Raw genomic sequence first — 56,335 nt, 5'->3', positions numbered from 1 at the left:
TGACCGAACAGGTTGCGCATGGTGGTGCCGGGCGCGACCGTGCCGTACGCGCGACGGAAGCCCTGCTGCGTCCAGCGGACCTCGGCGAAGCTGCGTGCGTCCTTCAACAGCATGCGCGTCGCGTGCGCGAGTGTCAGCGGGTCATCGCCGGCGATCTGCAGCAGCAGGTCGCCGTGACTGAACTCGTCGCGCAGGCGGTCGATTCCGAACGGCGGCAGCGGACGCAGCCAGTCGGGCGCCACACCCTGGGCGCGCGCGACGAGGCCGGGCCCGAAGCCGAAGGTGATCGTGAGGCGCGCGGGCGCTGCGGCGAGCTCCGGTTCGGAGTCGGCCAGGGCGGGTGAGCCCTGCGTCAAGCGCTCGGCGTCGTCGGACAGCACGCGCAACAGGCGGCGCAGACCCTCGCGGTCGACGTCGGCGCGCAGGTCGAGCGCGACGAAGGTGGCGTGCGCCTGGGCGTCGGTGTCGATCCCGGCCTGGTGCACGCCGTGGAAGGGCACGACATCCGCGCCGTTGAGGGGGACGGATGCCGAGGCCGGCGGGCCCGCCGGGGCCGTGGAGGTGAGGGCGAGGTCGACGCCGATCGCGGCGGCGGCGCCGACGCCGGCGACAGCCCCTCCGAGGAGGAACTGCCGCCGGGTCGACGACGGTCGACGTGCGCCCGGTGCGGGCGCCGCCATCAGTGGCTCGGCGTCGTCGACGGGGTGGGGCTCATCTGCATGTCGCCGCTCTGGTAGTTCTCGTTCGCGCCGGAGTAGTCCTTCACCGGTGCCGAGAACTCCGTGGTGGAGCCGTCGGAGAACGTCAGCGTGAAGGTGGTGTCCTCCCCGGCCTTGAGGGGAGCTGTCAGGTCCATCAGCATGATGTGGTTGCCGCCGGGCTGCAGCACGAGCTCGCCCCCTGCCGGAATGACGAACCCGCCGTCCTTCTCCTTCATGACCATGGCGCCCGATGCGTCGGCGACCGTCTCGTGCAGCTGCAGCATGGACGACGCCGGCGAGGTCGCCGACACGAGCGTGACGTCGCTCTTCGAGTCGTTGTGCAGCGTGCCGAAGGCGGCGGACATGCCGGAGTCGGCCGCCTTTACCCACGCGTCGGAGACGGTGACGGCTGCGGTGGTGGCGTCAGCCGCGCTCGCCGACGTCGAGGGCGTCGATCCCGCGGACGGGGTCGTGCTGGCGCACCCGGCGAGGGCCAGCAGGCCGACGCTCATCAGAGCGCCGGCGCGCGCGGCGATGTTCAGGCGGGTGCGGGTGGTGGTGTGGATGCTCACTGTGAGGTGCCTTTCTTGCGGCGGAGGAGATGGAAAGCGGCGTAGGCGGCGACGGCGATGATCGCCCCGCCCGCGCCGACCAGCAGGATGCGGATGATCCCCTGGTCCTCTCGTGCGCTCTGGTCCTGTGGGGTGGGGGTGGCGGTGGTGTCCGTCGCGTCCGTCGGCGATGCGGCGACGGACGTCCGCGTCAGCGGCGCGGCGCCTCCGACCGTGAACGGGATGAGACCGCTGATCGGATGGCCGTCCTGCGAGACGACGCGCCAGCGGATCTCGTACCCGCCGGCGGGCAGAGCCGGAACGAGAGGCACCGACACCACGCCGTTGTCGACGGCGGGCGCTGCTGCTGCCCAGTCCTTCCCCTCGCCGTCGGCGACGATGACGGCCGCACCGATCGTCAGCACATCGGCTGAGAAGGTGAGCGTCACCTCCGTCGGTGCACTGCCGAGCGCCTCACCGGATGCCGGGGTGCTCCCGAGCAGCTCGTCGTGGGCCGCGGCGGGCGCGGCGGTGGCGAGCACCGCTGCGGCCGCGAGGGTCACGGCGAGAAGGAGGGGGCGGAGACGGAAACGGGACGACGACACAGCACACCACCGATCGATCGCGCGCCGACGGCGACGCCTCGAGATGTGTCGAGGGACGACGCGGCGGCACGCACGCGGATCCCCGCCCGGACATCGCGTCGCGGGCGGGACAGGAATCAGAGCGCGAGCAGCAGCGGAGGACCGCGACGTCGATCGTCCCCGGCATGCGCCGCGGGGCGGACGATCCAGCCGATGGTCTCGGCCGAGAGCGGGACGGGGAGGGCGATCGGGGGCAGCGCGGCGGCGCGCGCGACGACGCGTCGCGCCCAGGCGCGGACGTCGGCTGCGAGCGTCAGCAGTGCCCGTGCGGCACGCTCGCCGCGGTAGAGCAGCGCCACGGTGACGATCGCGGCGAGCGCGTGCAGCGCCCACATCGTGGGATCGGCGCACAGCGCGGCGAGAAACCCCGAGGCCGGTGCGGCGCTCGCGGCATCCATCGCCATGCTCATCGCGCCGTGATCGTGATGCGACATCGCGGGCATCGCCGCGACGGGCGTGACCGCGCCCATGACGAACAGAGTGTGGAACAGCGCCTGGCTCACCAGGACACTCGCGCCCAGCCGCGCGAGGGAGAGGGTGCGGCCGGCGAGCAGCGTCGACGCCATGAGTGCGAGCAGCCACGGGGCGAGGATGCCGAGCGGCCCCGGAACCGCGCCGCCCGCGACGACGTGCGACAGCAGCGCCGTGAACGTCGCGACGGAGGCGACGATCGCACCCCGCGCGACGCGCGGAGTCCGGGAGCGACGCATGTCCTCAGTCTGCCAGGTCGGCCGCGCGTTTCCCGTTGCGCCCGCTCGGCGACCGCTGCCGCGACCTCAGCGGTGCCGCTTGGCCGCCTCGGTCGCCTGCCGCTCGGCGATGACCGGGTGCGTTCCCGTGTAGCCCTCCCGCGCCGCGACGGCGGCCTGGATCTTGCCGCGCGCGGCGAACCAGCCGATGATCAGCGTCGGGATCAGCACGATGAGCGAGGCGAGCACCCATCGGCCGGTCTCCGAGAAGCCCATGGTGACGAGGACGAACGCGAGGAAGGCGAGCGTGAGGTACGACGTGAAGGGCGCCCCGAACAGGCGGAACGAGGGGCGCTGCAGCCTGCCCTCCTTCGCCCACTTCACGAGCTTGAGCTGGCAGAGGATGATGGTCGCCCAGCCGCCGATGATGCCGAGCGCCGACACCTCCAGCACGATCTCGAACGCCTGCGACGGCCACAGCGCGTTGATGCCGACGCCCGCGAGGGTGATGACGGCCGTCAGCAGGATGCCGCCGTAAGGGACGCCGTTCTTGCTCATCTTCGCGGTGAAGGCGGGCGCCGAGCCGTTCACCGACATCGAGCGGAGAATGCGGCCCGTGGAGTACAGCCCCGCGTTGAGGCTCGACAGTGCGGCGGTCAGCACGACGAAGTTCATCACCGAGCCGGCGATCGCGCCGGTCTCGGGGGAGCCGATGTGCGAGAAGAACGTCACGAACGGCGACTGTCCGGCCTCGTAGGTGCTGAACGGCAGCAGGAGAGACAGCAACAGGATCGACCCGACGTAGAAGATCGCGATGCGGAAGACGACCGTGTTGATCGCCTTCGGCATGACCTTCTCCGGGTGGGCGGTCTCGCCGGCAGCGGTGCCGACGAGCTCGATCGCGGCGTAGGCGAAGACCACGCCGGAGATCGCCAGGAGCGGCGCGACGAAGCCCATCGGGAAGATCCCGCCGTTGTCGGCGATGACGCTGAAGCCCGTGGCCCCGACATCGGTCGCACCGTTGAAGATCAGGAAGCAGGTGCCGACGATCAAGAAGATCACGAGTGCGGCGACCTTGATGAGCGCGAACCAGAACTCCATCTCGCCGAACAGCTTGACACTCACGAGGTTGAGCGAGAGCACGACCACCAGGGCGATCAAAGCGATCGTCCACTGCGGCACCTCCTGCAGCGGCTGCCAGTACTGCGCCCAGAACTTCACGTACAGAGCCGCGGCGGTGACATCCACGATGGAGGTCATCGCCCAGTTGAGGAAGTACATCCATCCGGCGCCGTACGCGAGCTTCTCGCCGTAGAACTCGCGGGCGTACGAGACGAAAGAGCCCGACGACGGGCGGTGCAGCACGAGCTCGCCGAGCGCGCGCAGGATGAGGAAGGCGAAGAACCCGCACACGGCGTAGACGAGAATCAGGGACGGTCCGCTCGAGGCGAGGCGGCCGCCGGCGCCCATGAACAGACCCGTTCCGATCGCGCCGCCGATGGCGATCATCTGGATCTGTCGCGGGCGCAGCGTCTTGTGATAGCCGGCGTCCTCGCTGGAGAAGTCCTGCGCAGCCTGGGTGCGATCTCCCAACAGCTCGCGCGCGTTCTCGCGGGCATCCTCGGGATCCATGCGCGAGAGCGCCTCGTTGTCCGTCATCCCGCAATCATGGAGGCGGCGTGTTTCGCCCGTGTGGCACGTGCGCACGCGTGTCGTGAAAAATCAGCCGATGGTCGGGGGCGTTTCGACTCACGACTGTGCCGCTCGGGTGGGGACGGCGGCTCCCGGTCGTTGAGCGAGCGCAGCGAGTCGAGACGCGGCGTCAGAGCTCGAGGCCGACCGCGGCGGAGCAGCGCGCCAGCTCGTCCGCGTCGAGCACGAGATCGGCGGCGCGCGCGGAGTCGGTGATGGATGCCGCGCGTCGCGCCCCCGGAATCGGAACGACCAGCGGGCTCAGGGAGAGCTCCCACGCCAGCACGACCTGCTGCGCGCTCACCCCGTGCGCCTCGCCGATCTCGCGGAAGACGCCGAAGCGTTCGCCCACCGTGCGTCCTGCCCCGCCGGTGCCGCCGAGCGGGCTCCACGGAAGGAAGGCGATGCCGTGCGCGTCGCAGTACTGCAGCTCGCCGAAGCTGCCCGGATAGCGCGGCGAGAACTGGTTCTGCACGCTCGCCAGGTTTCCGGCGCCGAGCACGTCCTCGGCGATCGCGATCTCTTCGACGCTCGCGTTGGAGATGCCCAGTGCCCGCACCAGGCCCTCGTCCTGCAGGGTCTTCAGGTTCTGCATGATCTCGCCGTAGACCATCCACCGGTCGGGGCGGTGGTACTGGTAGAAGTCGATGACCTCGACACCGAGGTTCTCCATCGAGCGCTGCACCGCCGAGCGCAGGTAGCCGAGTGATCCGTCGCGGCCGAAGTCCTTCTCGGCCGTGCGCGTGATGCCGCCCTTCGTCCCGACCAGGATGCCGCTGGTGTCGCCGTCCCACGAGGCGAGCGCGTCGCGCACGATGCGCTCGTTGTGTCCCATCTGGTCCCACGAGGGCGCGTAGATGTCGGCGGTGTCGATGAAGGTGACCCCGGCATCCAGCGCGGCGTGCACCGTCGCGATCGCGTCGGCGCGATCGGGGAGCTCGTTGTCGTTGTTCATCGAGACGGGCATGGCGCCCAGCCCGATCGCAGAAACGGTGAACGGTCCGATCGTGCGCTGCTGCATGGAGTTCCTTCCGGTCGGTCGTACGACGACGTACGCGCTCCACTCTGCCGCATGCCCACGACGTCGAGGTCGCCTGGACGATGCGGCGTCGCCGGTCAGACGGCCGGCAGGCTCACCCGCAGGCGCGCGCCCCCGAGTGCCGCGTCCTCGATGGCGATGCGCCCGCCGTGCGCCGTCACGATGCGCCGGGAGGTGGCAAGGCCCAGCCCGAGCCCGGGCGCGTCTGCCGCATCGCCGCGCTCCATGATGTCGAACACGCGCTCGCGCAGGTGCGCCGCCACGCCCGGTCCGTTGTCGTCGATGGTGATCACCCACCCCGTCGGGCCCTGCCGCGCGGCGAGCTCGACGACGGGCGCGACACCGGTGGATGCCGCGAACTTCAGCGCGTTGGCGAGGAGGTTCTGCAGCAGCACCGCGATCAGCGCCGGGTCACAGACGATGGCGTCGTCGGGGTCGATGCGTACCGCGATGCGCGCGTCGCATGCGGCCTGGGCGCGCTCGAGGTCGGCGATCACGCCTTCCGCGATCGCCCCCAGCGCGGCCCGTTCGCGGCGGATCTCCGCGCCGCCCACGCGTGCGAAGGAGAGCAGTTCGGTGATCATGGTGTTCATCCGCGCTGCTGCGGCATCGGCCCGGCCGAGCGCGCGCGTCGCCCGCAGTTCGTCGCCGTCGTCCAATCCGGCCAGGGCGAGGTCGATCTGGCCCATGAGAGCCGTGAGCGGGTTGCGCAGGTCGTGGCTGATCTGACTGGTGAAGTGGGCGAGTTGATCATTCGAGCGCTCCAGCTCGTGCGTGAGCCGGCGCAGCTCCAGCACCTCCACGGCCTGCCCGGCCAGCAGATCCAGGGCGGCGCTCTGCTGCGCGGTGAGACTCCCGGTGGCGTCGTCGAACACGCAGAGCGTGCCGATCGCGACGCCCGCGGGGGTGATGAGCGGGCTGGAGGCGTAGAAGCGCACCTGACCGCGCGCGCCGGTCACGAACGGGTTCTCGGCGAAGCGTTCGTCGGTGCTCGCGTCGGGCACCCAGACGTGGCGAGCATCGGGCAGCACGACGGCGCACATCGAGTCCTCGACGTCGCAGATCGCCGCCTCCACGCCCGCCGCCGCCACCTGGTACTGGTATCTGTCGTCGATGATGTTGATCACGGCGCCGCCGACATGGCAGAGCGTCCTCGCGAGGCGAGCCAGGCCTTCGAGGTTGGGCTCCGCCGGAACGCCGACGATGCGGTAGTCGGCGATCGCCTCGCGGCGCGCAGCGGCGTCAGTGATCGGCATACGCGTTCTCTCCTGTCGGCTGCGACCAGGATAACGGCGGGCTCCGCCGCGGCGGGCACCTAGGCTGGACCCATGGCGACCGGCGCAGTGATGCACACCTTCGACGTGCAGGTGGCCGACATCGACCGCGGCGTGTACGAGGAACTGTCGCTGCGGATGGCGCAGCATCCGTCCGAGACGGGTGCGTTCATGGTGACGCGCCTGCTCGCCTACTGCCTCGAGTACGCGGACGGCATCGCGTTCACCGAGGGTGTTTCGGCCACCGACGAACCCGCCGTTCTGGTGCGGGACGCGACCGGGGCGATCGCGGCATGGATCGAAGTCGGGGCTCCCGACGCCGACCGGTTGCACCGCGGCAGCAAGCTCGCCGACCGCACCGTCGTCTACAGCCACCGCGACCCGGCCAAGCTGCTGCCCCTGTGGGCGGGCAAGAAGATCCACCGCGCCGACGACATCGTGCTGCGAACGTTCGATGCCGGATTCGTGGATGCCGCCGCCGATGCCGTCGAGCGGCGTAACGCCGTCACCCTTTCCGTGACGGAGGGCCAGCTCTACCTCGACGTCAACGGGACGAGCCTGTCGTCGGCGCTGCACGAGCACGCACTGGCCTGACGCGCCGCACCGCGCACCTCCGCAGGATCGTGCGTACTCCGCATCCATCGCCGCTGAGCGGTGCGGAGTTCGTCGCTTTCTGCGGAGTTCGTGACCGCGTGTCGGAGTTTCGACGCGCTGCGCCGGCTCCACGACCGGGCGGGGGGTGCGGGGTTCGCTTGGGCTTGCCTTGCTGGCGCGCCCGCGGCGGTCGGCATACGGTGACGGGATGACCGAGATGGAATCCTCGCATCCTGATGAGCCGCACCGCGGCGGCGTGGCGCAGCGGCTCAACTGGCTGCGCGCCGGTGTCTTGGGTGCGAACGACGGCATCGTCTCGACCGCCGCGGTCGTCGTCGGCGTGGCCGGCGCGACAGCCGAGGTCATGCCGGTGCTGCTCGCCGGGTCGGCCGCCCTCGTCGGCGGTGCGATCTCGATGGCGCTGGGCGAGTACGTGTCGGTGTCGAGCCAGCGCGACAGCGAGCACGCGCTCATCGAGAAGGAGCGCAAAGAACTCGCCGACGATCCTGAAGCCGAGTTCGTCGAACTGGTCGGCCTCTACCGCGACCAGGGGCTCAGCGAGGAGACGGCCACGCGTGTCGCCACCGAGCTCACCGAGCGCGACGCGCTCGCCGCGCACCTGTCGGCCGAGCTGAACATCGACCAGGACGACGTCGTGAGTCCCTGGCACGCCGCGTTCGCCTCGGCCGTCGCCTTCTTCGTGGGCGCCCTGCTGCCGATGGCCACGATCCTGCTGCTGCCGCATCCCGCGCGCCTCATCTGGACGTTCGTGGCGGTGCTGCTGGCCCTCGCCGTCACCGGCTATATCGCTGCGTGGCTCGGCGGCGCCAACCGCGGCCGCGCCATCCTGCGGACGGTCATCGGCGGCGCGCTCGCGCTCGGTGCGACCTTCCTCGTCGGCACCCTCTTCGGCACCGCCGTCGGCTGACCCACCCGCGTCGGCGTGCGCCCGGCGTAGGGTGAGCCGCATGCGGACTCCGATGGCGTATCTGCGCGGGGCCCGGCATCCCGAGGCCTTCCACGGCCGCGGCGCCGGGCGGCCGTTCTTCGAGGGCTGGTACGTCAAGCTCGTCTCCGCCGACCGCGCGCACCGGTGGGCCGTGATCCCGGGGGTGTTCCGCGGCGATGGCCGCGGCGACATGCCGGCAGACGAGGCCTTCGTCCAGGTACTCGACGGTGTCGCGGGAAGGTCGTGGTACCACCGCTTCGACCTCGAGGAGTTCGCGGCATCCGACCGGCGGTTCGAGGTGCGCGTGGGCGCAAACACCTTCGATTCCGAAGGAGCGACCCTCGATCTGCCGCAGCTGCGGGGGCGGATCTCGTACGCCACACCCCTCCAGCCGTGGCCGGTGACGCTTCGCGAGCCGGGAATCATGGGCTGGTACGGGCTCGTGCCGTTCATGGAGTGCTTCCACGGCGTCGTGTCGTTCGGGCACGACCTCACCGGCACGCTGCAGGTCGAGGGCGAGCGGGTCGCGTTCGACGGCGGCCGCGGCTACATCGAGAAGGACTGGGGCCAGGCGTTTCCCGCGGGGTACGTCTGGCTCGCGTCGAACCACATCGACCCGGTCGGCGGCGGTGCGACGGACGCTTCACTCGTGGCATCCGTCGCCATCATCCCGTGGCTGCGGGGCTCGTTCCGCGGCTCGATCGTGGGACTTCGCCACGGCGGTCGTCTGCACCGCTGGACCACCTACAACCGGTCCCGGGAGCGCAGCCTCACCATCGACGACGACCGCGTGCGGTGGAGCATGGAGGGTCCCGACGGGCGGCTCGAACTCGAGGCCGAGCGCGTGCGCGGGGGGCTGCTGCACGCGCCACTGCGCACCGCGATGCACCAGCGCGTGGAAGAGACGCTCGATGCCCGCGTGATCATCCGGCACACGGATGCCGCGGGGCGCGTGCTCCTTGAGGGCGTCGGCGCGTGCGCGGGGCTGGAGGTCTTCGGCGACACCGCGCGCCTGCTCGCCCTGCGCTGACCCGCCCCGCTGCGGCCTCACACGCGAATCGGGGTCGCATTCCGTCGTAACCAGCCTCAGCTGGCGACGCAACGCGACCCCGATTCTGCGAGTCTGCCCGGGTGGGCGGGCGATCAGATGCGCACGAGCATCTTTCCCGTGTTGGCGCCGCGCATCATGGACAGGAAGGCATCGACGGTGTTCTCGATGCCGTCGACGATCGTCTCGTCGTAGACGATGCCGCCCTCGGCGAACCAGCCCGACATCTTCTGCTGGAACTCGGGGGCCAGGTGCAGGTACGCGGCGAGCGTGAAGCCCTGCATGGTGAGGGCGCGCGTGATCATGTTCGACATGTTGTCGGGACCGGGCCGGCGCTCGGTGCTGTTGTAGCCGGTGATGGCGCCGCACAGAGCTGCTCGTCCGCCGTCGTTGAAGGCGTCGAGCGCCGCCTCGAGGTGGTCGCCGCCGACGTTGTCGAAGAACACGTCGATGCCGTCGGGCGCGGCCTCCGCGAGAAGTGTGCGCACATCTCCGGACTTGTAGTTGAAAGCGGCGTCATAGCCGTACTTCTCGGTCAGCAGGGCGACTTTCTCCGGAGTTCCGGCCGAGCCGATGACCCGACCAGCGCCCAGGCGCTTGGCGATCTGGCCCACGGCGGTGCCGACGGCGCCGGCGGCGCCGGAGACGAACACGGTGTCGCCGGGCTTCAGGTGCGCGATGGCGGTGAGTCCGACGTAGGCGGTGAGACCGGTCATGCCGAGGATGTGCAGGTTCAGCGAGAGCGGCACGCCGGGGATCTCCGGGATGGCGCGGAAGGTCGCGGCATCCGCCTGGACCACGTCCGACCAGCCGTGCTGGTGCAGCACGACGGTGCCGACGGGCAGGTCGTCGGATGCCGAGGCCACCACACGCCCGACCGCGCCGCCGCTGATGGTCTCGCCGAGGGCGTAGGGTGCGACGTAGCTGCGGGTGTCGTTCATGCGGCCGCGCATGTAGGGGTCGACGGAGACGAACTCGTTGCGCACACGCACCTCGCCGGCCTGCGGAGCGCCGTAGGTGACCGTCGCGACGTGGAAGTCATCGTGGGTGGGCCACCCGACGGGGCGGGCGGCGAGCTGGATCTGAGTGCTGGTGGCGTCTGTCATTCGTTCTCCTTGTGGGATGGGGTGAGGTCGGGGGCGTGCGACAACGGTGCGTCAGATCAGCAGGCCGATCGCGAGGGCGACGATGCCGAGCGCGGGGAGGGTGCCCTGCTTGAGCGCGGCGGCGGCCTTGTCGGGGCTGGAGAGCAGCAGCACGAGCGCCGCGGCGGTCATCGAGCCGGCGCCGGCGAAGACGAGGGCCGCGCCGGGAGCCGTGGCGCCGGTTGCGAAGAACACGACGCCGACGGCGACGAGGATCGCGAGGAACAGGTTGTAGAAGCCCTGGTTGTACGCCATCTCGCGCGTGGCCTGGGCGTCCGCTTCGCTCGTGCCGAAGGTGGCGCGGGCGCGCGGGCTGGTCCAGGCGAAGGACTCGAGCCAGAAGATGAACACGTGTAGGAGTGCCGCGAGGGAGGCGAGCACGAGACCGACGACGACCATGGGGGATCCTCCTGTTTCTGAACTGACTGGTTCAATATATACTGAAACGGTCGTTTTAGAAAGTGGGGTGGATGCCATGGCCAGAACTCGGGAGTTCGATCGCGGCGCGGTCGTGCGCGCCGCCCGCCAGTTCTTCTGGGAGCACGGGTACGAGGACGCCTCGATCGCGGGGCTCGAGGCGGCGACCGGGCTCAACCGCTCCAGCATCTACAACGCTTTCGACTCCAAGCGCGGCCTGTTCGACGCGGCGGTGCAGAGCTACCTCGACGAGGTCGTGCGTCCGCGGCTCGCCCCGCTCGAGGCGGAGACCGTCGAGGCCGGGGCGCTCCGCGCGTACCTCAGCGGCCTCGCCGACGCTTTCGCCCGTGTCGGCTCGATGCCCGCCGCGCACGGCTGCCTGCTCATCAACGCCGCCGGATCGCCCGTCGCGCGCGACTCCGACGTCGCGCACGTGATCGACGACTACCGTGCCGAGCTGCGCGCCGCGATCGGCCGCGGCGTCGATGTCGCGGTGCCCGCGGCATCCGCCGCGCGCCGCGCGCGCCTCGCCGACGCCGTCACGGGGCTCGTCGTCGCGGCGTTCGCTCTCGTCCGCACGTCGGCTCCCGAGGCGATCCGCAGTCTCGAGACCGCCGCCGCCCTGGTGGATGCCGAGGGCGCCGCCGACTGAGGGTGTCGGCGTTTCGACGCGCTGCGCGCGCTCAACGACCGGGGGTGATGTACGCGGCGGCGGAGGGGGCGCCGCAGATTCGCCCTCGCGTCGTGCGCGCGCGTGCATCGTGTCGTTCTAGTCTTCCCTCACCGCGTCACTGGGGACGACGGTGCACCCATGACCTTGCGAGGGCGGAGAAGAGCGATGAGCGACTTCGGCAGCACCACACCGATTCATCTGGAACGCGGCGACGGCAAGGGCCTCGCCGCCGGCACCCTGGGTCTCTGGGGGTCGACCGTCATCGGCCTGGCGTCGACGGCCCCCGTCTACTCCCTCGTCGCGACGCTCGGCTTCGTCGTGCTCGCCGTGGGGGCACAGGCGCCGATCGCCTTCATCATCGCGTTCGTGCCGATGCTGTTCACGGCATTCGCGTATCGCGAGCTGAACAACCAGATCCCCGACTGCGGTACGACCTTCACGTGGGGGACGAAGGCGTTCGGCCCGTGGGTCGGCTGGATGGGCGGGTGGGGCGTCGCGATCGCCGGCATGGTGGTGCTCGCCAACCTCGCCCAGATCGGCTCCATCTACTTCTGGGCGCTGTTCGGTATGAACCTGGAGAACAACGACTGGCGCATCATCCTCGTCGCCGTCCTGTTCATCGCCTCGATGACGTGGGTGAGCTGGCGCGGCGTCGAGATCGGCGAACGCATCCAGAACGTGCTGCTCGGCGTGCAGTACCTCGCGCTCGCGATCTTCGTCGTCGCGGCGCTCTGGGAGTTCTTCGCGGGCAACGCCCCCGCTCCCACCCCCTTCGACTGGAACTGGCTGAATCCGTTCGCGTTCACCGACTACCACGGTTTCACCGAGGCCGTGCTGCTCGCCCTGTTCATCTACTGGGGCTGGGACTCGTGCCTCGCCCTCAACGAGGAGACCAAGGACCCCAAGCGCATCCCGGGGCGCGCGGCGCTGCTGACCACCGTCATCCTGCTGTTCACCTACGTCTCGGTCACGATCGCCGCCATGATGTACGCCGGGCTCGGCGAGGACGGGCCCGGTCTGGCCAACCCCGACAACGCCGACGACTTCTTCCTCGCGATCAAGGACGGCCTGCTCGGCCCGTGGGGCTGGCTGCTCGTGGTCGCCGTGCTGATCTCCGCGGTCTCCTCCACGCAGACGACCATCCTGCCGACGGCCCGCGGCACGCTCGCGATGGGTGTCTATCGTGCCCTGCCCGCGCGCTTCAAGAATGTGCACCCCGTGTACAAGACGCCGTCGTTCTCCACGATCGTCGGCGGCACCGTGGCGATCTGCTACTACCTCGGGATGACGCTGATCAGCGACAACATCCTGCAGGACTCGATCTCCTCCCTCGGGCTCGCGATCGCGTTCTACTACGCGATCACCGGCTACGCGTGCGTCTGGTACTTCCGCCGCGACCTTCGCAACTCCGCGCGTGAGCTGTGGGTCAAGGGCATCTTCCCGCTGCTGGGCGCCCTCATGCTGACCTTCGCCTTCGTGCAGTCGGCCATCGACATGTACGACGTCAACTACGGCAACACGGTGCTGCTCGGCATCGGCGGTACCTTCGTCGTCGGCATCGGGGCGTTGCTCGTCGGCGTCGTGCTGATGTTCGTCTGGTACATGTTCCCGCGCTCGAAGCCGTTCTTCCAGGGCCGCGCACTCAACCGGGAGACCCCGGTGCTCGTGCCCGAGGAGCCCGGCGACATCATCCGCTCCATCGACGGCGGCATCTGACAGCGGCGCGGCCCCTCGGCATCCCCACCTCCCTCTGATCGACAAGGAACCCCATGCGTATCCTCATCGTCGGCGCCGGTGGCGTCGGCTCGGCCGCCGTCCGCATCGCCGTGCGCCGCGACTTCTTCGAGAAGCTCGTCATCGCCGACTACGACCCGGCCCGCCCGCAGGCGCTCGTCGACGAGGTCGCCGATCCCCGCGTCGAGGCGGCACAGGTCGATGCGTCCCGCGCCGATGCGGTGGCGGGGCTGATCGAGGCGCACGGCATCACGCATGTGCTCAACGCGGTCGACCCCCGCTTCGTCATGCCGATCTTCGACGGCGCACTCGCCGCCGGCGCCATCTACCTCGACATGGCGATGAGCCTGTCGACGCCCCACCCGGAGCAGCCGCACGCGCTGCCGGGCGTCAAGCTCGGCGACGAGCAGTTCGCCAAGGACGACCAGTGGAAGGATGCCGGACAGCTCGCCCTCGTCGGCATCGGTGTCGAACCGGGACTGTCGGACGTCTTCGCCCGCTACGCCGAAGACCACCTGTTCAGCGAGATCGACGAGCTGGGCGTCCGCGACGGGGCCAACCTCGTCGTCGCCGGTTACGACTTCGCGCCCTCGTTCTCGATCTGGACGACGATCGAGGAGTGCCTCAACCCGCCTGTCATCTACGAGAAGGACCGCGGCTGGTATACGACGGAGCCGTTCAGTGAGCCGGAGGTGTTCGACTTTCCGGGCGGGATCGGTCCGGTCGAGTGCGTCAACGTCGAGCACGAGGAGGTGCTGCTCATGCCGCGCTGGACGAAGGCGAAGCGCGTGACGTTCAAGTACGGCCTCGGCGACGAGTTCATCGGCGTGCTGAAGACCCTCCACAAGCTCGGCCTGGACAGCACGGCGAAGGTCAACGTCAAGGGTGTGGAGGTCTCGCCGCGCGACGTGGTCGCCGCGTGCCTTCCCGACCCCGCGACTATCGGCGACAAGATGAGCGGCAAGACGTGCGCCGGCGTGTGGGTGACCGGCACGGGCATCGACGGTCAGCCGCGCTCGACCTACCTGTACCACGTGGCCGACAACGACGAGACGATGCGCGAGTACGGTTCGCAGGCGGTCGTCTGGCAGACCGCCATCAACCCCGTGATCGCGCTCGAACTGCTCGCGACCGGGGTCTGGAGCGGGACCGGCGTGCTCGGCCCCGAGGCCTTCGACGCGAAGCCGTTCCTCGACCTGCTCGCCGCGCCCGCGCCCGCCGGCTACGGATCGCCGTGGGGGATGGACGAGAAGCCCGTCTGAGGCGCCGTCGGGCGCGCGGGCGCTCGCGGTGGAAGGATGGTCAGATGGCCACCCACGTGATCACCGGAGCGGGCTCCGGCATCGGAAACCTGATCGCTGAGCGCCTCGCGGCGCGCGGCGACCGTCTCGTGCTCGTCGTGCGCGATGCCGCCCGTGCCGACGATCTGGCGCACGCGTTCCCGGGCAGCGTCACGGTGGTCGCCGACCTCACGCGCCCGGGCGTGCTCGCCGAGGCGGTGCAGGATGCCGACGGCATCCCCGACCGGATCGACAGTGTCATCCACGCCGCGGGCATCGTCGAGCTCGGCCGCGTGGGCGACCTGCCGGTGTCGGCCTGGGAGAGCCAGCTGGCCGTGAACCTCACCGCACCCGCCGAGCTCACCCGGCTGCTGCTGCCCCGGGTGCGCGCGGCTCGCGGGCAGGTGGTGTTCGTCAACTCCGGTGCTGGTCTCACCGCGCATCCCCACTGGCCGGCGTACGCGGCATCCAAGCACGGACTGAAAGCCCTCGCCGACGCCCTCCGCGGCGAGGAGGCCGAGCACGGCGTGCGCGTGACGAGCGTGTATCCCGGGCGCACCGCCACCCCCATGCAGGCGGAGGTCCACGCGCAGGAGGGGGCGGACTACGACCCCGACCGGTGGATCGACCCGGCGTCGGTCGTCACGGCCGTGCTCACGGCGCTCGATCTTCCGCGTGACGCGGTCATCAGCGACCTGACCGTCCGACCCGGCCCGCGATGACCGACGAGGTCGCCGCCGGCGCCGACCTGCTCGACACCGTGCTCTCCGACGCCCGCCGGCGTCTGGCGGGATCGCCGCGCGAACGTCTGGGTGACTGGGCCCACAGCCGGCGGCTGCTCGGCTTCGGCCGCGCCCCGCGGATCGTGCCGGTCGGCGAGGCGTGGCACGTCGGCGTGCTCCTCATCGCGGATGCCGAGGTCTATGCCACCGGCGAGATCCTCCGCGCCCGCGCCGAGGCGGTCCGCGGCTACACGGCGGAGGCGCAGCGCGCCCGTTCGGAGCGTGCGGCCGCGGCGGCGCGCGGCGGGTTCGCCGACGGCGAGGTGCTGCACCTGGATGCGGCGTGGATCGATCTCGACGCCGTTCGCCGCGGTGCGCCGTCGGGGCCGTTGGCGCTGGTCGACGGCATCCCGCTGGTGACCTGGACCACGGCCGGCGCGCGACGGCCGCTGGCCGACTACCTCGACGACCAGCTCTCGCTGCGCTGACGCTGCGGGGCGGGCGGGGGTCGGTGCTCGCCGGTTCGGTGTCACGATCTGCGGTCACGCCGGCCGGGATGTCGCGGTTCGTGCCCCTGATTTCTGGGGGTCCCGGAATCGGTGTCGCGTTCGGTGGGTTCGGGGGCGGTGAGTGCGCGGATGGCGACACCTCTCCGCGCGGCGGGGCGGGGCGCGGGCGTCACGGCGGGCACGGCGGGCGCGGCGGGCGCGGCGGGGCGCGGCGGGGCGCGGCGACGGCGCCGGCGGGGATGCCGAGACCTCAGCGCTCGGTGCGGATCGCGCGGACCACGCGGCACGGGTTGCCGACCGCGACCACGCCGGCGGGGATGTCGCGGGTGGCGACCGATCCGGCGCCGATGATGCTGTCGCTGCCGATCGTCGCACCCGGCAGGATCGTGACCGATCCGCCGAGCCAGACGTTGTCGCCGATCGTGACGGCCGATGCGCGCTCCCAGCCCTCGCGGCGCAGAGCCGGGTCTTCGGCGTGGTTGGGGGTGTAGATGCTGCACCGCGGGCCGATGAGGCAATCGGCGCCGATCGTGATGTAGCCGCCGCCCACGACGAGGAAGTCCTTGTTGATGAAGGTGCGCTCGCCGATCGTCAGGCCGACGCCGTAGTCGAGGTTGAGGGGCGGGCGGAAGTCGATGCCGTCGCCCGCGCCCGGGACCAGCTCGTGGAACAGGCGCAGGGCCTCGGCCGGATCGTCGAAGAAGATGCGGTTGATGCGTGCGCACATCGACTGCGCGCGCCACGTGAGATCGGGCAGGGATGCCGAGGCGCGGTAGCGGATCCCGTCGCCGGCGAACAGGGCGCGAACGTCGTCGTCCTGGTCGATCAAGGCGGCGAGATCCATATTTGTTGTCATATGAAACATATTAGTGGAAGGATGAGAGGGCGGCGGAGCAGCCGCAGAACGGGAGCCGTCATGACCATCGCTCGCGCCGCCGTCGACCTCGACGTCACGGGTCCGCAGATCAGCCGCCACCTCTACGGGCACTTCGCCGAGCACCTCGGCCGGTGCATCTACGGCGGCTTCTGGGTGGGGGAGGACTCGCCGATCCCGAACGAGCGCGGCATCCGCCTCGACGTCGTCGAGGCCCTCCGCCGCCTTCACGTCCCGAACCTGCGCTGGCCCGGCGGGTGCTTCGCCGACGAGTACCACTGGCGCGACGGGATCGGGCCCCGCGATGAGCGCCCGACGATGGTCAACACCAACTGGGGAGACGTCGTCGAGAACAACGCCTTCGGCACCCACGAGTTCATGGACCTGTGCCACATGCTCGGCGCCGAGCCGTACGTCAACGGCAACGTCGGCAGCGGCACCGTGCAGGAGATGAGCGAGTGGGTCGAGTACCTCACCCGTTCGGGCGACAGTCCGATGGCGCGTCTTCGCCGCGAGAACGGCCGCGACGAGCCCTGGCGGGTGCCGTTCTGGGGGCTCGGGAACGAGGCGTGGGGGTGCGGCGGCAACATGACGCCGGAGTACTACACCTCCCTCGCCCGGCGCTACGCGACCTTCTGCAGGGAGCACGATGGCAACAGCCTCACCCGTATCGCGGCCGGCGCCGCCGACGACGACGTGCGCTGGACGCACGCGCTGATGGCCTCGGCGATGTCCTCCAACGCCCCCGACCCGCAGCGCTCTCCGTTCCAGGCGATCTCGTTCCACTACTACACGCACGCCGGCACCGGCATCCAGAAGGAGTCGGCGACGTCCTTCTCGCGCGACGAGTACGTGCGCACGATCGGCAAGGCATACGAGATCGAGCGCGTGATCCGCGCCCACGAGGCCGTCATGGACGCCTACGACCCCGAGCGCAGCATCGACCTCGTGTGCGACGAGTGGGGTACCTGGTGGAGCGTCGAACCGGGCACGAACCCCGGGTTCCTCTTCCAGCAGAACACGGTGCGCGATGCGCTGGTCGCCGGCATCCACTTCGATGTATTCCACCGCCACGCGGCGCGGCTGCGCATGGCGAACATCGCGCAGACGCTCAACGTGCTGCAGGCGATGATCCTCACCGACGACGACGGCGGGCTCGTGCTGACGCCGACGTACCACGTGTACGAGATGAACGTCGGTCACCACGATGCGCTGTCGGTGCCCGCACACGTCGTGTCGGCACTGCGGGTGGGAGTCGACGGGGCCGACCTGCCGGCGCTGTCGCTGTCGGCATCCACGAAGGACGGCGCCGTGCTCGTCTCGCTCACGCACGTCGGCGTCGACGAGGCACTGCCCGTCGAGCTCGACCTGCGCGGTCGGGGTGCCACGCTCGTGCGCGCGCGGGTACTGACAGGGCCGGATGCCGCGGCGCACAACACCCCGCAGGCGCCCGACGCGGTGCGCCCGATGCCTCTCGACGCCACGCTGGAGGCGGGCGTCCTGCGCGTCGAGCTGCCGCCGCACGCGTTCGCGACCGTCGAACTCGCCCTCGACTGATCGCGCGGAAGAACGGCCCGCCCCGGGAAGGGGCGGGCCGTCTGGTCGAGTGGCGGAAGAGGCGAAAGACCGCTACTCGACGTGTGTCCCCACGATGCGGGCATCGGCGGCCGTGACCGGGTGCACGTCGCCGGTGAGGGTGACCGTCGCGACCGTCTCGCGGTCGGCGACCGACTCGCCGACCCAGAGATCGACGCGGCCGGGCTCGACGATGCGGATGCCGCCCCGGTCCGTGAACGCCAGGCGTGCGGTCGGCACCTCGAAGTGCACCCGTGCGCTCGCCCCCGCCTCGAGCGTGACCCGCGCGTACCCGAGCAGTTGTGCGACCGGGCGGACGACGCTGGCGTGGACGTCGTGGGCGTAGAGCTGCACGATCTCGGTGCCGGCGCGCGAGCCGGTGTTGGTCACGGTGACGCTCACGGGCAGAACCCCGCCGGCATCGACCTCCGCCGGCGCCGACAGGTCGGTGCGGGTGAACGTCGTGTAGCCGAGGCCGAAGCCGAACGGACGCACGGGCGCGCTGTCGGCGCTCGTCACATCACTGTTGCCGCCCAGAATCGGATGCAGATACGAGAACGGCTGCGCACCCGCCGAGCGCGGCAGCGAGACGGGCAGTCGACCCGAGGGCGACACCGCACCGGAGAGCACACGCGCGATCGCGACGCCGCCCTCCTCGCCCGGGAAGAACGCCTGCACCACCGCGCGCGGCCGCGCATCGGCGTCGCCGTCCAGGGCCCACGCGAGCGCATAGGGCCGGCCGGTCACGACCACGAGGACGACCGGCGTGCCCGTGGCGACGACGGCGTCGACGAGCTCGCGCTGCACGCCCGGCAGCTCCAGGCTCTCCGCGTCGTTGCCCTCGCCCACGGTGCCGCGTCCGAACAGGCCGGCGCGGTCGCCGACCACGACGATCGCCGCATCGGCGGATGCCGCGGCATCCACCGCCGCACCGAAGCCCGACCGGTCCTCGCCCTCGACCTCGCAGCCCGCGACCGAGACGACGGCGGCGTCGGGGAGCTCCGCGCGCAGCGCCTCGGCGACCGTCGGGATCGCGAAGCCGTACGGCGTTCCCGGGTGATGGGCGAGCACGTGGTTGGCGAACGAGTAGCAGCCCATCAGCGCCGAGGCGTCGTGGCCGTTCGGGCCGATCACCGCGATGCGTGCCGGCCCGGCCGCGCCGGTCGCCAGCGGGAGGGTGCCGTCGTTCGACAACAGCACGAGCGAGCGCTCGGCGAGCTGGCGGGCGACCTCGCGGTGCGCCGGCGAGTCGAGGTCGATCGCGGTCGGCGGTTCGCTCTCGTCGGGATCGAGCAGACCCAGCTCCTCCTTCTGCGCGAGCACGCGGGCAAGCGCCCGGTCGACCAGCGCTTCGTCGATGCGGCCGTCGCGCAGGCCGGCGAGCAGGGGAGCGGCGTAGGCGTCGCCGCTGGGCAGCTCCACGTCGATGCCGGCGGTCAGCGCCAGGCGTGCGGCCTCGGTGCGGTCGGCGGCGACGGCGTGCATCGTCTCGAGGAAGGCGATCGCGAAGTAGTCCGAGACGACCACGCCGTCGAAGCCCCACGTGCCGCGCAGCAGTTCGGTGAGGAGTCGCGGGTCGGAGGCCACGGGTACGCCGTCGATGTCGGTGTAGGAGTTCATCACCGAGCGTGCGCCGCCGTCGCGCACCGCCATCTCGAACGGCGGCAGGAACACGTCGGCGAGCTCACGCGGACCGGCGTGGACGGGCGCGTGGTTGCGACCCGCCTGCGACGCCGAGTATCCGACGAAGTGCTTCAGGGTGGCGTGCACTCCGGCGTCCTGGATGCCGCGCACGTACGCCGTGGCGATCGTGGCCACCGCGTAGGGGTCTTCCGAGATGCACTCGTCGACCCGACCCCAGCGGGGATCGCGGACGACATCGAGCACGGGCGCGAGCGTCTGGTGAACGCCGAGCTCTCGCATCGAGTCGCCGATGAGGCGTCCCATCCGCTCGACGAGCTCCGGGTCGAACGCCGCGCCCCAGGCCAGAGGTGTCGGGAAGGTCGCCGCCTTCCAGGCCGCAAGGCCCGTCAGCGACTCCTCGTGCACGATCGCCCGAATGCCGTGGCCGGATGCCGCGGCGAGACGCCGCTGCTCGTTCCACAGCCAGGCCGCGCGCTCCGCGGCATCCACGGGCCTCGTGCCGTAGACGCGCGTGAGGTGGCCGAGGCCGTGCGCCGAAGACTGCGCGTAGCGGTCCGAGGCGGCCACCTCACCGGCCCGCATCTCGCCGGCCATCGGCGCCACCACCTCGTCGCCCTGGTCGACCCAGAAGCCGGTCAGTTGGGCCGCCTTCTGCTCGATCGTCATCGCGGCCATCAGTGCGGCGACCCGCGGCGAGGCCGGCTCGACGAGCGGACGGTGCAGGGGGGGGTCGGAGATCGTCATGCGGATCAGCCCTTCACGGCGCCGGTGAGGCCGCCGACGATGCGACGCTCGAACAGGCTGAAGAACAGCAGTGCGGGGAGCATCGACAGTGAGGTGAAGGCCAGCACCTTGGCGGTGTCGACCGAGTACTGGGAGGAGAAGGCCTGCACGCCCAGTGGCAGGGTGAAGCTGGCCTCGTTGTTGAGGATGAACAGGGGCAGCAGATAGCTGTTCCAGCTGCCGATGAACGCCAGGATGCCGACGGTGATGACGCCCGGCACCGACAGGGGCAGCACCATGCGCCAGAAGAAGCCGAGCCGGCTGCACCCGTCGATGAACGCCGCCTCCTGGATCTCATCCGGGATCGCCCGCAGGAACGGCACCAGGATGATGATCGTGGTGGGCAGTGCGAAGGCGATCTGCGGCAGGATGATGCCCGCGAGGGAGTTCATCAGTCCGAGGTTGCGGATGACGATGTACAGCGGCGTGATCGCGACGGTGATCGGGAACATGAGTCCCGCCGCGAACAGGGCGTAGAGCACACCTCGACCCCGGAACGGGTAGCGGGCGATGACGTAGCTCGCCATCATGCCCAGGGCGACCACGCCCGCCGTGGTCGCGGTGGCGGCGATGACCGAGTTGAGCACCTGGCGCCAGAACTGCGGCCCGGTGAGCACGTTGAGGTAGTTCTGCGCGTTCCACGGATCGGGCCAGCCGGCGGGGTCGACCGTGATCTGGGAGTTGCTGCGGAAGCCGCCGATGATGATGTACAGCACGGGCGCGAGCATCAGCGCGATGACGACGAGTGCGATGAAGTAGACGAGAGGGCTGCCCCAGGGCAGGCGCTCCGTCGTGCGGCGCGGACCGCGCCCGCGCCGGGTCGCGGTGGCCAGGGTGGCCGTGGAGGCGGGGGTGTCGACGGTGAGCGCGCTCATCGGGTCTTCTTCCCTTCGGTGATGGCGCCGGCCGTATCGCGACGCAGGACGAAGCGCTGGTAGATGAGGGCGACGATGAGTGAGATGGCGAAGATGACGACGGCGACGGCGTTGCCGAAGCCGAAGTTGCCGGCATTGCGGCCGTTGACGACCATGTAGGTCGCCATCGTGGAGGTGCCCGCCGTCGAGGCCACGTACTGGCCCCAGATGATGTAGACGAGATCGAACAGCTGGAGCGCTCCGATGATCGACAGGAACGCCCAGATGCGCAGCGTCGGCGCCAGCAGCGGCAGCGTGATGCGCCAGTGCGTCTGCCAGTAGCCGGCGCCGTCGAGCGCCGCCGCTTCATAGAGCTCTTCGGGGATGCCCTGGAGTCCGGCGAGGAAGAGGATCACGGCGAACCCGACGTACTTCCACGTCAGGATGGCCATCAGCGTCCAGATCGCGATCGACGGATCGGCGATCCAGTCGTGCGCGAACGCGCCGAGCCCCCAGCTCTCCAGCAGCCCGTTCAGGGCGCCCTGCGTCTGGAGCATGAGGCTGAAGCCGGTGCCGACGACGACCTCGGCGATGACGTAGGGGACGAAGATCAGCACGCGGATGAGGGATTGTCCCCGCATCCGTCGGTTCAGCAGCAGGGCCAGCAGCACGGCGACCGGTCCCTGCAGCACGATCGAGGCGATCACGATGAACCCGTTGTGGCCGAGGGCCTCGATGAAGGTCGGGTCGGTGAGGATCGTCAGGTAGTTCTGGAGTCCGACGAAGTCGGTGGGCGTGCCGTAGCCCTGCCACCGGAAGAAGCCGTAGTACGCCGCCATCGCCACGGGGAAGATGACGAAGCCGAGGAACATGAGCAGCGCGGGGCCGACGAGCACCGCGATCTCGAATCTCCCGGCCCAGCCCAGCCCACGGGGACGGCGGCGCGGCGTGGACGGGGGCGGCGTGACGCCGCCCCCGTCGTGCTGCGCGAGATCCGTCTCCGGGTCGGTGACGGCCACGGAGGTCTCGCGAAGGGACACGATCCGATCAGCCCTTCTTGGCCGCGTCGGTGACCGACTGGATCATCTGCTGCGGGTTGCTCTTTCCGGCCAGCAGATCCACGACGGCGACGTTCAGCGCGTTGCCGACGTTCTGGCCGAGGACGGTGTCGAGCCACTGCGAGACGAACGGCGCCTTGTTGTAGGCGGCGAGCACGTCCTTCAGGTACGTCTCCTTCACCGCTTCCTGGGCCGTCTTGTTGACGGGCGGGGCGCTGAAAGCCGCGTAGTACGCCTTCTGCTGGTCGGCCGAGGCGATGAAGTTGAGGAAGTCGGCGCACTCCTTCGGCGCGTTCACCGAGCAGGAGTAGCCGTCGACGCCGCCCATCATCGATCCGGGCTCGCCCTGACCGCCGGAGACCTCGGGGAAGGGGAACCAGGCGAGGTCGGGCAGCGGCTTCTCGTCGGGCGTCAGCGAGGCGATCACACCCGGATCCCATGCACCCATGAGCTCCATCGCGGCCTGGTGGTTGGCGACGAGACCGGCGGAGCTGCCGGCGCCCTGCTGGGCGGAGGTCGTGAGGAAGCCCTCGTTGAACGGCTTCGTCGCAGCGAAGTCGTTGAGGTCTTCGGCGGCCTTGAGCCAGCAGCCGTCGCTGAAGTCCTTCGAGTCCCCGGTCTTCTCGATGGTCTGCGGGCTGCACTCGCGCAGCGCGAAGTTGTAGTACCAGTGCGCCGCGGGCCACGCGTCCTTCGCGCCGAGCGCGATGGGCGCGACGCCGGCGGACTTCAGCGTGCCGACGACCGACTCCAGGTCGCTGATCGTGGTCGGCGCCGTGGTGATGCCCGCCTTCGTGAACAGGTCGGAGCTGTACCAGAAGCCGCTCGGCAGCACCGCCAGCGGCATGGCCCACACCTTGTCCTGGTAGGTCTCGGCCTTGAAGGAGCCTTCGGAGATCTCCGACTTGGCGGTGTCGCCGATCTTGTCGGTGAGGTCCATCAGCTGGCCCGCCTGCACCATGGCGGCGAGCTTGCCGCCGCCGCGCTGCAGGAAGATGTCGGGGGCGTCGCCCGCGTTCAGGGCGGTCTGCAGCTTGCCGTCCATGTCCTCGTTCTGCACGGACTGCATCGTGATGGTGACGTTCGGGTTCTCCTTCTCGAAGGCCGCGATCGCGTCCTTCCAGAACTGCTGTCCGGGACCGGTGGTCGAGTTCTGCCAGAGCGTCATCTCGACCTTGCCGTCGGCGTTGGTCCCGCCGGATCCGCCGCTGCAGGCGCTCAGACCGAGCGTGCCCGCGACCAGGAGCACCGCTCCGGTCAGGATCTTGTTCGCCTTCATGTGATTCCTGTCCTCCTCATTGAGCCTCACCCCGGTCATTCGGGGCACGGAGCATTCCGGTGAACGGGTTCGGGCCGGAATGAGCAACAGTGTGTCCATTTGTTGTCAACAACGTCAAACGTTTTCAAAAACCTTTTCAATAACGTTTCCGTCCCCGTAGGATCGCCCCGTGAATCGCCGAGCCACCATCCATGACGTCGCCGCCGCTGCCGGAGTGTCGGTCGCCACGGTGTCCAAAGCGGTCAACGGGCGCTACGGCGTCGCCAGCGCGACGGTGTCCCGCGTGCTGGATGCCGTCGCCGAGCTCGGCTACGAGTCGAGCCTCGTCGCCAGCAGCATGCGCTCTCGCCGGACGGGGGTCGTGGGCGTGCTCGTCTCGGACTTCGAGCCGTTCAGCGCGGAGGTGCTCAAAGGCGTCGGTGCGGCACTGAGCAGTCATCGCTATGACCTGCTGGCGTACGCAGGAGCACGCGACAGCGACCCGCAGGGGTGGGAGCGGCGCTCGCTCAGCCGCCTCAGCGGGACGCTGATCGACGCGGCGATCATGGTGACCCCGACCGTAGTGGGTGTGAACGCCGACGTGCCGATCGTCGCGGTCGACCCGCACGCCGGGCGCGTCGACATCCCTTCGGTCGAATCCGACAGCCTCGCCGGCGGATTCGAGGCGACGACACACCTGCTCGAGCTCGGGCATCGGCGCATCGGGTTTCTCGCGGGGCGGCCCGAACTGCGCTCGTCGGAGATGCGCGAGGCGGGTTACCGCCGCGCGCTGCGTCAGGCCGGCATCCGCTTCGACCCGGCCCTCGTGGCCGTGGGCATGTACGACCCCGACACGGTCCGTGTCGTCGGGCGTGCGCTGCTGCAGCAGTCCGACCGGCCCACGGCGGTGTTCGCCGCCAATGACCGCACCGCGCTCGGGCTCATCGAGGTGGCGGGGGAGCTGGGACTGGATGTGCCGGGCGACCTGTCGGTGATCGGATTCGACGACATCCCCGAAGCCTTCCTCACGGCGCGTCCGCTCAGCACGGTGCGCCAGCCCATTCAGCGCCTCGGCGCCGAGGCCGCACGGATGCTGGTGACGATGCTCGCCGGGGGAACCCCCGAGGCGACGCACCTCGTGCTTCCCACGCGGCTCATCCCGCGCGCGACGACCGCACCGCTGCGCTGAGCGCGGGGATGCCGGGTGTCATCCGGCGTCGAAAAGCGCGGCGAGCGGGTCGGTGAGCAGCGCGTCGAAGGCGATCTCGGCGGCGCCGACGAGCAGTCGGTCGGGTCCGAGGCCGGCCGCGCGCAGCTGCAGATCTTCGACGTTCATGGCCATGGCCTGCGCGCGCACGGCGCTCTGGAGGGCCTCGGCATCCTGATCCAGGATCGTCGCGAGGAAGCCGCCGAGGATGACGATCGACGGGTTGAGCACGTTCACCGCGTTCGCCAGCGCCGTCGCGAGGATGCGGCGCTGGCGTTCGACCTCGGCCGCCACCTCGACGCTCCCGGAGGTGCGGATCGTCTCCTCGAGCGTGGGTTCGTCGGCGCTGTGCAGTCCCACGACGGCGAGCAGCCGCGAGCGGCTCACTTCGTCTTCGAGGGTGCCCTGCACGCCCGAGCGTCGATCGGCCGGCTGCGCGATGCCCGGGCGGTTCTGACCGAGCTCGCCGGCGTAGCCGCCCGCGCCGCGCACGAGGTGGCCGCCGATCACGAGCCCGCCGCCGATCCCGCTCGCGCCGCCGTTGACGTAGATCAGATCGGCGATGCCGCGACCTGCGCCGTAGCGACTCTCGGCGAGGGCGCCGAGGGTGGCGTCGTTGTCGATCGCCGTCGGCAGGCCCGTGGCGCGCGCGAGCTCGTCGCGCAGAGGTGCGTCGGTCCAGTCGAGGTGCGGGGCGCGGCGCACGAGTCCGTCGGCGGCGCGCACCAGCCCGGGCACCGCGACGCCGATGCCGACGATGCGATGCGATGCGAGCGCGCCTGCACGCCAGCGTTCGACGACCTCCACGGTGAGGGCGGCGGCTTCGTCGGGGGTGAGCAGTCCCGTCAGCTCGATGCGCTCGCGGCAGACGATTGCGCGGTCGAGCCCGATGGCGGCAACGGTGAGGGCGTCGACCTCGGGGTTGACCGCGATGGCGACGACGTCGGCGGCGGCCGCGACCGACGGCGAGGGGCGTCCCACCCGCCGGTGCATCTCGGGGGCGCCCTCGTTGGCGAGTCCCGCCGTCACGAGGTCGGCGACGAGCGCCCCGACCGTCGAGCGGTTCAGACCGGTCATCTCGGTGAGGGCGGCACGGGACAGGGGGCCGTCTTCGTGCACGAGTCGCAGGACGCGGGACAGGTTGGCGCGCCGAACGCCTTCGACGGTTCCCTCTGCGCGTGCCACGCGTCCACCCTAGAGGCGCGGATGCCGGGCGGCGCGGTAGACGACGGGTGCGTCGTGGTATAGGTTGCTGTCAACAACAAACCTCCCGCCCGGGAGTCCGCGAAGGAGCGTCATGACCACCCCGACCCCCGCCGACAAGTTCACCTTCGGTCTCTGGACCATCGGCTACAACGGCACCGACCCGTTCGGCGGCCCGACCCGTCCGCCGCTCGACGTCGTGCACGCGGTCGAGAAGCTCGCCGAGCTGGGGGCGTACGGCCTCACCTTCCACGACGACGACCTCTTCCCCTTCGGCTCCAGCGACACCGATCGCCAGCACCAGATCGACCGTCTCAAGGGTGCGCTGGAGGCCACGGGTCTGAAGGTTCCGATGGTCACGACCAACCTCTTCAGCGCACCGGTCTTCAAGGACGGCGGCTTCACCTCGAACGACCGCGACGTGCGCCGCTTCGCCATCCGCAAGGTGCTGCGTCAGATCGACCTCGGCGCCGAGCTGGGCGCGCAGACGTTCGTCATGTGGGGTGGCCGCGAGGGCGCCGAGTACGACGCGGCGAAGGACATCCGCCAGGCCCTGGAGCGCTACCGCGAGGCCGTGAACTTCCTCGGCGACTACGTCGTGAGCAAGGGCTACGACATCCGCTTCGCGATCGAGCCCAAGCCCAACGAGCCGCGCGGCGACATCCTGCTGCCCACCGTCGGCCACGCCCTGGCCTTCATCGAGTCGCTCGAGCGGCCCGAGCTCGTGGGCCTCAACCCCGAGGTCGGACACGAGCAGATGGCGGGGCTGAACTTCGCGGCCGGCATCGCGCAGGCGCTGTACCACGGCAAGCTCTTCCACATCGACCTCAACGGTCAGCGCGGCATCAAGTACGACCAGGACCTCGTCTTCGGCCACGGCGACCTGCACAACGCGTTCGCGCTCGTCGACCTGCTCGAAAACGGCGGCCCCGGCGGTGGGCAGTCCTACGAGGGCCCGCGCCACTTCGACTACAAGCCCTCGCGCACCGAGGACGAGACGGGCGTGTGGGACTCGGCAGCCGCCAACATGCGCACCTACCTGCTGCTGAAGGAGCGCGCGGCCGCCTTCCGCGCCGATCCGGAGGTGCAGGAGGCCCTCGCCGCCGCGCGCGTCGCCGAGCTGACGCAGCCGACGTTCGCCGAGGGTGAGAGCTACGACGACTTCGTCGCCGACCGCTCCGCCTACGAGGACTTCGACACCGACGCGTACCTCGGGGGCAAGGGCTTCGGCTTCGTCCGCCTGCAGCAGCTGGCCACCGAGCACCTGCTCGGCGCGCGCTGAGCCCGGCATCCGTTCGACCGTCCACCCGCGAGACACCACGTCCGCACCGAGACACCCGCCGCACGTCGGTGTCTCGGTGCGGATACGGTGCCTCGGTGGGCGGTGACCATCCACCGAAGAGAGGATGCCGACATGGCACTCGTCATGGGCGTCGACTCGTCGACGCAGTCCTGCAAGGTCGTCATCGTCGACGCGGCGACCGGCCGGATCGTGCGGTCGGGGCGCGCGACGCACCCTGACGGCACGAGCGTCGATCCCGAGGCGTGGTGGAGCGCGCTGCAGGCGGCGATCGCGGATGCCGGGGGCATCGACGACGTGGAGGCGTGGGCGATCGGCGGGCAGCAGCACGGCATGGTCGCGCTCGATGCGCGCGGCCGCGTGGTCCGCGACGCCCTGTTGTGGAACGACACGCGCTCGGCCGGCGCCGCCGCCGATCTCATCGCCGAGTTCGGTGCCGACGAGCTGGCTCGACGTACCGGCCTCGTGCCCGTGGCCTCTTTCACGATCACCAAGCTGCGGTGGCTGCGCGACGCCGAGCCCGACAACGCCGCGCGGGTGGCCGCCGTCGCGCTGCCGCACGACTGGCTGACCTGGCGGCTGCGCGGGTTCGGCCCCGTGGGTGAGGGCACCGCGGCGTTCGACGAGCTGATCACCGACCGTTCCGACGCCTCCGGCACGGGCTACTGGGATCCCGAGACCGGTGCATACGACCGCGACCTGCTGGTCGCCGGCCTTGGCCACGACGCCGCGCTGCCGCGGGTGCTCGGCCCTCTCGAGTCGGTCACGGATGCCGACGGCCGCCGCGTCGGCGCGGGCGCGGGCGACAACGCGGCGGCGGCGTTCGGGGTGGGCGCGACGGTCGGCGACGTCGTCGTCTCGATCGGGACCAGCGGCACCGTGTTCGCGGTCAGTGCGGAGCGCACGATCGACCCCACCGGCACCGTCGCGGGCTTCGCGGATGCCGACGGCCACTTCCTCCCGCTGGTGGCGACGCTCAACGCCGCACGCGTGCTGGACGTGACCGCCCGGCTGCTCGCCGTCGACCACACCGAGCTCAGCCGGCTCGCGCTGGCCGCGGCATCCGGCGCCGGGGGGCTGCGCCTGCTGCCCTACTTCGAGGGGGAGCGCACGCCGAACCTCCCCGATGCGACCGCCGAGCTGACCGGCATGACCCTCGCCTCCACGACGCGCGAGAACCTCGCGCGTGCGGCGGTCGAGGGCATGCTGCGCGGGCTCTCCGCCGGCCTCGACGCGATCCGCGGGCTCGGGGTGCCGATCGAACGCGCCCTGCTCGTGGGTGGAGGTGCCCAGTCGGAGGCGGTCCGCCGCATCGCGCCGGAGGTGCTCGGCGTGCCCGTGACGGTGCCCGCGCCAGGAGAGTACGTCGCGCTCGGTGCCGCCCGTCAAGCCGCCCGCCTCCTTTCCGCCTGACGGCATCCGCTCCCCGCCGGATGCCGCCGCGAGAAACAGCTTTCGGCGCGAGAAACACCGCCCCGCGGCGTTTCTCACGCGGCAGATGGTTTCTCGCGGGATGCCGAGGGGAGGATTCGCTTCCGGGCGGGGAGGGCTGAGCGGCGCGGCGCGGCGCGTCAGGCCGACGCGGTCGGCGGCTTCTCGGCGGAGGCGGAGGCGGTGGCGGCGGTGGCGGAGGCCTCGGAGGGCGCGTCGGTGCGGTGCAGCACACGCAGCACCGGGGAGGAGGCGGCCAGAAGCAGCCCGGGAATCAGGAACGCCGGCCCGAGCGTCGCGCCCGCGGCGAGCAGGCCCAGCGCCACGGCGCCGACGATCGCGCCGCCGTAGTTGAACAGGTTGACCCGGGCGATCACCTCGTCGCTGCGGGCGGGCAGCAGCTCGCCGGCGCGACTGAAGGCGATCGGCACGAGCGCGCCCGCCGCAGCGCCCATCGCCGCGAAGCCGATCACGGCCCCCAGCAGGGTCGGCACCAGTGCGACGACCACGGCGCCGGCGGCCGCGATCACGACCGCGGCCACCCCCACGCGGGTGCGGCCGAGGCGCCGCACCAGGGGGTCGGTCGCGAGGCGCACCGCGAGCACGGCGAAGAGGTAGCCGCCGTACCCCAGGGGTGTGAGGCCCGGTGCGACCTGCAGCCCGTCGGCGAGATACAGGGTGCTCCAGCTGGACACTGCGGCATCCACGACGAACGCGGCGAACACGAGGGTGCCGACGGCCCAGATCGCCGCGCGCGGCAGGGGCGTGCGCGTGCGATGGTCGTCGTGGGCCCGGTGCGCGGCGCGCTCGCGGTGGAACGCGCCGATGCCCCACACGGCGACCGCGCACTGGACGACGACAGCCACCAGCAGTGTGCCCAGCGCGGGCAGCCCCCACGCGAGCACCGCCGACGTGACCAGCGTCGCCACGATCGCCGCGGTCGTGTACGCGGCGTAGAGGCGGCCGAAGATCGGGGTGCGGGTGTGGCGCTGGCTGATCGCGCCCTGCATGTTGGAGGCGGCATCCACGGCTCCCACGCCCACGCCGTAGAGGCCGACGCCGACGACCAGCAGCGGCAGCGCGTCGCTGAGGCTGATCAGAGCCAGTGCCGCCGCCTGGGTCAGCAGCCCGGCGACGAGCGCCTGCCGGCTGCCGCGACGCACGGCGATCACATCGGCCAGGATCGATCCGAGCGCGGCGGCCACCGCCGTGCTCAGCAGCAGGAGCGAGACCGTCGCGTCGTCGATTCCGACCCTGCTCTTCAGTGCAGGAAGGGCGGTGACCACGGTCGCGTAGCCGAGACCCTGAGCGGCGTAGGCGGCGAAGACCGCGGCTGTTCGCGGCGTGGTCATTGCGGCATCCCCGCGTCGAGAACGACGCGGAAGGCCTCGTCGGCCACGTCGAGCGTCCGCGCGATGTCGGGCATCGTCAGGGCGGCGTTGATGAAGTGGTTGTGGTGCGAGGTGAGGAAGACTCCCCGCCGCACGCACTCCGCCACCCAGCGCTGATGCAGCATCAGGGAAGGGTCGTCGGCGATGCGGAGGTAGAACAGGGCGGGCTCGCCGGAGGCGACCATCGTGAGCCCGTGGGATGCCGCGACGTCCACGAGCCCGTCGGTGAGCGCGGTGCCCAGCTCGCGGAACAGGCGCGGGGCGTCCAGCTGGCGGAGCTTGGTGATCGTGGCGATGCCGGCGGCGAAGGGGACGGCGCTCATCCAGTAGCTGCCGGTGTAGGTGATGCTGCTGACGGCCTCCTTCAGACTGTCTTTCCCGCACAGAGCGGAGACGTTGTAGCCGTTGGCCAGCGCCTTGCAGAAGCAGATGAGATCGGCCTCGAAGCCGTAGTAGTGGTCGCTTCCGGCCAGGTCGAGGCGCCAGCCGGCGCGCACGTCATCGCAGATCAGCACGACGCCGAACTCGTCGCACAGCGCCCGCACCTGCGTCCAGTACCCCTCGGCGGGCAGCTCGTTGTCGAAGAAGTTGCCGTGCTTGTAGGGCTGGGCGATGAGGGCGGCGATCTCGCCGCGGTGCGCGGTGAACACGCGCCGCATCGCGGCGATGTCGTTCCAGGGCACCTCGATGTTGCCTTGCACATCGGTGTCGAGCACGCCGGGGTAGTCGAGCTTCTGCGTCCAGGGCGCCACACCGTGGTAGTAGCCCTCGATGAACACGATGCGTCGTCGGCCGGTCGCGGCGCGAGCCGTCATGATCGCCAGGGTGGTGGTGTCGCCGCCGTTCTTGGCGAAGAACGCCCAGTCGGCCGAGGCGACCGTGTCGACCAGCAGCTCGGCGAAGTCGACCATGATCGAGGAGGGGATCGAGACGACATCCTCCTTACGGGCCTGCGCTTGTGCGGCGGCCGCGACGTCCGGGTCGCCGTACCCCAGCACGTTCGGACCGTAGCCGCACATGTAGTCGATGAACTCGTTCCCGTCGGCATCCCAGAACCGGGTGCCTTCGGCGCGCTCCGAGAACAGGGGGAAGGCGCTGCGGGGGATGAAGCACCCCTCGCTCGGGCCGAGGTGGCCGGGCACGCCGGCGGGGATGACGCGCACGGCGCGGTCGAAGATCTCCTGGCTGCGGGCGTAGGAGTTCGGGGTCGTCAGGGTGGGGATGGTCATGGGATCACGCTCCGAGGTAGGTGCCGACGCGGTCGAGGATTCGGCTGGTGTTGTCGACGAGGGGGATGAAGCCGCGCATCTCCAGGCGCCCGTCGCAGATGCACGACAGGGCGCTCTCGCGGCCCGACAGGATGCCGCCGGCGACATCCAGATCGGCGAACCGCAACGCCGCGCGGGGCGTGTCGGAGTGGTCGGGGTCGACCCGCACCCGGTGGTCGAGCACGGCGAAGCGGTAGCGGATCGTGTCGCCGACCTCGAAGTCGAGGTCGCCGTCGGGCATGTGGGCGGCGGAGAACCGGCCGCTGATGTCCTCGTTGGCGACGACGGCGATCGCGTGCGCCGCGACGTCCAGCGTGAGCAGGGTGCTGCGCTCGGCCCGCTCCGGGTCGGTGAGGTCCTCGGCACTCGGGCGCAGGACGGCCGAGAGCATCGCGGTGAGGGGGGTGAACACGCGGGTGAGGAAACGGATGCCGGCGGGACCGGCGACCGGGATCGGCTGCGCGGTACCCGCGATCACCGCGTTCAGGTGCGCGGCCGACCGGAACAGCAGTGTGGGTCCGCGGCCTTCCCGCGCGCTCAACGCGCTCACGCCGGTGCGATCGAAGCGGTAGTGAGCGTGGAGGCCCCCCGGTGCCGACAACGACAGGGTGAGGGGCCTGGTCATCTCCCGCGCCAGCAGGTGCGCCGCCTCGGGGGCGATCTCCGCCAGCCGCGGGAGGGCGCCCAGCACCGCGTGCAGGTTCACCGCGGCGAGCACGCGTTCGTCAATGTCCGTGATCATCGTGATCCTTCTGTCGAGGGGAGGGTGAGGGCCGCGAAGGCGGCCGAGAGGAAGTCGATGTGCCGTCGTGCGGCGACGCTGTCGCGGTCGCCGAGCCAGGTGAGCGTGAGCCCGTCCAGCGCGCTGATGAACGAGTGCGCCACCTCGTCGACCGGGGTGTTCCAGGTCACCCCGGCGAGTCGGGCGGCGTGCTCGAGGCTCGCGGTCATCGCCCGCAGGTAGGTGCGCCACTGGGCGCGCGCGGCCTCGGGGTTGTGGCGCTGGGCGTGGACGGCGACCTCGAGCAGGGCGAGCTCGCGGCTGGGGTCGGTCTCGAGCAGTCGCAGGTAGGCGTCGAGGCCCTGCGCCAGCACGGTGCGGATGTCGCCTCCGCCGTCGACGCCGAGCCACGCGGCGAGGCGCTCTTCGTCGGTGACGCTCTCGATGACGCGTTCGAGCAGTTCTTCCCGCGAGGCGAAGACGTAGTGGAAGGCTCCGAGCGGCATCCCCGCCTCGGCGACGATCGCACGCGTCGTGGCCGCCGCCAGCCCGTCGCGGGCGATCACGGTGATCGCGGCCGCGATCAGCTCTTCTCGCCGCTGATCCGCGCTCAGGCGCCTCACGAGGCGACCTCCCGCCGACGGGTGCCGCGCGAGGCGACGGCGAGGGTGAGCGCGCGGGGGGCGAGTCGGGCGGCGACGGCCTGGACCCGGTGCGCCAGCCCCACCGTGACGACGGGGCCCGCCCCGCGGTCGATGGCGTTCATCGTCGCGTCGACGACGTCCTTCGTCGTCGCGACGGCGCCGACCTGGAACAGGGTCGATCCCGCCGCGTCGAAGAACTCCGTGGCCGTCGGCCCGGGGCACAGCGCCACGACCTGCAGCCCCATCGCCCGCGTCTCGTCCGAGATCGCGGCGGTCAGGCTGGTGACGTACGCCTTCGTGGCGGCGTAGACCGCGAGCCGCGGCACCGGCTGATGACCGGCCGTGCTCGAGATGCTGAGCAGCAGACCGCCCGGCTCCGCCGTGAGGTCGGGCAGCAGCAATCGCGTGAGGACGGTCAGTGCGGTGACGTTGACGGCGATCTCGTCGGCGACGCGCTCCGGATCCTCCTCGATGAAGTCGCCGGCGGTGCCGAACCCGGCGGCGTTGACGAGGGTCTGGGCGCGCCAGCCCCCGTCGCGGAGTTGCTGGCGGATCGCGGCGGGCGCACCGGGGGAGGTGAGATCGGCGGCGATCACCACGGTGCGGATGCCGCAGGACGACTCAAGCCGGGCGGCCAGGGCGTCCAGGCGGTCCGCGCGGCGGGCGATCAGCGCGAGGTCGTGCCCGCGGCGGGCCAGTCGCTCGGCCAGGGCCGCGCCGAGTCCCGAGCTCGCGCCGGTGACCACGGCGATGGGGCGGGCGGGTGCGTCCATGGGGGGCCTCTTCGTGTCGTGAAGTTGGACAAGCGTCCAAGTTGAGGACAGAGAATCACCCTCCCGACCGGCCGTGCAACCGTTCGGCGCGGAATTTACGCGGACGAAATGCACGCGACTCGCGCAGGGGCGGTTTCGACCCTGCGATCGCCCATAGCAACTCCCCGTCGCCTCGTCCAGGCCCACCGTCCGACATCCCCGTCGGGGGGTCGGCCCCCTAGGCTGAGGTCGTCACGGGATGGTCTCGTCACGGTTCGATCGCGTGGCGGCGATGTCACCGAACGATGTCACCGAACAGGGAGTCGCACATGCAGGCATGGCCAGGATCCGCGTACCCGCTCGGGGCGACGTTCGACGGCAGCGGGACGAACTTCGCTCTCTTCAGCGAGGGCGCCGAGCGGGTCGAACTGTGCCTGTTCGGCGATCGCGGTAAGGAGACGCGCATCGAGATGCGCGACGTCGACGCGTTCGTCTGGCACGTCTACCTGCCGACCGTCCAGCCGGGTCAGCGGTACGGCTACCGCGTTCACGGGCCGAACGACGCGGCGAACGGTCAGCGCTTCAACCCGAACAAGCTGCTGCTCGACCCCTACGCGAAGGCCGTCGAGGGTCAGGTGCAGTGGGGCCAGGAGGTGTTCGGCTACGACTTCGGCGACCCCGACTCGCGCAACGACGAGGACTCCGCCCACGCCATGATGAAGGGCGTCGTCGTCAACCCGTTCTTCGACTGGGCCGGTGACCGCCTCCCGAAGACGCCGTACGCCGAGAGCGTCATCTACGAAGCCCATGTGAAAGGTCTGACGGAGCTTCACCCCGACATCCCCGAGGAGATCCGCGGGACGTACAGCGCGATCTCCCACCCGGCGATCATCGAGCACCTCAAGCACATCGGCGTGACGGCGATCGAGCTCATGCCGGTGCACCAGTTCGTGAACGACTCCACGCTCCAGGAGAAGGGCCTCAGCAACTACTGGGGCTACAACACGATCGCCTTCCTCGCACCGCAGAACACCTACGCCTCGACCGGCCAGCGCGGCCAGCAGGTGCAGGAGTTCAAGAGCATGGTGAAGGCTCTGCACGCCGCCGGCATCGAGGTCATCCTCGACGTCGTCTACAACCACACGGCCGAGGGCAACCACATGGGCCCGACGTTGTCGATGCGCGGCATCGACAACGAGGCGTATTACCGTCTCGAAGCCGACGACAAGCGGTACTACACCGACTACACCGGCACCGGCAACAGCATGAACGTCGGCGACCCGCACACCCTGCAGCTGATCATGGACTCGCTGCGCTACTGGGTGCTGGAGATGCACGTCGACGGCTTCCGGTTCGATCTCGCGGCGACCCTCGCCCGCGAGTTCTACGAGGTCGACCGGCTCGCGGCGTTCTTCGAAATCGTGCAGCAGGATCCGGTGATCTCGCAGGTCAAGCTCATCGCCGAGCCCTGGGACATCGGACCCGGCGGCTACCAGGTCGGCAACTTCCCGCCGCAGTGGACGGAGTGGAACGGCAAGTACCGCGACACCGTCCGCGACCTGTGGCGCGGCGAGCCCGCGACGCTCGGCGAGTTCGCGTCACGGCTGACGGGTTCGGCGGACCTGTACGAGAACTCGGGACGTCGACCCGTGGCATCCATCAACTTCGTCACCGCGCACGACGGCTTCACCCTCCGCGACCTCGTCTCGTACAACGAGAAGCACAACGAGGCCAACGGTGAGGACAACAACGACGGCGAATCGCACAACCGCTCGTGGAACTGCGGCGTCGAAGGCCCCACCGACGACCAGGGGGTGCTCACGCTGCGTGCGCGTCAGCAGCGCAACTTCCTGGCGACGCTGCTGCTGAGCCAGGGCGTGCCGATGATCTCGCACGGCGATGAGCTGGGGCGCACCCAGGGCGGCAACAACAACGGGTACGCGCAGGACAACGACATCACCTGGATCGACTGGAACCACGTCGACCAGCCGCTCGTCGAGTTCACGGCAGCCCTTGCCCGGCTGCGCCGCGAGCATCCGACGTTCCGCCGCAGCCGCTTCTTCGACGGCCGGCCCGTGCGTCGCGAGGAGGGCGCGCCGCTGCCCGACATCGCGTGGCTGCGCCCCGACGGTACCGAGATGCAGCCCGAGGACTGGGAGTCCGGCTTCGGCCGCGCCGTCGGGGTGTTCCTCAACGGCGACGGCATCCGGGAGCGCGACCGCCGCGGCGAGCAGATCGTCGATCGCCACTTCTTCATCCTGTTCAACGCGGGTGATGAAGGGCTCTCGTTCACGATCCCCCGCGCGGAGTTCAGCCCGCAGTGGGAGATCGTCGTCGACACCACGGGCCAGCTCACCGACACCGAGCCGCGCCGCGGAGGCGAAGCCGTCGAGCTGGCGGGTCGCTCGCTCATCGTCCTGCGCGACTATCAGGAGCAGAAGCCCGACGTCGACCACTCCGTCGCCGCGTCGCTGGCGGCGCTGACGGTGCCGATCGACATCGTGCGCTCGCCGGCCCCGCAGCCCGAGCTGCCGCACTGACCGTGGCCGACGACCCGCGCGGCGCGCCCGCCTCGACCTACCGCCTGCAGGTGCGCGCGTCGTTCGACCTGGATGCCGCCGCCGCCGTCACCGGCTACTTGCACGATCTCGGCGTCGGTTGGGCCTACCTGTCGCCGATCCTGCAGGCGGCCTCCGGCTCCGACCACGGCTACGACGTGGTGGACCCCACGCGGGTGGACGCCGACCGGGGCGGCCCGGGCGGGCTGTCGCGGTTCGTCGCCGCGGCACGGGACGCGGGTCTCGGCATCCTCGTCGACATCGTGCCGAACCATCAGGGCGTCGCCGATCCGACCGAGAACCCGTGGTGGTGGGACGTTCTGACCCACGGACGGGCGTCACGGCACGCGCACGCGTTCGATATCGATTGGGCGCACGGCGCCGAGCGCGTCGTGCTGCCCGTGCTGGGTGGCACCCTCGACGAGGTGCTCGGCGCCGGCGAGATCGAGGCGGCACCCCCGGCGGCCGACGACGACGGTTTCGGCACGGCGCGCTACTACGACCTCGTGCTGCCGCTGGCCCCCGGCACCGCGCCGCTGCACGCGACGACCGACCGCCTCGCGGTGCGCGACGTGCTGGAGCGCCAGCACTGGCGGGTGACGTCGTGGCGGCGGGATGCCGAGGAGCTGAACTACCGTCGCTTCTTCACGGTGACCTCACTCGCGGGCGTGCGGGTCGAGCTGCCCGACGTGTTCGCGGCATCGCACGGGGAGATCCTCCGCTGGGTGCGCGAGGGGCTCGTCGACGGTCTGCGCATCGACCATCCCGACGGCCTCGCCGACCCGGGCGGCTACCTCGACGCGCTCGCCGCGGCGGTCGCGGAGGCCCGCGGCGCCGCGTCGACCCCCGCCTTTCCCGTCTACGTCGAGAAGATCCTCGAGCTGGGAGAGGAGCTGCCCGGCTGGTGGGCCACCGACGGCACCACCGGCTACGACGCCCTCGGCGAGATCGACCGGGTGCTCGTCGACCCGGCCGGCGCGCCGGCGCTGACCGCGCTCGACGAGCGCCTGCGCGGCGGGCCCGTGGACTGGCACGACATGATCGCCGGCACCAAGCGCGAGATCGCCGACACGTCGCAGGCCGCCGAGGTCGGTCGTCTCATCCGCTGCCTGCCCGACGCCGTGCGCGCCGACCTCGACGACGACCGTGCCCGTGACGCGTTCGCCGAGCTGCTCGCCGCCTTCCCCGTCTACCGCGCGTACCTTCCGGCCGGCCGCGAGCTGCTGGCGGATGCCGTGGCCACGGCATCCGCGCGCCGGCCCGACCTCGCCGACGCCCTCGTCGTGCTGGCGGAGCTCGTCGCCGATGCGGACGCCGAGCTGTCGCGGCGCTTCATGCAGACCACCGGCCCGGTGACCGCCAAGGGCGTCGAGGACCGCGCGTTCTACCGGCACACGCGGCTGAGCTCGCTCACCGAGGTGGGCGGCGACCCGTCGTGGTTCGCGCTCGACGTCCCCGGGTTCCACGCGGCGTTCACGCGTCGCCAGGCGTCGTGGCCGCACGCCCTCACGGCGCTGACGACGCACGACACCAAGCGCTCCGAGGACGTGCGGGCGCGCCTGACGGTGCTCGCGGAGATCCCCGACCGCTGGGCGGCGGCGCTGGACGCGCTGCGTGCGACGGCATCCACCGGGGACGGCCCCCTCGATGCGCTCCTGTGGCAGGCGGTGATCGGTGCATGGTCGGACGATCCGGCCCTCCCCGAGCGGCTGCACGCGTACGCCGAGAAGGCCGCGCGTGAGGGCGATGTCGGCACGAGCTGGACCGATCCCGACGAGGCGTTCGAAGCGCGCGTCCACGGACTCGTCGACGCCGCGTTCGATGCCGCGCGGCCGACGGTCGAGGCGCTCGTCGCCGACGTCGTGGATGCCGGCCGCTCGAACTCCCTGTCGGCGAAGCTGCTGCAGTTGGCCGGACCCGGCGTGCCGGACGTCTACCAGGGCACGGAGCTGTGGGACCTCTCGCTCGTCGACCCCGACAACCGGCGCCCCGTCGATGTCGCCGGCCGCCGCGCGCTGCTCGCACGGCTAGACGACGGATGGATGCCGTCGGTCGACGACACCGGCGCCGCCAAGCTCCTCGTCGTGTCGCGGACCCTGCGGCTGCGCCGTGCCCGGCCCGACCTGTTCACGCGGTACACGCCGCTGCCCGTCGTCGGCGCGGCATCCGCGCACGCCGTCGCGTTCGACCGGGGCGGTGCGATCGCGGTGGCGATGCGTCTGCCCGTCGGGCTCGCCGCGCGCGGCGGCTGGGGCGACACCGCGGTGCTGCTGCCCACGGGACGCTGGCGCGATGCGTTCACCGGACGCGAGCTCGCCGTCGGGGCCGCGCCCCTGGCCGTCGTTCTCGCCGACCTGCCGGTCGCGCTGCTGGTCGCGGCCGACTGACCGCTCGGCGCGGGCGGGGTCGGGGCGTTTCGACTCGCGGCTGCGCCGCTCGCTCAACGACCGGGAGGCGCCGCCCTCCCCCTGGTCGTTGAGCGAGCGCAGCGAGTCGAAACGCGGTGCGTATGACGTTTCGTGACGATCGCTTACGTCACGTGACCGACGGCTGGTCCCGCCGGGTGCAGCCGTGGTGGGGTGGATCATCCCGCTCACCGCAGCGCCGCCCGGCGCACACCAGGAGACCACCATGTCCCGACTCACCCGCACGACCCTCGTCGTGGCATCCACCCTCGCCGCGGTCGCCCTCCTCGCCGGTTGCGCCTCCGGCAGTGCCGCCCCCGCCGCCTCCGCCGGAGGCGAGCCGAAGACCGGCGGCACGCTCACCTACCTGGAGCCGCAGACGTGGACGACGCTGTACCCGCCGTCCGCGGGGTTCTACCCCAACGGCGGCATCGTCAACAACGTGACCGATCGCCTCCTCTACCAGAACCCCGAGACGCTCGAACTCGAGCCGTGGATCGCGACCGACTACAAGGTCAACGACGACGCCACCGAGTACACGTTCGACCTGCGCACCGACGTCACGTACTCCGACGGCACGCCGCTGACCGCCGCGAACGTCGTGAAGAACATCGACCTGTACGGCAAGGGCGACAAGGCGCGGGCGCTTCCGGTGTCGGAGGCGATCAACAACTACGACCACGGCGAGGTGACCGGCGACCACACGGTCGTCTTCCACTTCACGGCGCCGTCGCCCGGCTTCGCGCAGGCCGTGTCGACCATCAACTCGGGTCTGCTGTCGGATGCGACCCTCGACCGCACGAGCGAGCAGTTCGGACCGGGCAACGCCACCAAGATCATCGGCAGCGGCCCGTTCGTCATCTCCGACGAGCAGATCGGCACGCAGACCAGCGTCACGGCGCGCAAGGACTACAACTGGGCGCCCCCGTCGCTGAAGCACCAGGGCGCCGCCTACCTCGCGGGCGTCAACTACGTCGTCGCGGCCGAGAACAGCGTGCGCGTCGGCACGGTCGTCGCAGGCCAAGCCGACATCGCCCGCAACATCCCCGCCCCCGACGAGGCGCAGTTCGCCGCCGGCGGCCTGTCGCTGCACGCCGCCGCAACCAACGGCGTCAACAACGGCCTGAGCTTCCGCTTCCGCGAGCCGCGTCTGGCCGACGTGCGTGTGCGTCAGGCGATCATCGCGGGCATCGACCGTCAGAAGATCGTCGACACCCTCTTCACGAAGAACTACCCGCTGGCCACCGGCGCGCTCGCCAAGACCGCCCTCGGCTACGTCGACACCTCCTCGTACTACACGTACGACCCGGCCAAGGCCGCGTCGCTGCTGGATGCCGCGGGGTGGACCCTCGGATCCGACGGCATCCGTGCCAAGGACGGCGAGAAGCTCACGCTGAGCTTCAACGAGGCGCTGCCGCAGCCGCGCTCGAAGGAGGTCGTGACCCTCATCCAGGAGCAGCTGGGCAAGCTCGGCATCCAGGTGAACCTGTTCGCCGGCGACATGGCCGCGCAGACCAAGGCATCCACCGACCAGAGCGTCATCCAGGTGTACCACTCCATGGTCGGCCGCGCGGACTTCGATGTGCTGAAGTCGCAGTACTTCTCGAAGAACCGCAACACGCTGCTCAACCTGAACCCCGCGGACGGCAGCATCGGTGACCCGCAGCTGGACACGCTCCTGCAGGCGATCGCGTCCGAGCCCACGACGGCCGAGCGTCAGGCGGCATCCGAGGCGGCGCAGACCTACCTCGCCGAGAACGCCTACATCCTGCCGATCTTCGAGGAGCCCCAGGTCTTCGGCCTGACCGCGAAGGTCCAGGGCTTCGCGACCGAGTCGGTCGGACGCCCGACCTTCTACTCGACCTGGCTCGCGGGCTGAGCGACCGGCCCTCGGACCGGTTCACGGAGAATCCATGTCGTACGTCCTTCGTCGTGTGGGCCAGGCGGTGCTCGTCCTCGCTCTGGCCTACACGGCGGCCTATCTGCTGCTGGCGGCCCTCCCCGGTGACGCCGTCATCGCGCGGTACGGCGCGCCGGAGCTCGGTCTCACCCCTGAGCAGATCGAGGCCATCCGCCAGTCGCTCGGCGCCGATCAGCCCCTCATCGTGCAATACGTCCGCTCGATCGCGGGCTTCCTCACGGGCGACTTCGGCTACTCGGTGGCCAGCGGCGCGGCCGTCTCCGACCTCATCGCGACCGCGTTGCCGCCCACCCTGACCCTGGCGGTGCTCGGTTTCGCATTGGCGGTGTTCCTCGCGGTCACGATCGCCTTCACCGCGACGTACGGTGCGGGTCGCGGGCTGCGCCGGGTGTTCCGCGGCATCCCGCCCCTGTTCGTCTCCCTGCCGGTGTTCTGGATCGGCATCATCCTGATCCAGGTGTTCTCGTTCCGGCTCGGGCTCGTGCCCGTCATCGGGGCCAACCTCGTGCAGGCGCTCATCCTGCCGGTGATCACCCTGGCGATCCCGATCGCGGCGCCCCTCTCGCAGGTGCTGATGCGTTCGATCGACGAGGTGCGCGAGCAGCCGTTCGTCGCCGTCGTGCGTGCGCGCGGGGCGAGCACGCCGTGGCTGCTGTGGCGAAACGTCGCCCGCAACGCGCTGCTGCCGACCCTGACGATGGCGGGACTGCTCTTCGGCGAGCTCGTGGGCGGTGCGGTCGTGACCGAGACGGTCTTCGCCCGCGCCGGCATCGGCCAGCTCACGGCGCAGGCGGTCGCCAACCGTGACACCCCGGTGCTGCTCGCCGTCGTCGTGATCTCCACCGTCGCCTTCGTCGTCATCAATCTGATCGTCGACCTGCTCTACCCCGTGCTCGACGCGAGGCTGCGCACCTCCGGGCCCACCCGCGGGTCGGTCGCGGCACCGCGCGAAGATGCCGCCGACCGCGCCGTCGACGAGCTCGTGGATGCCGAGGTCGGCGCCCCCGTCGCGGCCGCCGCCTCCCGAGGAGGGAACCGATGACCGCCCTGGCCACCACCGCCGGACTCGCCGGCGACACCGCACCCGGCGGCCCGGGCCCCGGCGCCCCCGCTCCCGACCGGCGCCTGCGCTGGCGGAGCCTCGTCTCGCGCGTCGGGTTCGTCCTGCCGGCGCTCGTGATCCTCGTCGCCCTGCTGTGGGCGCTCTTCCCGGGCCTGTTCACGGCCCAGAACCCTACCGAGACGGTCGCGCCCGCGCTGCAGGCGCCCAGCGCCGAGCACTGGTTCGGCACCGACGCCACCGGCCGCGATCTCTACGCCCGTGTCGTCTACGGCGCCTCGCAGTCGATCATCGGCGCGCTCGTCGCCGTGCTCGTCGGCCTCGTCGTGGGCACCGCCATCGGCCTCGCGGCCGGAGCGCTCGGCGGCGCCGTCGACGAGGTGCTCATGCGCGTCGTCGACGTGCTGCTCGCGATCCCCGCACTGCTGCTGTCGCTGAGCGTCGTGATCCTGCTCGGGTTCGGCACCACGAGCGCCGCCGTCGCGGTCGGGGTCACCTCGATCGCGGTGTTCGCGCGCCTGGCGCGCTCGCGCGTCGTGAGCGTTCGGGTCACCGACTTCGTCGAGGCGGCCTACGGCTCGGGCGGCACGTTCTTCGGCGTGCTGTGGCGCCACATCCTGCCCAACTCGCTGACTCCGGTGATCGCGCTGGCGGCGCTGCAGTTCGGCTCGGCGATCCTGCAGATCTCGACCCTCGGCTTCCTCGGCTACGGCGCGCCGCCGCCTACGCCCGAGTGGGGCCTGCTGATCGCCGAGGGACGCAACTACGTCGCCACCGCCTGGTGGCTCACGGTGCTGCCCGGCCTGATCGTCGTGTTCGTCGTGCTGGCGACCAACCGCCTCAGCCAGGCCCTTCGAGGAGGGGATGCCGCATGAGCGCGCAGCCGCTGCTGTCCATCCGCGACCTCGCCGTGCAGTACCGCACGCGTCGCGGTGCCGTCGAGGCCGTCCGCGGGGTCTCGTTCGACGTCGAGGCGGGGTCGGTCACGGCTCTGGTGGGCGAGTCCGGTTCGGGCAAGACGACCGTCGCCCAGTCGGTCATCGGCCTGCTCGCCGCCAACGGCCGCGTCTCCGGCGGCAGCATCCGTCTGTCCGAGCGCACCGACGGGCCGACCGAGCTCGTGGGTCTCGGCGAGCGCCGCTGGCGGCATCTGCGCGGCCGCTGCATCGCGCTCATCCCGCAGGACCCGGGCAACTCGCTCAACCCGGTGGCCACCATCGGCTGGAGCGTCGGCGAAGCCCTCCGCATCCACGGGTGGAAGGACCGCGCCAAGATCCAGGCGCGCGTCATCGACCTGCTCGAACGCGTCGGCATCGACGACCCCGAGGCTCGCGCACGTCAGTATCCGCATGAGCTGTCCGGGGGTATGCGCCAGCGTGTGCTGATCGCGGCGGCGCTCGCGCTGCAGCCCGAGCTGATCATCGCCGACGAGCCCACGAGCGCGCTCGATGTGACGGTGCAGCGGACCGTCCTGGACCTTCTCGACGAGCTGCGCGCCGAGACGGGCACCGGCATCCTCTTCATCACGCACGACCTCGCCGTCGCCGCAGACCGCTCCGACGCGCTGGTCGTGATGCAGGGCGGCCGCGTGCAAGAAGCGGGGCCCACGGCTGGGGTTCTGGCGGCGCCGACGTCGGACTACACCCGTACGCTCCTCGCCGACGCCCCCTCGCTCGCCCGCGTCGTCGAGCGCACGGCGCCGGATGCCGCCGCCCTCGCCGACACCCTCGTCGAGGTCTCCGGGCTCACGCAGGAGTTCCGCCGCGCGGGACGCTCGCCGCTGGTCGCCGTCGACGACGTGTCGTTCACGGTCGCCCGCGGCACGACGCACGCCCTCGTCGGGGAGTCGGGCTCGGGCAAGACGACGACAGGGCGCTCGATCGCGGGCTTCAACAGCCCGACGCGCGGCACGATCCGTGTCGGCGGAACCGAGGTCACCGCGCTCGCCGGCGGACGGGCACGCCGCGCGTTCCACCGCACCACCCAGCTCGTCTACCAGAACCCGTACGCGTCGCTCGATCCGCGCCAGAGCATCGCCGACATCCTCGCCGAGCCCCTGCGCAACTTCGGCATCGGGACCCGCGGCGAGCGGGCCGACCGGGTGGCGCATCACCTCGAGCTCGTCGCCCTCGCGCCCGAGATCGCGTCGCGGCATCCGCGGGAGCTCTCCGGCGGGCAGCGCCAGCGCGTGGCCATCGCCCGTGCGCTGATCGTGGAGCCCGAGCTGGTCGTGCTCGACGAGGCCGTCTCGGCTCTCGATGTGACGGTCCAGGCGCAGATCCTGCGTCTGCTCGCCCGGCTGCAGAGCGAGCTCGGACTGACCTACGTGTTCATCTCGCACGATCTCGCCGTCGTCCGCCAGATCGCCGACACCGTCTCGGTGCTCCGCCGCGGCCGTCAGGTGGAGCACGGCGCGGCCGCCGCGGTCTTCGCCGATCCGCAGCACGCCTACACGCGAGAGCTCCTCGCGGCGATCCCGGGGGCGTCGCTGCGCACAGACTCCGCGTCGAGGGCTGCGGCCTTCACCTCCGCCGGCCCCGTCGTCCCCCGCAAGGAAGAGGTATCCGCATGAGCGGTCCCCGTCTCGGCTTCTTCAGCCGTGTGCTCGAAGAGGCCTCCGCCGCCGATCGCTACCGGTTCGCGATCGAGCAGATCGCCCACGCGGAGCGCCACGGTTTCGCCTCGGCATGGCTCGCGCAGCACCACTTCGGCGAGCACGAGGGAGGACTGCCGTCGCCGTTCGTGCTGCTGGCCGCCGCGGCGGAACGCACGAGCCGCATCGCGCTGGCCACCGGCGTCGTCACGCTTCCGCTCGATGACCCCCTGCGCGTCGCCGAGGACGCCACCGTGCTCGATCAGCTCAGCGGCGGACGTGTGCAGCTGGGCCTCGCCACCGGCGGCACGCCCTCCTCGTTCGCGGCGTTCGGACGCGAGTCCGACCGTCGCCGCGAGATCTTCGCCGATCACCTGGACGTGCTCCTCGCCGCGCTCGAGGGTCGCGGCATCCGAGGGACCGACTCGCGCATCTATCCCGCCGCCGGCGACCTGTCGGCGCGCATCTGGCAGGCGACGTTCTCGGTCGACGGGGGCCGCCGCGCGGGAGAGCGCGGCGACGGCCTGCTGCTCTCGCGCACCCAGCCCCGTAGGCCGGAAGCTCCCGGTGCCCCCCTGCACGAGCTGCAGCTGCCGATCATCGAGGCCTACCGCGCCGCCCTGCCCGAGGGGGCGCCGGTCCGCGTGCTCGCGTCGCGAACCGCGCTCGTCGTCGACCCCGAGGACCGCACGCGCGCTCTCGAACTGGCCGGTGACGGCCTCCGCCACCTCGCCCGCACGATGTTCGGCATCGACACCGACGGAGTCGCGCTCGACGAGCTCGTCCGGATCACCGACACCCACGTGGGCACGGTCGACGAGGTCGTCGCATCGCTGTCGGCCGACCGGACGCTGCCGGCCGCCAGCGACGTCTCGTTCCAGGTGCACTCGATCGCGGCGACCCATGAGCTGACCCTCCGCTCCCTCGAGCTGCTGGCCGGCGAGGTCGCCCCCCGCCTCGGCTTCGCCGTCGGAGCGGATGCCGCCGCCGCGCTCCACCACGCCCACCGCCCGCTCGCCCTCGCCGCCTCCTCGGAAGGACTCGCATGAGCACCCCCACCGCCGACATCATCGACCTGCTCGCCGGCATCGCCGCGAACGACCCGCTCGCCGCCGTGCGCGACCAGCGTGCCCAGGCCCGCGAGAACGCGCAGCGCAGCTTCGAGGCGCTGCTCGAGCCGGCCGAGCCCGGCACATTCGCGCTGGCGGAGCGTTACGCCGTCGCCTCGTTCGTCTCGCAGCTGCACGACTTCGCCGAGGCGACGGCGTTCTACGGCGACCTTCTCGGCGACGAGGCGCCCGCGCTGATCGCCGTCGTCGCGGATGCCGCGGCCGCCGCCGCCGCGACCGGTCCGTTCGGCGCGTACCGCGAGCCGAATCTGCAGGACGAGTCGACCGACGGCGTGCGCTGGGCTGCGGATGCCGGGACAGCCGCAGCGCTGGGCCCGCGGCTGTCCGCCGCGTTGGCGCACACGCACCTGCTCGTCTTCCGTCCGCGCGAGGCGCGCGCCGAGGCGCTGCAGGCGCTCGTGGATGCCGGGTGGAGCCCCGACGACATCGTGTCGCTGTCGCAGCTCGTCGCCTTCCTGAGCTTCCAACTGCGGGTCGCCTGGGGGCTGCGCGTGCTGGCCGCGGCATCCGCGCCGCTCGCGACCTCCGCCGCGTCCGCCACCGTCTCCGAAGGAGCCTGACATGACCGACGTCGTCACCACCTACGCCGAGCTGGCTCGACCCGACGCGTTCACGCAGGAAGGCCTCGGCTGGGTGCCGTGGCTTCTTCCCGTGGCCGAGGATGAGCTCACCGACGCCCAGCGCGACGCGCTCATCGAGCCGGCCCGCGCGAAGATGCCGTACTTCCGGCTGCTCGCCCGCGACCCCGAGGCGCTGCGCGCCCGCACCCTCACCGACCTCGACATCTTCTACAACGTGTCGGGCGGCATCGGCCGCGCCGAACGCGAGCTCGCCGCCGCGGCGACCTCGCGCCACAACGGCTGCGTCTTCTGCGCGTCCGTGCATGCGGCATCCGCCACGCGCGAGTCGGGCCGGCAGGCCGACGTGCAGCGCCTTCTCGATGAGGGCGTGGAGGCCGACCTCGGCGACGAGACGTGGAACGCGGTGGTCGCGGCATCCGTCGCCCTCGCCGACACCCCGCTCGCGTTCGGAGAGGACGACATCGCACGGCTGCGTGCGGCCGGTCTCGACGACGCCGAGATCGTCGACGTCATCGGCGGCGCGGCTTTCTTCAACTGGGCGAACCGGCTCATGCTGTCCCTCGGCGAGCCCGAGGTTCCCGCCCGCCGCGCGTCCGCCCGATAACCCGAGAACGAGGACACCATGAGCATCCCCACCCTTCTGGACCACGTCGTCATCGCCGGGCCCGACCTGGCCGCCCTGGTCGACTGGTTCGCCGAGCGTACCGGCGTCGTCGCCGCACCCGGCGGCGCTCACCCGACCGGCACCGCCAACGCGCTCGTCGCCCTCACCGTCGACGGCCGTCGCGGCCCGCAGTACATCGAGCTGATCGGCCCGAACCCCGCGCGTTCCGAGCCGGAACTGCCGGAGACCTTCGGCATCGCCACCCTCGACGCGCCCCGCGTGCAGGCCTACGCCGTGCACCCGGCCGACATCGAGGCCACCGTTGCCACCGCCCGCGCCGGCGGTTACGACCCGGGTGACGTCAGCGACCTCTCGCGGCGCACGCCCGACGGGACCCTTCTGGAATGGCGCCTCACCCGCGGCGAGAACCGTCGCCTCGACGTTCCGTTCCTCATCGACTGGGGCACCACGGCGCAGCCGGGGCTCAGCGACATCCCCACGATCGAGCTCGTCTCGCTCGTGCGCACCGAGCCCGATCCGGCGCCGCTGCAGGCGATCCTCGCCGCGTTCGGCCTGGGCGACGGCGTCGCGGAGGTCGTGGCGGGCGAGGAGTCGGGCTTCCGGCTCACGCTGCGCCGCGCCGACGGCGAGCTCGTCGAGCTGTGAGCGCCGAGGCGGCGTCGTCGCCGGCCGCGGTTGACGCGGAGATCGCGGCCGCCGTCGAGCGCCTGCGTCCCGAGCTCGCGCGGCTCGCGCGCGAGCTGTACGACCAGCCCGAGATCGGTTTCGAGGAGCATGCGTCCGTCGCGCGCATCGCGGCGCTGCTCGCCGCGCACGGTGTGGATGCCGAGGTGGGCGCGTTCGGCCTCGACACCGCCCTGCGGGCGACGGCGGGCACGGATGCCGCGGCATCCGGCCCGCACTTCGCGATCATCGCGGAGTACGACGCCCTGCCGGGCATCGGTCACGCCTGCGGGCACAACGTCATCGCGGCGGTCGCGGTGGGGGCGTTCCTCGCGGCCGCGCCGGTGGTCGCCGACCTCGGTGGACGGCTGTCGCTGATCGGCACCCCCGCGGAGGAGAACGGGGGCGGCAAGGAGCTCATCATCCGCGCCGGCGGTTTCGACGATGTGGATGCCGCCGGCATGGTGCACCCCTCGAGCGGATCGGGCACGAGCTCCGTGCTCGGACAGCGCACGACGGGTGTACGCCGCGTGGCGGTGACGTTCCACGGGCGTGCGGCGCACGCGGCGGGGGCGCCGTGGCTCGGACGCAATGCCCTCGACGCGGTCGTCACCGCCTACCAGAGCGTGGCCCAGCTGCGTCAGCACATCCTGCCGAGCGACCGCCTGCACGGCATCATCACCGACGGAGGTGCCGCGCCGAACATCGTCCCCGAGCGGGCGTCTGCTCTGTTCTACGTGCGATCCGCCGAGGTGGGGCAGCTGCGTGAGCTCACCGATCGCGTCGTCGCCGTTCTCGAGGGGGCGGCGCTCGCCACGGGCACCCGCGCCGAGATCGACGTCGACCCCGTGCCGCCGTACCTGCCGCTGCAGACGAACACCGCGCTCACCGCGCGGTGGACCGAGGCTTTCGCCGCTCGCGGGCACGAGATCCCCGCACCGGCCGCCCCGCCGCAGGGCGGGCCGTCGACCGACATGGGAAACGTCAGCCGGCTCGTCCCGTCGATCCACCCGTCGCTCGGACTCGGCGGACCCGACGATGTGTTCCCGCACAACGCGGCCTTCGCCGAGCTCACCGTGCTCCCCGCGGCCGTCGACGCCCTGGTGGATGCCGCGGCGGCCCTCGCCGCCACGGCGGTCGCCTACGCGGCCGACCCGCAGTTGCGCGCCGCGGCGGCCGCGGAGTTCGCGGCATCCGGCGGTCCCTCGCGCTGGGAGGACTGACGCGCGTCACCGCCCGCGGCGACCGCCCCCACGAACTCCGCAGATCCTGACGAACTCCGCACGCAGACGCGGCATCCGGTGCGGAGCACGTCACATTCTGCGGAGCTCGCGGCAGGATGCGAGCGCGTCGATTCCGTCGCACGGGGGATGCCGCGGCAGGAGGTCTTCGCTAGCGTCGAGTCATGGCCGAGTCGAGCGGGCAGCAGCAGAGCTATCTCGGGGTCGCCATCGCCTTCTTCGCGATCGCCGTCTCGATGGGACTGACGATGCAGAACTGGGCGGTGGCGCTGCCGTTCGGCGTGCTCGCCGTCGTCTTCTTCTTCCTCGGACGCCGCCCGACACCCGACGAAGACGACGAGGGCAACTCCGACGGCACGTCATAGGCCGTTCCGCGTCAAGGGGTGCGGGGCACCCGTCCGTGACGGGCAGGATGGTCGCATGACGATCGAGGTGTGGGCGCCGCGTGCGGCGCGGGTGCGACTGCGTCTGGCCGGTTTCCCGGACGGGGCTGCGGACATCGAGATGACGCCGCGGGATGCCGGCTGGTGGACGACTCTCGCGACGCCCGACCCGGGCGAAGAGTACGGATTCGTGCTCGATGACGGCGACGTGCGCCCCGACCCGCGCTCGCGCCGCCAGCCGCGGGGGGTGCACGATCTGTCGGCGTGGGACGACGCGGCATCCTTCGTATGGAGCGATGCCGCCTGGACCGGACGGCAACTCGCCGGGGGGTTGATCTACGAGCTGCACGTCGGCACGTTCACCCGCGAGGGCACATTGGATGCCGCGATCGGCCGCCTGCCCCACCTGGCCGAGCTGGGTGTCACACACGTCGAGCTGCTGCCGGTCAACGGCTTCAACGGCACCCACAACTGGGGCTACGACGGCGTGCTCTGGTACACCGTGCAGGAGGACTACGGCGGCCCGGAGGCCTACCGACGCTTCGTCGACGCGGCTCACGGAGCGGGACTGGCGGTGGTGCAGGACGTCGTCTACAACCACCTCGGCCCCTCGGGGAACTACCTGCCCGAGTTCGGGCCGTACCTGCGCGACGGACAGAGCACCACGTGGGGATCGAGCATCGACCTCGACCAGCGGGCGGTGCGCGACTACATCATCGACAATGCGCTGATGTGGCTCAGCGAGATGCACGTCGACGGCCTGCGGCTCGACGCCGTACACGCGCTGCACGAGTCCGCATCGAGCCCGGTGCACATCCTGCAGGAGATCGCCGAGCGGGTCGACGCGCTGTCGGCGCACGTCGGCCGTCCGCTGAGCCTCATCGCGGAGAGCGATCTGAACGATCCGATCATGATCCTGCCGCGCGAGGCCGGCGGGTACGGGCTGACCGCGCAGTGGGTGGACGACTGGCACCACGCCGTGCACGTCGGCCTCACCGGGGAGACCGAGGGGTACTACGCCGACTTCGCCGATCCGCAGGCACTGCCCAAGACCTGGACGGGCGGCTTCTACCACGACGGCACGTTCTCGTCCTTCCGGGGTCGCGACTGGGGCGCGCCCCTACCTGCGGCGGTACCGTCGTGGCGCCTCGTCACGTTCGCGCAGGACCACGACCAGATCGGCAACCGCGCGGCCGGTGACCGGCTCAGCCAGTCGCTGACGCCGGCACGCCTGGAGGTCGCGGCGGTGCTGACGATGACGGCGCCCGGCACTCCGATGCTGTTCATGGGGGAGGAGTGGGGGGCCTGCACGCCATGGCAGTTCTTCACCTCGCACCCCGAACCCGAGCTCGCCGCCGCGACCCGCGAGGGACGCAAGGCCGAGTTCGCGCGGATGGGGTGGGACGAGTCGCTCGTGCCCGACCCCAACGACCCGGCGACGTTCGAGCGGTCGAAGCTGGACTGGTCCGAACTCGACGAACCCGCCCACGCGCGCCTGCTGTCGCTGTACCGGGCACTCGCGCGACTGCGGCGGGATCATGCCGAGCTGACCGACCCCGACCAGCGAGGGCACGCGGCCGAGAGCGTCGGCGCCGGGCGATGGGTCCTCCACCGTGACACGGCCTCGGTGTACGTCAATCTCTCGCCCGAGCCGTGGACCGTCGATCTCACGGGTCGTGAGGTGTGGCTCGCGACGACGACGGCGCACGAGCATCTCGTGGATGCCGGGCCCCTCGTGCTCTCGGCCGACTCCGCCGCTGTCGTCGGTGCGCGTGGCGGCGACGGCCTGGTACCGACCCGCGGTCACGCCGTGTACACGCCCGCGGACTGAGCGCCCCCTCGGGTGCGTGGGCGGCGCGCCGGCGAGCTGAATCGGTGTCGCGTTCTGCGGCATCCGCGGGGGTGAGGCCGCTGGTCGCGCCACCTGTTTTCGGGGGGTGCGGAAAGTGTGGCGCGTTCTGCGGTGTTCGCGGGGGTGAGGCCGCGGTGTGCGCCACCGATTCGGTGGGCGCCAGAACACCCGGGCACCCGAGCGCCAGGGCGCGCGCCGGTGGGGCGCGTGTCAAGGGTCTGGTGCGCGGCGGCATCCGTTCATACCGTGGCTTGCATGGATGACTCCCGCCCGACCGGAACTGACCTTGCCCGCCAGATCGTGGTCATCTCCGCCGTGGTCTTCATGATCATCGCGGCGATGGTGGGGACGGGCCTGTTCGGCGGCACCAATGTGCGCGAGCTGCAGGGCGGGGCGCTGGATGCCGATGCCACCGTGCTCGCGCCGGCGACACCGGCCTTCTCGATCTGGTCGCTCGTCTACGTGCTGATGATCGCGTACACGATCTGGCAGGCGCTGCCGCGCCAGCGCGCGCGGGAGCGTCAGCGCCGTGCCGGCTGGTGGATCGCCGTCACCGCCGTGCTGAACGGCGCCTGGCTCTTGACGGCGCAGTTCCTCACGCTGGCGCTGACGGTCCTTGCGATCGTCGTGCTTCTGGCGGCGCTCGGCGCCACCTTGCGTGTGCTCGTCCAGACGCCGGCCGAGACGTGGAGCGATCGCCTGTTCATGGACGCGACCGTCGGCATCCACCTCGGATGGGTGAGCCTGGCCACCGTCGCGAACGTCACGGCGTGGCTGTCCGCCGAGGTCGTCTCGCCGATGGATGCCGACCGTCAGCAGCTCTGGGGGGTCATCGTGCTCGTGGTGGTCGCACTCGTGGGCATCGCGATCGCGTTCGGCACCGGCGGGCGTATCGCTCCCGCTCTCGCGATGTCGTGGGGACTCGTGTGGATCGGTGTCGCGCGCACCAGCGGTGAACCGCACGCGCCCGCCGTCGCCACGGCCGCCTTCGTCGTCGCGGCGGTCATCCTGGTCGCCGCCGTGGTCGCGACGCTGCGGCGTCGGGTGGTGGCCGGGTCGATCGGCGACTGAACGACGCCGCGCGGACCTGCCCGCTCAGAAGGTCTGCGAGAAGGCGCGGAGGATCCGCATCGGCTCGGTGAGAGACGCGGCGAGCACGCGGGCGGCGATGCGGTCGTAGTCGGGGGCCGCGAAGTAGCCGTCGTCGCGGTACACGGCCATGCGTTCCGTGAATGCCCGGCCGGTGGGCTCGGGGTGGAACTGGGTCGCGTAGAGCGTGTCGCCGAGGCGATAGGCCTGCACGGGGCAGGCGTCGTTGGTCGCGAGCAGGACGGCCCCCTCGGGCAGGCGGCCGGTGCCCTCCTTGTGCGCCGTCAGCGCCGCGAAGCTCGACGCGAGTCCTCCGAAGAGTCGATCCTGCTGGGCCTGCGCCGTCAGGGTGACCTTCGTGGGTCCCGTGTCTTCGGGGTACGCGCGGGTCACCTCGCCGCCCAGCGCGCGCGTCGCGACGCCGATGCCGTAGCACGTGAACAGTGCGGCGGTCTCGCCGGATGCCGCGGCGTGCGCCAGCTGGGCGAGATCGCCCTCCAGGCGCCGTTGCGCGTCGGTCTTGGCCGACTCGGGATCGGTCACGTTGAAGGGGCTGCCGCCCACGACCGCACCCCGCCAGCGCCGGGCGGCGTCGGTGGGCCACGGATCGCGCACGAGGTCCCAGCGTTCCAGCTCGTTCTCGTCCAGGCGCATCGCCTGGCGGAACGATTCGTACTCAGCGGCTGCCGCGCCCTGCTGCGGCCGTGCGCACACGTAGACGAGCGGAGACATGTCGAGAGTCTAGGCGGGCATGCTCCGACGGGGCAGGTGTGTGACGCCGCTCACCGCGACGAGTTGGCGGTTCGCCCCCGCACGATGCCGATGAAGGTCTCCACGAACGCACCGGACGCGGCGTCGGATGCCCACGCCGGGGCGGCCGGCCACGCCAGGGCGATGCTCGAGGTGGGCCCGTCGGCGAGCGGGCGATGCGCGGCATCCTTCCGGTGGTGCAGGCGCGCCAGCGACATCGGGACGATCACGACCCCGACACCCGACGCCGCGATCGCGATCGCGTCGGCGACGGATTCCGGCGGGGCGAAGCGGGGCATCTCGCCGCCCGCCACCTCGAGCTCCAGGGGGGGATTATGCGGCGCGATGATCACCTCTCCGACCAGGTCGGCGAGGGTGAGCTCGTCGGCGGCCGTGAGATGGGAATCGGCCGCGCAGACGACGACGGGCACCTCGTCGTAGAGGGGGATCAGGTGCAGGTCGGTGCGGTCTACCGGCAGTCGCACGAGTGCCGCGTCGACGGATGCCGTCGCCAGCGCCTGCTGTTGGTCGGCGACCGTCAGCGGCACGAGCTCGAGGGCCACGTGCGGCATCCGCTCACGCCAGGTGCCGATCCACTTGCCGGGAGTGGCGCCCTCGACCGCGCCGAGGCGGAACGGGCCGCGCGCAACGTTAGTCACCGTTGGCGTCTCCGGCTTCGGGCTCGCGCGCTTGGGCGCCGCACCCGTGCGGGCAGCGCCCTTCTTCGTCCCACTCTTCTGAGGAGCACGGCGAGAGGATGCCGAGGGGCGCGCGGGTTTGCCGCCACGCCCGCCTGCTCCTCCTGCTCCGCGTCCGGCCATGCAGGCCAGCGTATCCCGCCGCCGGCGCCGCGGCTCAGGCGGCGAGGCGAAGGCCCCGACGGTCGGTCGCGACGCGCTCGCCGTCGGCGATCTGCTCGTCGTCGCCGATGAGAGATCCGCCCGCCACGCGTGCGTGCGCGCCGACCACGGTACGAACGCCGATCTTGGCGCGAGGGCCGATCGCCGCGCCCGATCCGATGTGCGCGTGCGGGGCGATCTCGACGTCCGGGCCGATGACGGCATCCGGTTCGATCCATGCGCCGCGGCCGATGTGAGCGCCCGCAGCGATCTGCGCGCCCGGTTCGACATACGCGCCCGCTTCGACCAGGGCCGAGGCGTGCACCTTCGCGCCGTTGGCGATCAGACCGCGGCCGTTGACGTGCTTGCGATAACGCAGCGTCTGCCCGCGCTCGTCTTCGATGTCGATGTAGTTCTTACCCACGAATCCCTCCTGGTATCCGCAACGGTGGTGACCGCCGGATCATTCCCACGGCCGGTCCCGTGACGCCGGGTCGCGTGTGGCTTGCGAAGATGGACGCTGTGACCACACCTGCGGAGGCCGACCCGACGACCGGTCCCACTCTTGTCTTCGAAGCCAAGACCCAAGATCACTCGGTCGCGGAGGACATTCTCGGCATCCTCACAGGAACGTTCCTCGTGTCCGTGGGCCTGCACCTGCTGCATGCGGCGGGCGCTGTCACCGGCGGCACCGCCGGGCTCTCGCTGCTGCTGGGGTACGCCACCGGCTGGCCGTTCTGGGTGCTGTTCGCCGCCGTCAACGTGCCGTTCGCGCTGCTGGCCGTATGGCGGCGCGGGTGGGACTTCACGATCCGCACGATCGTCTGCATCGCGCTGGTCTCCGGGCTCGCCCCGCTGCACGACGCGCTCTTCCCGATCAGCGGTCTCCAGCCGCTGTACGGCACTCTCGCGGGGAACCTGCTCGCCGGTGTCGGGGTGCTCATCCTCTTCCGGCACCGCGGCAGTGTCGGCGGCATCAACATCGTCGGCCTCGAGATCCAGGACCGCACCGGCTTCCGCGCGGGCTGGACGATGATGATCTTCGATGTGCTGATCGTCGCGCTGGCGCTGCTGGTGGTGCCCTGGCCGAACGTGGTGATGAGCGCCGTCGGTGCGATCCTCCTCAACCTCGTCCTCGCCCTCAACCACCGCCCCGGCCGCTACCTCGGCCGCTGAGACGCGGCCCGGCCCAGCGCGGCGGCCCGGCCCGCACCGGATGCGGGGATCGGCAACGGATGCGGATCGAAGGATGCCGCGGCATCCGATTCTGTTGCGACGATCCGCATCTGTTGCGGCGGCTCCGCCGTCGTGGCGGGGCGGGAGGGCGCGGTCAGGTCTGGCAGAGCGGGCACCAGAACACGATGCGCGCGCTGGTCTCGGTGGCGCCGAGCTCGGTGCGGCGGATCGGCGTGCCGCAGCGCAGACACGGCTTGCGCTCGCGGCGGTACACCCAGTTCTGCCGACCGGGACGCGTGTCGCCGGTGAACGTGCGCGACGCGCGGTCGCGGTTCGCGCGGATCATGCGCGAGGCCGTCTCGACGAGACCGGCCGCATCGACGGCGGCGGCGGGCGTGGTCGGAAGGATGCCGCGGACGAACAGCAGCTCGTTGGCGTACTCGTTGCCCAGGCCCGCGAGGTTGCGCTGATCGAGGATCGCGACGTGGACGGCCCGGTCATCGGCGAGGATGCGCCGCGCGGCCTCCTCGGCATCCCAATCCGGGCCGAGCAGGTCGGGGCCGAGGTGGCCGACCAGCTCGTCTTCGTCGACGGTGGGAACGAGGTCGACCATCGCGATCTCGAAGCCCACGGCATCCACCGCCGCGGTGCCGACGATCGCGCGCGCCTGGTACGCCGGGGCGCGCCACCGCTCGCCGCGGCGGAACACTAGCCAGCGCCCCTCCATCTTCAGGTGCGAGTGCAGCGTGAAGGAGCCGATGCGCATGAGGAGGTGTTTCCCGCGCGGGATGACCTCGTGCACGACCTCGCCGGTGAGGTCGGCCGTCGCATACCGCGGCACGCGCAGCTCGAAGCGTGCGACCTCGGCGCCGGCGAGCGCTTCGTGCAGCCGCCGCGCCGTGCGGAAGACGGTGTCACCCTCGGGCACGACCGGCTCCCGGCGGGCACGCGGTGAGGCGGCTCATCGCTGACGCCGCAGGGTGAGGCCGCGGCTGGACTCGACGAACCCTGCGGCCTGCAGGGCGCGCCCCGCCGCGGTGCCGTAGACGAATGCTCCGGACACCTGCTCGACCGTGAGCGTGTCGAGGCGATGGGTGCGCGCCGTCGTGACGAGGCTCGCGGCCGCGGCGGCCAGCACCTCGTCGTCGTCGTCGAACACGAGCGCCGATCGGCCGCCGCGTTCGAGGTAGAACACCAGCTCACCGTCGACGAGCGTGACGAGTCCGCCGGCTTTGCGTCCCGGACGATGCGCGACGCCCTCGAGCGCCGGCCAGGCGAGAGCGGCGCCGTACGGGTTGGCCGGATCGGTTGCCGCGAGTGTCACGGCACGACGCGGGGGCGGGTCGGCCAGAGCGGCGTACTCGCGGAGGCGGTCGACGGTGGCGGATGCCGCGAACTGTGCGGCCCCGAGCTTCTCGATGAAGTAGCCGCGGCGACAGTGCCCGGCATCCTCGAATCCGGCGAGCACACGGTACGCCTGCGCGAACCCGCCCGGGACGCCCTCGGCCTGCACGCTGCCGCGCGTGACGACGCCGTAGCGCTCCAGGAGAAGGCTCGCCGAGGCCGTCGCGCGCAGTGCGCCATCGGCGGACGGCTCGGGCAGCAGCGACCAGCGTCCCCCGGCCATCGGCGCGCGCGGTGCGGCGGGGCGCGCGGCCGTCAGGGTCGTCGGGATGGAGGTGCCGCGGAACATCCGGGCGCGGGGCGCGCGTCGTGTCGTGCGATGGGCTTGCGAGCCCCCGGCGAGGAGCCCGCGGACGGGCGCGAACGTGTCGTTGGTCACCCGTCCGGTCCAGGCGAGGTTCCAGAGCGCGTCGACGACGGCTTGTTCGCTCGTCGCCTGCG

The 56,335-nt window shown here is 71.2% G+C and carries 52 protein-coding genes (2 of these 52 only partly in view); 27 read left to right on the top strand and 25 right to left on the bottom strand.

Annotated features, from left to right (window positions below):
* From DEU37_RS06400 to DEU37_RS06370, 7 genes are all read right to left on the bottom strand, one after another.
* Positions 1-680, bottom strand: partial view of a Dyp-type peroxidase gene (locus tag DEU37_RS06400; protein WP_121189764.1) — the 5' portion only. Its footprint begins 550 nt before the window's first position; only the first 680 of its 1,230 coding nucleotides appear in the window; its start codon is at positions 678-680; its stop codon lies off the left edge, out of view.
* Positions 680-1,273: a copper chaperone PCu(A)C gene (locus tag DEU37_RS06395; protein ID WP_310790686.1), complete on the bottom strand. Its 594-nt coding sequence runs from the start codon at positions 1,271-1,273 to the stop codon at positions 680-682. Before DEU37_RS06395 ends, DEU37_RS06400 begins: the two co-directional genes overlap by 1 nt.
* The gene (locus DEU37_RS06390) at positions 1,270-1,857 is read right to left on the bottom strand and encodes a copper resistance CopC family protein (protein WP_259457173.1); all 588 of its coding nucleotides are present in this window, start codon (positions 1,855-1,857) and stop codon (positions 1,270-1,272) included. Before DEU37_RS06390 ends, DEU37_RS06395 begins: the two co-directional genes overlap by 4 nt.
* Positions 1,858-1,973: 116 nt before the next feature.
* Positions 1,974-2,606: a hypothetical protein gene (locus tag DEU37_RS06385; RefSeq protein ID WP_121189763.1), complete on the bottom strand. Its 633-nt coding sequence runs from the start codon at positions 2,604-2,606 to the stop codon at positions 1,974-1,976.
* Between the two features lie 66 nt (positions 2,607-2,672).
* Complete coding sequence (locus tag DEU37_RS06380) at positions 2,673-4,244, bottom strand: amino acid permease (RefSeq protein WP_121189762.1); 1,572 nt, start codon at positions 4,242-4,244, stop codon at positions 2,673-2,675.
* 163 nt (positions 4,245-4,407) lie between these two features.
* The gene (locus tag DEU37_RS06375; protein WP_121189761.1) at positions 4,408-5,298 is read right to left on the bottom strand and encodes an aldo/keto reductase; all 891 of its coding nucleotides are present in this window, start codon (positions 5,296-5,298) and stop codon (positions 4,408-4,410) included.
* Between the two features lie 95 nt (positions 5,299-5,393).
* On the bottom strand, positions 5,394-6,572 hold the full coding sequence (locus tag DEU37_RS06370) for an ATP-binding protein (RefSeq protein ID WP_121189760.1): 1,179 nt from the start codon (positions 6,570-6,572) through the stop codon (positions 5,394-5,396).
* 72 nt (positions 6,573-6,644) lie between these two features.
* Between DEU37_RS06370 and DEU37_RS06365 the strand changes: the two genes are divergently transcribed.
* The 3 genes from DEU37_RS06365 (at position 6,645) to DEU37_RS06355 (ending at position 9,163) form a co-directional block, all read left to right on the top strand.
* Positions 6,645-7,184: a YaeQ family protein gene (locus DEU37_RS06365; RefSeq protein WP_121189759.1), complete on the top strand. Its 540-nt coding sequence runs from the start codon at positions 6,645-6,647 to the stop codon at positions 7,182-7,184.
* 217 nt (positions 7,185-7,401) lie between these two features.
* Complete coding sequence (locus DEU37_RS06360; protein WP_396652196.1) at positions 7,402-8,112, top strand: VIT family protein; 711 nt, start codon at positions 7,402-7,404, stop codon at positions 8,110-8,112.
* 40 nt (positions 8,113-8,152) lie between these two features.
* Entirely contained in the window at positions 8,153-9,163 is a 1,011-nt protein-coding gene (locus DEU37_RS06355; RefSeq protein ID WP_121189757.1) for a tocopherol cyclase family protein, read from the top strand.
* A 113-nt stretch (positions 9,164-9,276) separates the two neighbouring features.
* Here the strand turns inward: DEU37_RS06355 and DEU37_RS06350 are convergent, their stop codons facing one another.
* Positions 9,277-10,287, bottom strand: coding sequence for an NADP-dependent oxidoreductase (locus DEU37_RS06350; protein ID WP_121189756.1), 1,011 nt, complete (start codon positions 10,285-10,287; stop codon positions 9,277-9,279).
* Positions 10,288-10,338: 51 nt separating this feature from the next.
* Positions 10,339-10,725, bottom strand: coding sequence for a DUF1304 domain-containing protein (locus tag DEU37_RS06345; RefSeq protein WP_121189755.1), 387 nt, complete (start codon positions 10,723-10,725; stop codon positions 10,339-10,341).
* Between the two features lie 76 nt (positions 10,726-10,801).
* Here DEU37_RS06345 and DEU37_RS06340 point away from each other — a divergent pair, with 76 nt between their 5' ends.
* The 5 genes from DEU37_RS06340 to DEU37_RS06320 all read left to right on the top strand — a co-directional run bounded on the left by DEU37_RS06340 (position 10,802) and on the right by DEU37_RS06320 (position 15,640).
* Positions 10,802-11,395 (top strand): TetR/AcrR family transcriptional regulator, encoded by a 594-nt coding sequence (locus DEU37_RS06340; RefSeq protein WP_121189754.1) that lies wholly within the window; start codon positions 10,802-10,804, stop codon positions 11,393-11,395.
* A gap of 186 nt (positions 11,396-11,581) precedes the next feature.
* Positions 11,582-13,132, top strand: coding sequence for an APC family permease (locus DEU37_RS06335; protein ID WP_121189753.1), 1,551 nt, complete (start codon positions 11,582-11,584; stop codon positions 13,130-13,132).
* Positions 13,133-13,185: 53 nt separating this feature from the next.
* Complete coding sequence (locus tag DEU37_RS06330) at positions 13,186-14,412, top strand: saccharopine dehydrogenase family protein (RefSeq protein WP_121189752.1); 1,227 nt, start codon at positions 13,186-13,188, stop codon at positions 14,410-14,412.
* 44 nt (positions 14,413-14,456) lie between these two features.
* Positions 14,457-15,152, top strand: a complete 696-nt coding sequence (locus DEU37_RS06325; protein ID WP_121189751.1) for an SDR family oxidoreductase — start codon at positions 14,457-14,459, stop codon at positions 15,150-15,152.
* A complete protein-coding gene (locus DEU37_RS06320; RefSeq protein WP_121189750.1) occupies positions 15,149-15,640 on the top strand; it encodes a glutaminase in 492 nt (163 codons plus the stop codon). Before DEU37_RS06325 ends, DEU37_RS06320 begins: the two co-directional genes overlap by 4 nt.
* Before the next feature lie 271 nt (positions 15,641-15,911).
* On the opposite strand, the gene DEU37_RS06315 is transcribed toward DEU37_RS06320, so the two are convergent.
* Entirely contained in the window at positions 15,912-16,517 is a 606-nt protein-coding gene (locus DEU37_RS06315; protein WP_121189749.1) for a sugar O-acetyltransferase, read from the bottom strand.
* Between the two features lie 60 nt (positions 16,518-16,577).
* On the opposite strand from DEU37_RS06315, the gene DEU37_RS06310 reads away from it, so the two are divergent.
* Entirely contained in the window at positions 16,578-18,092 is a 1,515-nt protein-coding gene (locus DEU37_RS06310; protein WP_121189748.1) for an alpha-N-arabinofuranosidase, read from the top strand.
* 72 nt (positions 18,093-18,164) lie between these two features.
* On the opposite strand, the gene DEU37_RS06305 is transcribed toward DEU37_RS06310, so the two are convergent.
* Genes DEU37_RS06305 through DEU37_RS06290 form a run of 4 tightly spaced genes read right to left on the bottom strand, consistent with a single transcriptional unit; the run spans position 18,165 to position 23,728 of the window.
* Positions 18,165-20,498, bottom strand: a complete 2,334-nt coding sequence (locus DEU37_RS06305) for a glycoside hydrolase family 3 N-terminal domain-containing protein (protein ID WP_121189747.1) — start codon at positions 20,496-20,498, stop codon at positions 18,165-18,167.
* A gap of 5 nt (positions 20,499-20,503) precedes the next feature.
* A complete protein-coding gene (locus DEU37_RS06300; RefSeq protein WP_121189746.1) occupies positions 20,504-21,412 on the bottom strand; it encodes a carbohydrate ABC transporter permease in 909 nt (302 codons plus the stop codon).
* On the bottom strand, positions 21,409-22,410 hold the full coding sequence (locus tag DEU37_RS06295; RefSeq protein ID WP_121190030.1) for a carbohydrate ABC transporter permease: 1,002 nt from the start codon (positions 22,408-22,410) through the stop codon (positions 21,409-21,411). The genes DEU37_RS06300 and DEU37_RS06295 overlap by 4 nt, the downstream gene beginning before the upstream one ends.
* A 28-nt stretch (positions 22,411-22,438) precedes the next feature.
* A complete protein-coding gene (locus DEU37_RS06290) occupies positions 22,439-23,728 on the bottom strand; it encodes an ABC transporter substrate-binding protein (protein WP_121189745.1) in 1,290 nt (429 codons plus the stop codon).
* Between the two features lie 169 nt (positions 23,729-23,897).
* Between DEU37_RS06290 and DEU37_RS06285 the strand changes: the two genes are divergently transcribed.
* Complete coding sequence (locus DEU37_RS06285; protein WP_121189744.1) at positions 23,898-24,896, top strand: LacI family DNA-binding transcriptional regulator; 999 nt, start codon at positions 23,898-23,900, stop codon at positions 24,894-24,896.
* An 18-nt stretch (positions 24,897-24,914) separates the two neighbouring features.
* On the opposite strand, the gene DEU37_RS06280 is transcribed toward DEU37_RS06285, so the two are convergent.
* On the bottom strand, positions 24,915-26,099 hold the full coding sequence (locus DEU37_RS06280; protein WP_121189743.1) for an ROK family transcriptional regulator: 1,185 nt from the start codon (positions 26,097-26,099) through the stop codon (positions 24,915-24,917).
* Between the two features lie 112 nt (positions 26,100-26,211).
* Between DEU37_RS06280 and xylA the strand changes: the two genes are divergently transcribed.
* Together xylA and xylB are read left to right on the top strand one after the other, a co-directional pair.
* On the top strand, positions 26,212-27,399 hold the full coding sequence (xylA, locus tag DEU37_RS06275) for a xylose isomerase (RefSeq protein ID WP_121189742.1): 1,188 nt from the start codon (positions 26,212-26,214) through the stop codon (positions 27,397-27,399).
* Between the two features lie 132 nt (positions 27,400-27,531).
* Positions 27,532-28,830, top strand: a complete 1,299-nt coding sequence (gene xylB, locus DEU37_RS06270) for a xylulokinase (protein ID WP_121189741.1) — start codon at positions 27,532-27,534, stop codon at positions 28,828-28,830.
* A gap of 158 nt (positions 28,831-28,988) precedes the next feature.
* Here xylB and DEU37_RS06265 read toward each other — a convergent pair whose 3' ends face one another.
* Genes DEU37_RS06265 through DEU37_RS06245 form a run of 5 tightly spaced genes read right to left on the bottom strand, consistent with a single transcriptional unit; the run spans position 28,989 to position 33,645 of the window.
* The gene (locus tag DEU37_RS06265; protein WP_121189740.1) at positions 28,989-30,200 is read right to left on the bottom strand and encodes an MFS transporter; all 1,212 of its coding nucleotides are present in this window, start codon (positions 30,198-30,200) and stop codon (positions 28,989-28,991) included.
* Positions 30,197-31,468, bottom strand: coding sequence for an aminotransferase class III-fold pyridoxal phosphate-dependent enzyme (locus DEU37_RS06260; protein WP_121189739.1), 1,272 nt, complete (start codon positions 31,466-31,468; stop codon positions 30,197-30,199). Before DEU37_RS06260 ends, DEU37_RS06265 begins: the two co-directional genes overlap by 4 nt.
* A gap of 4 nt (positions 31,469-31,472) precedes the next feature.
* Positions 31,473-32,249, bottom strand: a complete 777-nt coding sequence (locus tag DEU37_RS06255; protein WP_121189738.1) for a hypothetical protein — start codon at positions 32,247-32,249, stop codon at positions 31,473-31,475.
* Positions 32,246-32,851, bottom strand: coding sequence for a TetR/AcrR family transcriptional regulator (locus tag DEU37_RS06250; protein WP_121189737.1), 606 nt, complete (start codon positions 32,849-32,851; stop codon positions 32,246-32,248). Before DEU37_RS06250 ends, DEU37_RS06255 begins: the two co-directional genes overlap by 4 nt.
* Positions 32,848-33,645, bottom strand: a complete 798-nt coding sequence (locus DEU37_RS06245) for an SDR family oxidoreductase (protein WP_121189736.1) — start codon at positions 33,643-33,645, stop codon at positions 32,848-32,850. The genes DEU37_RS06250 and DEU37_RS06245 overlap by 4 nt, the downstream gene beginning before the upstream one ends.
* 308 nt (positions 33,646-33,953) lie before the next feature.
* Here DEU37_RS06245 and glgX point away from each other — a divergent pair, with 308 nt between their 5' ends.
* The 14 genes from glgX to DEU37_RS06175 all read left to right on the top strand — a co-directional run bounded on the left by glgX (position 33,954) and on the right by DEU37_RS06175 (position 51,707).
* Positions 33,954-36,164, top strand: a complete 2,211-nt coding sequence (gene glgX / locus DEU37_RS06240; protein ID WP_121189735.1) for a glycogen debranching protein GlgX — start codon at positions 33,954-33,956, stop codon at positions 36,162-36,164.
* A gap of 2 nt (positions 36,165-36,166) precedes the next feature.
* The gene (gene treY / locus DEU37_RS06235) at positions 36,167-38,569 is read left to right on the top strand and encodes a malto-oligosyltrehalose synthase (protein WP_121189734.1); all 2,403 of its coding nucleotides are present in this window, start codon (positions 36,167-36,169) and stop codon (positions 38,567-38,569) included.
* A gap of 244 nt (positions 38,570-38,813) precedes the next feature.
* Complete coding sequence (locus DEU37_RS06230) at positions 38,814-40,466, top strand: TIGR04028 family ABC transporter substrate-binding protein (RefSeq protein WP_121190028.1); 1,653 nt, start codon at positions 38,814-38,816, stop codon at positions 40,464-40,466.
* A gap of 34 nt (positions 40,467-40,500) precedes the next feature.
* The gene (locus tag DEU37_RS06225; RefSeq protein WP_121189733.1) at positions 40,501-41,550 is read left to right on the top strand and encodes an ABC transporter permease; all 1,050 of its coding nucleotides are present in this window, start codon (positions 40,501-40,503) and stop codon (positions 41,548-41,550) included.
* The gene (locus DEU37_RS06220; RefSeq protein WP_121189732.1) at positions 41,547-42,443 is read left to right on the top strand and encodes an ABC transporter permease; all 897 of its coding nucleotides are present in this window, start codon (positions 41,547-41,549) and stop codon (positions 42,441-42,443) included. Before DEU37_RS06225 ends, DEU37_RS06220 begins: the two co-directional genes overlap by 4 nt.
* Positions 42,440-44,140: an ABC transporter ATP-binding protein gene (locus DEU37_RS06215; protein WP_121189731.1), complete on the top strand. Its 1,701-nt coding sequence runs from the start codon at positions 42,440-42,442 to the stop codon at positions 44,138-44,140. The genes DEU37_RS06220 and DEU37_RS06215 overlap by 4 nt, the downstream gene beginning before the upstream one ends.
* Positions 44,137-45,210, top strand: a complete 1,074-nt coding sequence (locus DEU37_RS06210) for a putative FMN-dependent luciferase-like monooxygenase (RefSeq protein WP_121189730.1) — start codon at positions 44,137-44,139, stop codon at positions 45,208-45,210. Before DEU37_RS06215 ends, DEU37_RS06210 begins: the two co-directional genes overlap by 4 nt.
* Positions 45,207-45,851, top strand: a complete 645-nt coding sequence (locus DEU37_RS06205) for a CMD domain protein (protein WP_121189729.1) — start codon at positions 45,207-45,209, stop codon at positions 45,849-45,851. Before DEU37_RS06210 ends, DEU37_RS06205 begins: the two co-directional genes overlap by 4 nt.
* A 1-nt stretch (position 45,852) precedes the next feature.
* Positions 45,853-46,476, top strand: coding sequence for an alkylhydroperoxidase domain protein (locus tag DEU37_RS06200; protein ID WP_121189728.1), 624 nt, complete (start codon positions 45,853-45,855; stop codon positions 46,474-46,476).
* Positions 46,477-46,494: 18 nt separating this feature from the next.
* Entirely contained in the window at positions 46,495-47,142 is a 648-nt protein-coding gene (locus DEU37_RS06195; protein WP_121189727.1) for a VOC family protein, read from the top strand.
* Positions 47,139-48,383 (top strand): amidohydrolase, encoded by a 1,245-nt coding sequence (locus DEU37_RS06190; protein WP_121189726.1) that lies wholly within the window; start codon positions 47,139-47,141, stop codon positions 48,381-48,383. The genes DEU37_RS06195 and DEU37_RS06190 overlap by 4 nt, the downstream gene beginning before the upstream one ends.
* A 182-nt stretch (positions 48,384-48,565) precedes the next feature.
* A complete protein-coding gene (locus DEU37_RS06185) occupies positions 48,566-48,766 on the top strand; it encodes a hypothetical protein (protein WP_121189725.1) in 201 nt (66 codons plus the stop codon).
* A gap of 55 nt (positions 48,767-48,821) precedes the next feature.
* Positions 48,822-50,615 (top strand): malto-oligosyltrehalose trehalohydrolase, encoded by a 1,794-nt coding sequence (gene treZ / locus DEU37_RS06180; protein WP_121189724.1) that lies wholly within the window; start codon positions 48,822-48,824, stop codon positions 50,613-50,615.
* A gap of 276 nt (positions 50,616-50,891) precedes the next feature.
* On the top strand, positions 50,892-51,707 hold the full coding sequence (locus tag DEU37_RS06175; RefSeq protein ID WP_121189723.1) for a tryptophan-rich sensory protein: 816 nt from the start codon (positions 50,892-50,894) through the stop codon (positions 51,705-51,707).
* 24 nt (positions 51,708-51,731) lie between these two features.
* On the opposite strand, the gene DEU37_RS06170 is transcribed toward DEU37_RS06175, so the two are convergent.
* The 3 genes from DEU37_RS06170 to DEU37_RS06160 form a co-directional block, all read right to left on the bottom strand.
* Positions 51,732-52,457: a glutamine amidotransferase-related protein gene (locus DEU37_RS06170; protein ID WP_036288376.1), complete on the bottom strand. Its 726-nt coding sequence runs from the start codon at positions 52,455-52,457 to the stop codon at positions 51,732-51,734.
* Between the two features lie 50 nt (positions 52,458-52,507).
* A complete protein-coding gene (locus DEU37_RS06165; protein ID WP_121189722.1) occupies positions 52,508-53,134 on the bottom strand; it encodes a LysR substrate-binding domain-containing protein in 627 nt (208 codons plus the stop codon).
* A gap of 196 nt (positions 53,135-53,330) precedes the next feature.
* Positions 53,331-53,738 carry a UDP-3-O-(3-hydroxymyristoyl)glucosamine N-acyltransferase gene (locus DEU37_RS06160; RefSeq protein ID WP_005050582.1) on the bottom strand — a complete coding sequence of 136 codons (408 nt, stop codon included), beginning with the start codon at positions 53,736-53,738 and terminating at the stop codon, positions 53,331-53,333.
* Positions 53,739-53,827: 89 nt separating this feature from the next.
* Here DEU37_RS06160 and DEU37_RS06155 point away from each other — a divergent pair, with 89 nt between their 5' ends.
* Positions 53,828-54,490 (top strand): YitT family protein, encoded by a 663-nt coding sequence (locus DEU37_RS06155; RefSeq protein ID WP_121190026.1) that lies wholly within the window; start codon positions 53,828-53,830, stop codon positions 54,488-54,490.
* Positions 54,491-54,644: 154 nt separating this feature from the next.
* Here DEU37_RS06155 and DEU37_RS06150 read toward each other — a convergent pair whose 3' ends face one another.
* Both DEU37_RS06150 and DEU37_RS06145 read right to left on the bottom strand, forming a co-directional pair.
* The gene (locus DEU37_RS06150) at positions 54,645-55,418 is read right to left on the bottom strand and encodes a DNA-formamidopyrimidine glycosylase family protein (protein ID WP_121189721.1); all 774 of its coding nucleotides are present in this window, start codon (positions 55,416-55,418) and stop codon (positions 54,645-54,647) included.
* Between the two features lie 33 nt (positions 55,419-55,451).
* Positions 55,452-56,335, bottom strand: the end of a protein-coding gene (locus DEU37_RS06145) for a DEAD/DEAH box helicase (protein WP_121189720.1). The gene runs 3,940 nt beyond the window's last position; only the last 884 of its 4,824 coding nucleotides appear in the window; its start codon lies off the right edge, out of view; its stop codon occupies positions 55,452-55,454.

Source organism: Microbacterium sp. AG790, from assembly GCF_003634765.1.
Taxonomy (GTDB): Bacteria; Actinomycetota; Actinomycetes; order Actinomycetales; family Microbacteriaceae; genus Microbacterium.
This window is presented reverse-complemented; position numbering and strand designations above follow the sequence as displayed.

Excerpts from the sequence above, each read along its gene's own strand:
- DEU37_RS06375 (WP_121189761.1), bottom strand. The coding sequence starts at position 5,298 with ATGCAGCAGCGCACGATCGGACCGTTCACCGTTTCTGCGATCGGGCTG.
- DEU37_RS06315 (WP_121189749.1), bottom strand. The coding sequence starts at position 16,517 with ATGACAACAAATATGGATCTCGCCGCCTTGATCGACCAGGACGACGAC.
- DEU37_RS06365 (WP_121189759.1), top strand. The coding sequence starts at position 6,645 with ATGGCGACCGGCGCAGTGATGCACACCTTCGACGTGCAGGTGGCCGAC.
- DEU37_RS06205 (WP_121189729.1), top strand. The coding sequence starts at position 45,207 with ATGAGCACCCCCACCGCCGACATCATCGACCTGCTCGCCGGCATCGCC.
- DEU37_RS06335 (WP_121189753.1), top strand. The coding sequence starts at position 11,582 with ATGAGCGACTTCGGCAGCACCACACCGATTCATCTGGAACGCGGCGAC.
- DEU37_RS06370 (WP_121189760.1), bottom strand. The coding sequence starts at position 6,572 with ATGCCGATCACTGACGCCGCTGCGCGCCGCGAGGCGATCGCCGACTAC.
- DEU37_RS06225 (WP_121189733.1), top strand. The coding sequence starts at position 40,501 with ATGTCGTACGTCCTTCGTCGTGTGGGCCAGGCGGTGCTCGTCCTCGCT.
- DEU37_RS06345 (WP_121189755.1), bottom strand. The coding sequence starts at position 10,725 with ATGGTCGTCGTCGGTCTCGTGCTCGCCTCCCTCGCGGCACTCCTACAC.
- DEU37_RS06210 (WP_121189730.1), top strand. The coding sequence starts at position 44,137 with ATGAGCGGTCCCCGTCTCGGCTTCTTCAGCCGTGTGCTCGAAGAGGCC.
- DEU37_RS06305 (WP_121189747.1), bottom strand. The coding sequence starts at position 20,498 with ATGACGATCTCCGACCCCCCCCTGCACCGTCCGCTCGTCGAGCCGGCC.
- DEU37_RS06255 (WP_121189738.1), bottom strand. The coding sequence starts at position 32,249 with ATGATCACGGACATTGACGAACGCGTGCTCGCCGCGGTGAACCTGCAC.
- DEU37_RS06200 (WP_121189728.1), top strand. The coding sequence starts at position 45,853 with ATGACCGACGTCGTCACCACCTACGCCGAGCTGGCTCGACCCGACGCG.
- DEU37_RS06380 (WP_121189762.1), bottom strand. The coding sequence starts at position 4,244 with ATGACGGACAACGAGGCGCTCTCGCGCATGGATCCCGAGGATGCCCGC.
- DEU37_RS06265 (WP_121189740.1), bottom strand. The coding sequence starts at position 30,200 with ATGACCACGCCGCGAACAGCCGCGGTCTTCGCCGCCTACGCCGCTCAG.
- xylB (WP_121189741.1), top strand. The coding sequence starts at position 27,532 with ATGGCACTCGTCATGGGCGTCGACTCGTCGACGCAGTCCTGCAAGGTC.
- DEU37_RS06340 (WP_121189754.1), top strand. The coding sequence starts at position 10,802 with ATGGCCAGAACTCGGGAGTTCGATCGCGGCGCGGTCGTGCGCGCCGCC.
- DEU37_RS06260 (WP_121189739.1), bottom strand. The coding sequence starts at position 31,468 with ATGACCATCCCCACCCTGACGACCCCGAACTCCTACGCCCGCAGCCAG.
- glgX (WP_121189735.1), top strand. The coding sequence starts at position 33,954 with ATGCAGGCATGGCCAGGATCCGCGTACCCGCTCGGGGCGACGTTCGAC.
- xylA (WP_121189742.1), top strand. The coding sequence starts at position 26,212 with ATGACCACCCCGACCCCCGCCGACAAGTTCACCTTCGGTCTCTGGACC.
- DEU37_RS06290 (WP_121189745.1), bottom strand. The coding sequence starts at position 23,728 with ATGAAGGCGAACAAGATCCTGACCGGAGCGGTGCTCCTGGTCGCGGGC.
- DEU37_RS06195 (WP_121189727.1), top strand. The coding sequence starts at position 46,495 with ATGAGCATCCCCACCCTTCTGGACCACGTCGTCATCGCCGGGCCCGAC.
- DEU37_RS06360 (WP_396652196.1), top strand. The coding sequence starts at position 7,402 with ATGGAATCCTCGCATCCTGATGAGCCGCACCGCGGCGGCGTGGCGCAG.
- DEU37_RS06175 (WP_121189723.1), top strand. The coding sequence starts at position 50,892 with ATGGATGACTCCCGCCCGACCGGAACTGACCTTGCCCGCCAGATCGTG.
- DEU37_RS06310 (WP_121189748.1), top strand. The coding sequence starts at position 16,578 with ATGACCATCGCTCGCGCCGCCGTCGACCTCGACGTCACGGGTCCGCAG.
- DEU37_RS06170 (WP_036288376.1), bottom strand. The coding sequence starts at position 52,457 with ATGTCTCCGCTCGTCTACGTGTGCGCACGGCCGCAGCAGGGCGCGGCA.
- treZ (WP_121189724.1), top strand. The coding sequence starts at position 48,822 with ATGACGATCGAGGTGTGGGCGCCGCGTGCGGCGCGGGTGCGACTGCGT.
- DEU37_RS06300 (WP_121189746.1), bottom strand. The coding sequence starts at position 21,412 with ATGAGCGCGCTCACCGTCGACACCCCCGCCTCCACGGCCACCCTGGCC.
- DEU37_RS06350 (WP_121189756.1), bottom strand. The coding sequence starts at position 10,287 with ATGACAGACGCCACCAGCACTCAGATCCAGCTCGCCGCCCGCCCCGTC.
- DEU37_RS06330 (WP_121189752.1), top strand. The coding sequence starts at position 13,186 with ATGCGTATCCTCATCGTCGGCGCCGGTGGCGTCGGCTCGGCCGCCGTC.
- DEU37_RS06220 (WP_121189732.1), top strand. The coding sequence starts at position 41,547 with ATGACCGCCCTGGCCACCACCGCCGGACTCGCCGGCGACACCGCACCC.
- DEU37_RS06385 (WP_121189763.1), bottom strand. The coding sequence starts at position 2,606 with ATGCGTCGCTCCCGGACTCCGCGCGTCGCGCGGGGTGCGATCGTCGCC.
- DEU37_RS06215 (WP_121189731.1), top strand. The coding sequence starts at position 42,440 with ATGAGCGCGCAGCCGCTGCTGTCCATCCGCGACCTCGCCGTGCAGTAC.
- DEU37_RS06320 (WP_121189750.1), top strand. The coding sequence starts at position 15,149 with ATGACCGACGAGGTCGCCGCCGGCGCCGACCTGCTCGACACCGTGCTC.
- DEU37_RS06155 (WP_121190026.1), top strand. The coding sequence starts at position 53,828 with ATGGACGCTGTGACCACACCTGCGGAGGCCGACCCGACGACCGGTCCC.
- DEU37_RS06355 (WP_121189757.1), top strand. The coding sequence starts at position 8,153 with ATGCGGACTCCGATGGCGTATCTGCGCGGGGCCCGGCATCCCGAGGCC.
- DEU37_RS06325 (WP_121189751.1), top strand. The coding sequence starts at position 14,457 with ATGGCCACCCACGTGATCACCGGAGCGGGCTCCGGCATCGGAAACCTG.
- DEU37_RS06230 (WP_121190028.1), top strand. The coding sequence starts at position 38,814 with ATGTCCCGACTCACCCGCACGACCCTCGTCGTGGCATCCACCCTCGCC.
- DEU37_RS06245 (WP_121189736.1), bottom strand. The coding sequence starts at position 33,645 with ATGGACGCACCCGCCCGCCCCATCGCCGTGGTCACCGGCGCGAGCTCG.
- DEU37_RS06185 (WP_121189725.1), top strand. The coding sequence starts at position 48,566 with ATGGCCGAGTCGAGCGGGCAGCAGCAGAGCTATCTCGGGGTCGCCATC.